The sequence below is a fragment of the Nitrospira sp. genome (assembly GCA_016788885.1).
Lineage (GTDB): Bacteria > Nitrospirota > Nitrospiria > Nitrospirales > Nitrospiraceae > Nitrospira_A.
In genome coordinates this window covers 1-57,671 of sequence record JAEURX010000018.1, presented here as the reverse complement: position 1 = coordinate 57,671, position 57,671 = coordinate 1, and the positions used below count along the sequence as shown (strand labels likewise).

The 57,671-nt window shown below is 55.4% G+C and carries 54 protein-coding genes; 43 read left to right on the top strand and 11 right to left on the bottom strand.

Annotated elements, in window-relative coordinates:
* Positions 1-194: 194 nt before the first annotated feature.
* From JNL86_05685 to wecB, 11 genes are all read left to right on the top strand, one after another.
* Positions 195-656, top strand: coding sequence for a DUF420 domain-containing protein (locus JNL86_05685; GenBank protein ID MBL8042394.1), 462 nt, complete (start codon positions 195-197; stop codon positions 654-656).
* Positions 657-660: 4 nt separating this feature from the next.
* Positions 661-1,479, top strand: coding sequence for a protein-glutamate O-methyltransferase (locus tag JNL86_05680; protein MBL8042393.1), 819 nt, complete (start codon positions 661-663; stop codon positions 1,477-1,479).
* A 5-nt stretch (positions 1,480-1,484) separates the two neighbouring features.
* Complete coding sequence (locus JNL86_05675; protein MBL8042392.1) at positions 1,485-2,102, top strand: hypothetical protein; 618 nt, start codon at positions 1,485-1,487, stop codon at positions 2,100-2,102.
* Between the two features lie 62 nt (positions 2,103-2,164).
* A complete protein-coding gene (locus JNL86_05670; GenBank protein MBL8042391.1) occupies positions 2,165-3,214 on the top strand; it encodes a chemotaxis response regulator protein-glutamate methylesterase in 1,050 nt (349 codons plus the stop codon).
* Positions 3,215-3,243: 29 nt separating this feature from the next.
* Positions 3,244-3,582, top strand: coding sequence for an STAS domain-containing protein (locus tag JNL86_05665; GenBank protein ID MBL8042390.1), 339 nt, complete (start codon positions 3,244-3,246; stop codon positions 3,580-3,582).
* A 31-nt stretch (positions 3,583-3,613) separates the two neighbouring features.
* Positions 3,614-3,964 carry an STAS domain-containing protein gene (locus tag JNL86_05660; GenBank protein ID MBL8042389.1) on the top strand — a complete coding sequence of 117 codons (351 nt, stop codon included), beginning with the start codon at positions 3,614-3,616 and terminating at the stop codon, positions 3,962-3,964.
* A 21-nt stretch (positions 3,965-3,985) separates the two neighbouring features.
* Entirely contained in the window at positions 3,986-5,251 is a 1,266-nt protein-coding gene (locus JNL86_05655) for a SpoIIE family protein phosphatase (protein MBL8042388.1), read from the top strand.
* On the top strand, positions 5,251-5,610 hold the full coding sequence (locus tag JNL86_05650) for an Hpt domain-containing protein (protein MBL8042387.1): 360 nt from the start codon (positions 5,251-5,253) through the stop codon (positions 5,608-5,610). The genes JNL86_05655 and JNL86_05650 overlap by 1 nt, the downstream gene beginning before the upstream one ends.
* A complete protein-coding gene (locus tag JNL86_05645) occupies positions 5,607-6,506 on the top strand; it encodes a response regulator (GenBank protein ID MBL8042386.1) in 900 nt (299 codons plus the stop codon). Before JNL86_05650 ends, JNL86_05645 begins: the two co-directional genes overlap by 4 nt.
* Before the next feature lie 96 nt (positions 6,507-6,602).
* Entirely contained in the window at positions 6,603-6,842 is a 240-nt protein-coding gene (locus JNL86_05640) for a hypothetical protein (GenBank protein ID MBL8042385.1), read from the top strand.
* 173 nt (positions 6,843-7,015) lie between these two features.
* A complete protein-coding gene (gene wecB, locus JNL86_05635; GenBank protein ID MBL8042384.1) occupies positions 7,016-8,116 on the top strand; it encodes a UDP-N-acetylglucosamine 2-epimerase (non-hydrolyzing) in 1,101 nt (366 codons plus the stop codon).
* Positions 8,117-8,211: 95 nt separating this feature from the next.
* Here the strand turns inward: wecB and JNL86_05630 are convergent, their stop codons facing one another.
* Complete coding sequence (locus JNL86_05630) at positions 8,212-10,053, bottom strand: alginate lyase family protein (GenBank protein MBL8042383.1); 1,842 nt, start codon at positions 10,051-10,053, stop codon at positions 8,212-8,214.
* Between the two features lie 382 nt (positions 10,054-10,435).
* Between JNL86_05630 and gmd the strand changes: the two genes are divergently transcribed.
* The 25 genes from gmd to JNL86_05505 all read left to right on the top strand — a co-directional run bounded on the left by gmd (position 10,436) and on the right by JNL86_05505 (position 39,688).
* Complete coding sequence (gene gmd / locus JNL86_05625; GenBank protein MBL8042382.1) at positions 10,436-11,449, top strand: GDP-mannose 4,6-dehydratase; 1,014 nt, start codon at positions 10,436-10,438, stop codon at positions 11,447-11,449.
* A 168-nt stretch (positions 11,450-11,617) separates the two neighbouring features.
* Positions 11,618-12,862 carry a glycosyltransferase gene (locus tag JNL86_05620; GenBank protein MBL8042381.1) on the top strand — a complete coding sequence of 415 codons (1,245 nt, stop codon included), beginning with the start codon at positions 11,618-11,620 and terminating at the stop codon, positions 12,860-12,862.
* Between the two features lie 11 nt (positions 12,863-12,873).
* Positions 12,874-13,665 carry an FkbM family methyltransferase gene (locus JNL86_05615; protein MBL8042380.1) on the top strand — a complete coding sequence of 264 codons (792 nt, stop codon included), beginning with the start codon at positions 12,874-12,876 and terminating at the stop codon, positions 13,663-13,665.
* Between the two features lie 107 nt (positions 13,666-13,772).
* Entirely contained in the window at positions 13,773-14,606 is an 834-nt protein-coding gene (locus tag JNL86_05610) for a class I SAM-dependent methyltransferase (GenBank protein MBL8042379.1), read from the top strand.
* A 129-nt stretch (positions 14,607-14,735) separates the two neighbouring features.
* Complete coding sequence (locus JNL86_05605; GenBank protein ID MBL8042378.1) at positions 14,736-16,193, top strand: oligosaccharide flippase family protein; 1,458 nt, start codon at positions 14,736-14,738, stop codon at positions 16,191-16,193.
* A gap of 123 nt (positions 16,194-16,316) precedes the next feature.
* A complete protein-coding gene (locus JNL86_05600) occupies positions 16,317-17,657 on the top strand; it encodes an O-antigen ligase family protein (protein ID MBL8042377.1) in 1,341 nt (446 codons plus the stop codon).
* A gap of 7 nt (positions 17,658-17,664) precedes the next feature.
* Complete coding sequence (locus tag JNL86_05595; protein ID MBL8042376.1) at positions 17,665-18,834, top strand: glycosyltransferase; 1,170 nt, start codon at positions 17,665-17,667, stop codon at positions 18,832-18,834.
* A 33-nt stretch (positions 18,835-18,867) separates the two neighbouring features.
* Positions 18,868-19,437 (top strand): hypothetical protein, encoded by a 570-nt coding sequence (locus JNL86_05590; protein ID MBL8042375.1) that lies wholly within the window; start codon positions 18,868-18,870, stop codon positions 19,435-19,437.
* 401 nt (positions 19,438-19,838) lie between these two features.
* Positions 19,839-20,057 carry a hypothetical protein gene (locus JNL86_05585; GenBank protein MBL8042374.1) on the top strand — a complete coding sequence of 73 codons (219 nt, stop codon included), beginning with the start codon at positions 19,839-19,841 and terminating at the stop codon, positions 20,055-20,057.
* Positions 20,054-20,986 (top strand): glycosyltransferase family 2 protein, encoded by a 933-nt coding sequence (locus JNL86_05580; GenBank protein ID MBL8042373.1) that lies wholly within the window; start codon positions 20,054-20,056, stop codon positions 20,984-20,986. The genes JNL86_05585 and JNL86_05580 overlap by 4 nt, the downstream gene beginning before the upstream one ends.
* A 174-nt stretch (positions 20,987-21,160) precedes the next feature.
* Complete coding sequence (locus JNL86_05575) at positions 21,161-22,066, top strand: glycosyltransferase family 2 protein (protein ID MBL8042372.1); 906 nt, start codon at positions 21,161-21,163, stop codon at positions 22,064-22,066.
* Positions 22,067-22,069: 3 nt separating this feature from the next.
* The gene (locus JNL86_05570) at positions 22,070-23,290 is read left to right on the top strand and encodes a glycosyltransferase family 4 protein (protein ID MBL8042371.1); all 1,221 of its coding nucleotides are present in this window, start codon (positions 22,070-22,072) and stop codon (positions 23,288-23,290) included.
* A gap of 62 nt (positions 23,291-23,352) precedes the next feature.
* Complete coding sequence (locus tag JNL86_05565) at positions 23,353-24,261, top strand: hypothetical protein (protein MBL8042370.1); 909 nt, start codon at positions 23,353-23,355, stop codon at positions 24,259-24,261.
* A 573-nt stretch (positions 24,262-24,834) separates the two neighbouring features.
* Complete coding sequence (locus JNL86_05560) at positions 24,835-25,737, top strand: hypothetical protein (protein ID MBL8042369.1); 903 nt, start codon at positions 24,835-24,837, stop codon at positions 25,735-25,737.
* 461 nt (positions 25,738-26,198) lie between these two features.
* The gene (locus JNL86_05555; GenBank protein MBL8042368.1) at positions 26,199-26,813 is read left to right on the top strand and encodes a hypothetical protein; all 615 of its coding nucleotides are present in this window, start codon (positions 26,199-26,201) and stop codon (positions 26,811-26,813) included.
* A 135-nt stretch (positions 26,814-26,948) separates the two neighbouring features.
* Positions 26,949-28,493, top strand: coding sequence for a VPLPA-CTERM-specific exosortase XrtD (gene xrtD / locus JNL86_05550; GenBank protein ID MBL8042367.1), 1,545 nt, complete (start codon positions 26,949-26,951; stop codon positions 28,491-28,493).
* Positions 28,494-28,495: 2 nt separating this feature from the next.
* Complete coding sequence (locus JNL86_05545; GenBank protein MBL8042366.1) at positions 28,496-30,124, top strand: undecaprenyl/decaprenyl-phosphate alpha-N-acetylglucosaminyl 1-phosphate transferase; 1,629 nt, start codon at positions 28,496-28,498, stop codon at positions 30,122-30,124.
* A 13-nt stretch (positions 30,125-30,137) separates the two neighbouring features.
* On the top strand, positions 30,138-32,546 hold the full coding sequence (locus JNL86_05540; protein MBL8042365.1) for a tetratricopeptide repeat protein: 2,409 nt from the start codon (positions 30,138-30,140) through the stop codon (positions 32,544-32,546).
* 12 nt (positions 32,547-32,558) lie between these two features.
* Positions 32,559-33,170, top strand: a complete 612-nt coding sequence (locus JNL86_05535; GenBank protein MBL8042364.1) for a polysaccharide biosynthesis/export family protein — start codon at positions 32,559-32,561, stop codon at positions 33,168-33,170.
* Between the two features lie 57 nt (positions 33,171-33,227).
* Complete coding sequence (locus JNL86_05530) at positions 33,228-34,412, top strand: hypothetical protein (protein MBL8042363.1); 1,185 nt, start codon at positions 33,228-33,230, stop codon at positions 34,410-34,412.
* A 29-nt stretch (positions 34,413-34,441) separates the two neighbouring features.
* Positions 34,442-36,211, top strand: a complete 1,770-nt coding sequence (locus JNL86_05525) for a hypothetical protein (GenBank protein MBL8042362.1) — start codon at positions 34,442-34,444, stop codon at positions 36,209-36,211.
* A gap of 61 nt (positions 36,212-36,272) precedes the next feature.
* Complete coding sequence (locus tag JNL86_05520) at positions 36,273-37,097, top strand: CpsD/CapB family tyrosine-protein kinase (protein MBL8042361.1); 825 nt, start codon at positions 36,273-36,275, stop codon at positions 37,095-37,097.
* Between the two features lie 7 nt (positions 37,098-37,104).
* A complete protein-coding gene (locus tag JNL86_05515; GenBank protein MBL8042360.1) occupies positions 37,105-38,505 on the top strand; it encodes an AAA family ATPase in 1,401 nt (466 codons plus the stop codon).
* Positions 38,506-38,648: 143 nt separating this feature from the next.
* Complete coding sequence (locus JNL86_05510) at positions 38,649-38,822, top strand: hypothetical protein (protein MBL8042359.1); 174 nt, start codon at positions 38,649-38,651, stop codon at positions 38,820-38,822.
* A gap of 143 nt (positions 38,823-38,965) precedes the next feature.
* Complete coding sequence (locus JNL86_05505) at positions 38,966-39,688, top strand: response regulator transcription factor (protein ID MBL8042358.1); 723 nt, start codon at positions 38,966-38,968, stop codon at positions 39,686-39,688.
* Here JNL86_05505 and JNL86_05500 read toward each other — a convergent pair.
* Entirely contained in the window at positions 39,685-40,518 is an 834-nt protein-coding gene (locus JNL86_05500; protein ID MBL8042357.1) for a CHAD domain-containing protein, read from the bottom strand. The two genes, JNL86_05505 and JNL86_05500, sit on opposite strands and share 4 nt — an antisense overlap.
* 109 nt (positions 40,519-40,627) lie before the next feature.
* Between JNL86_05500 and JNL86_05495 the strand changes: the two genes are divergently transcribed.
* Positions 40,628-41,125, top strand: coding sequence for a histidine phosphatase family protein (locus JNL86_05495; GenBank protein MBL8042356.1), 498 nt, complete (start codon positions 40,628-40,630; stop codon positions 41,123-41,125).
* Between the two features lie 126 nt (positions 41,126-41,251).
* On the opposite strand, the gene JNL86_05490 is transcribed toward JNL86_05495, so the two are convergent.
* From JNL86_05490 to JNL86_05465, 6 genes are all read right to left on the bottom strand, one after another.
* Complete coding sequence (locus JNL86_05490) at positions 41,252-42,805, bottom strand: Ppx/GppA family phosphatase (GenBank protein ID MBL8042355.1); 1,554 nt, start codon at positions 42,803-42,805, stop codon at positions 41,252-41,254.
* A complete protein-coding gene (phoU, locus tag JNL86_05485; protein ID MBL8042354.1) occupies positions 42,806-43,474 on the bottom strand; it encodes a phosphate signaling complex protein PhoU in 669 nt (222 codons plus the stop codon).
* Between the two features lie 21 nt (positions 43,475-43,495).
* On the bottom strand, positions 43,496-44,239 hold the full coding sequence (locus JNL86_05480) for a phosphate ABC transporter ATP-binding protein (GenBank protein ID MBL8042353.1): 744 nt from the start codon (positions 44,237-44,239) through the stop codon (positions 43,496-43,498).
* Between the two features lie 132 nt (positions 44,240-44,371).
* A complete protein-coding gene (gene pstA, locus JNL86_05475) occupies positions 44,372-46,018 on the bottom strand; it encodes a phosphate ABC transporter permease PstA (protein MBL8042352.1) in 1,647 nt (548 codons plus the stop codon).
* Positions 46,011-48,224 carry an ABC transporter permease subunit gene (locus tag JNL86_05470; GenBank protein MBL8042351.1) on the bottom strand — a complete coding sequence of 738 codons (2,214 nt, stop codon included), beginning with the start codon at positions 48,222-48,224 and terminating at the stop codon, positions 46,011-46,013. Before JNL86_05470 ends, pstA begins: the two co-directional genes overlap by 8 nt.
* Before the next feature lie 14 nt (positions 48,225-48,238).
* Complete coding sequence (locus JNL86_05465) at positions 48,239-49,249, bottom strand: phosphate ABC transporter substrate-binding protein (GenBank protein MBL8042350.1); 1,011 nt, start codon at positions 49,247-49,249, stop codon at positions 48,239-48,241.
* Positions 49,250-49,463: 214 nt separating this feature from the next.
* Here JNL86_05465 and JNL86_05460 point away from each other — a divergent pair, with 214 nt between their 5' ends.
* A complete protein-coding gene (locus JNL86_05460; protein MBL8042349.1) occupies positions 49,464-50,156 on the top strand; it encodes a response regulator transcription factor in 693 nt (230 codons plus the stop codon).
* A 40-nt stretch (positions 50,157-50,196) separates the two neighbouring features.
* On the opposite strand, the gene JNL86_05455 is transcribed toward JNL86_05460, so the two are convergent.
* The gene (locus tag JNL86_05455; protein MBL8042348.1) at positions 50,197-50,442 is read right to left on the bottom strand and encodes a hypothetical protein; all 246 of its coding nucleotides are present in this window, start codon (positions 50,440-50,442) and stop codon (positions 50,197-50,199) included.
* A 159-nt stretch (positions 50,443-50,601) separates the two neighbouring features.
* Positions 50,602-51,111 carry a phosphate-starvation-inducible PsiE family protein gene (locus tag JNL86_05450; protein MBL8042347.1) on the bottom strand — a complete coding sequence of 170 codons (510 nt, stop codon included), beginning with the start codon at positions 51,109-51,111 and terminating at the stop codon, positions 50,602-50,604.
* A gap of 261 nt (positions 51,112-51,372) precedes the next feature.
* Here JNL86_05450 and JNL86_05445 point away from each other — a divergent pair, with 261 nt between their 5' ends.
* From JNL86_05445 to JNL86_05425, 5 genes are all read left to right on the top strand, one after another.
* On the top strand, positions 51,373-52,083 hold the full coding sequence (locus tag JNL86_05445; GenBank protein ID MBL8042346.1) for a response regulator transcription factor: 711 nt from the start codon (positions 51,373-51,375) through the stop codon (positions 52,081-52,083).
* Between the two features lie 160 nt (positions 52,084-52,243).
* Positions 52,244-53,791: a hypothetical protein gene (locus tag JNL86_05440; GenBank protein MBL8042345.1), complete on the top strand. Its 1,548-nt coding sequence runs from the start codon at positions 52,244-52,246 to the stop codon at positions 53,789-53,791.
* A gap of 215 nt (positions 53,792-54,006) precedes the next feature.
* Positions 54,007-54,546: a Slp family lipoprotein gene (locus JNL86_05435; protein MBL8042344.1), complete on the top strand. Its 540-nt coding sequence runs from the start codon at positions 54,007-54,009 to the stop codon at positions 54,544-54,546.
* Between the two features lie 53 nt (positions 54,547-54,599).
* Positions 54,600-54,899: a hypothetical protein gene (locus JNL86_05430; protein ID MBL8042343.1), complete on the top strand. Its 300-nt coding sequence runs from the start codon at positions 54,600-54,602 to the stop codon at positions 54,897-54,899.
* Positions 54,896-55,855 (top strand): hypothetical protein, encoded by a 960-nt coding sequence (locus JNL86_05425; protein MBL8042342.1) that lies wholly within the window; start codon positions 54,896-54,898, stop codon positions 55,853-55,855. Before JNL86_05430 ends, JNL86_05425 begins: the two co-directional genes overlap by 4 nt.
* A 485-nt stretch (positions 55,856-56,340) precedes the next feature.
* Here JNL86_05425 and JNL86_05420 read toward each other — a convergent pair whose 3' ends face one another.
* The gene (locus JNL86_05420; GenBank protein ID MBL8042341.1) at positions 56,341-57,459 is read right to left on the bottom strand and encodes a PstS family phosphate ABC transporter substrate-binding protein; all 1,119 of its coding nucleotides are present in this window, start codon (positions 57,457-57,459) and stop codon (positions 56,341-56,343) included.
* Between the last annotated feature and the right edge of the window lie 212 nt (positions 57,460-57,671).

Here is a 57,671-nt window from a genome sequence, read left to right as displayed (position 1 = left end):
AGCCCGAGGGTGGGCAATACTTGCCCACCCTCGGGACTCGCGTTTCTCTGCTTTCCTCAATTCCTGCCCACATGTGTATCATGATCCCCCTCAAGAACTAGGTCCAGCCAACCGATAAAGGAAGGTGCAGGTGTCTGTATGCCGGATCTAACTCGACAGCTCCGGCGGATTTCACCACTAGCCAAGGACGAATCATGGACCTCAAAACCATCCTCTGGTATCTCGTCCTCACGAGTTTGACCGTGGCGTATCTCGTCGTGTTGGCCGGCGTCCGTGCCGCAAAATCCCACGATGTCTCGCACCATTCCCATCGCATGATCGTCGGATGCACCATCGTCGGCATCTGGCTGGTCGCCTACGTACTCAAACAAGCGCTCTTCGGACGAGAGTCGTTCCAAGGCCCTGAGACCGACTATTGGTCACTCTACGTCCCCATCTTCGTTACGCATATGCTCTTGGCGGTCTCGACGATTGTATTGGGCGCGTACAATCTCTACATGGGCCTCCATCGCCTTCGGTTCGGAAGCGTGGGCGCAATGGTCGCCGGCATGACGACACATCGACGCATGGGGAACGCCCTTGTCTGGACGTTCAGCGGTACGATGCTCACGGCCTATTTGGTGTACATGCTATTGTTCGTTTGGTATCGGAGCTGACACGATGGAATACGCAATCTCGAAGCAGGAATACGAAAAGATCCGGACATTGCTGTACGACGAAAGCGGCATTTCGCTGGGAGACAGCAAGCAATCGTTGGTGGTCTCGCGTCTCACGAAAAGGCTTCGTCATCTCCAACTGGACGGCTTCGCCTCCTACTATGACTATGTGACGCAGGACGACAGCGGCGAGGAATTCACCCGCATGCTGGATCTCCTCTCGACGAACAAAACCGACTTTTTCCGTGAACCCAAACATTTCGACTTCCTGCGCGAACGTATTTTGCCTTCCCTCGAGAAGGACAAGCAGATCCGCATCTGGTCGTCCGCCTGTTCAACCGGAGAAGAACCCTACACGATCGCGATGACGCTGTATGAGAGTGTTCGCGCGCCGGAGCAATGGAACTTTCAGGTTCTCGCGTCGGATATTTCGACTCGTGTATTGGCACATGCCGCCAAGGGACTCTATGCGGAAGAGCGAGTACGGGAGGTTCCACCGGAGATCATCAAACGGCATTTCCTCCACGGCCGCGGAGACAGTGCCGGGCTCGTCAAGGTGAAGCCGCATCTTTCTTCGATCATTACATTTCGACGTTTGAATCTGATGGACGACCGCTTCCCCATCAAGGCGCCACTGGATCTGATTTTCTGTCGAAACGTGATGATCTACTTCGATCGCCCGACACAGGAACGGCTGGTGAACAAGTTTTATCAGCACCTTAAGCCTGGTGGATATCTGTTCATCGGGCACTCGGAAAGTCTGCAATGGGTCACCCACCCCTTCAAAGCGATCGCACCGACCATTTACTGGAAAGAAGCCTGATCGACATGCCTGCTATTGATACTGAGACGTTTTCCCACATCCGCCGAATGCACGATCGTCGCTTCCCGTACGAAATCGCCTGCATTCTTCCAGGGGAATTTTTCGTGAGTCGTGAACCGATGGTGGTGTACACCGTGCTCGGTTCCTGCATCTCCGCCTGTATTCGCGATCCGATCGTCGGGGTTGGCGGCATGAATCATTTCATGCTCCCGGCTCCGAAGGAACACCAATCCGGAGACTCCTGGGGTGGGGAGTCGACCCGCTATGGGTCATTCGCGATGGAGCAACTGATCAATGAAATCCTGAAACGAGGCGGAGTGAAACATCGGCTCGAGATCAAGCTGTTCGGCGCCGGAAGAATTTACGAAGGCAATATCGATGTCGGCGCCCGCAATACCGAGTGGGTCCTACAATTTTTGAAAACGGAAGGCTACAGCGTCGCCAAGAGTGATCTCGGAGACGTGTTTCCGCGGAAGGTGTACTACTTTACCGATTCGGGCCGCGTCCTGATGAAAAAGATCGAGCGCGTCAAAAACCGCACGATTTACGAGCGGGAAACAGCCTATCAACATCGGATCGAAGAAGAGCCGACGACACAGCAAAGCGATATCACGCTCTTCTAAGCGCAGACACCGCGTGGTGGCAGTGCCTATGGGCATGCCACAGAAACTGGAGATGGTTTGCAATGGCTAAAATTCGAGTACTCACGATCGACGATTCGGCACTGATGAGACAGGTGCTGGCTGAATTACTGTCAAAGGATCCTGACATTGAGGTGATTGGCAGCGCACCGGATCCCTATGTCGCCAGAGAGAAGATCAAGGCGCTCAATCCCGATGTGCTGACCTTGGACGTGGAAATGCCGAAGATGGACGGCTTGACCTTTCTGGAAAAGCTCATGCGTGGACGTCCCACGCCGGTGATCATGGTCAGTTCACTCACGGAGACCGGCTGTGAGACGACTCTCCGGGCCATGGAACTCGGCGCGGTAGACTTTATCACCAAACCCAAGATCGATCTGCGTCAGGGAATGGATGAGATCGCGGCCGACTTGATCGCCAAGGTGAAGGGCGCCGCCACAGCTTCGCTGCGTCGTGCACCGGCAGCCGGCGCACAGGGTTCGGCTCGTCCGGCTTCGTTGAGTTCGGCAATGATCAAGACCACCGACATGATCATCGCCATCGGGGCGTCAACCGGAGGAACCGAGGCCGTGAAGGAGGTATTGCAAGTATTGCCGCCGAATACTCCGCCGATTTTGGTCACGCAACACATGCCCGAACGGTTCACAAAAACCTGGGCCGACCGCCTCAATCAACTCAGCCGCATCTCGGTCAAAGAAGCCGAAGATGGGGATAGTGTGCTACCCGGCCATGCCCTGGTGGCTCCGGGCAACTACCATATGACGCTCGTACGCAGCGGCGCCCGCTACTCAGTTCGGCTGGATCAGAACGAACCGGTCAACCGCCATCGCCCGTCCGTAGATGTGTTGTTCGACTCTGTCGCGCAATACGCGGGAGGCAATGCCGTGGGCGTGATCCTGACCGGAATGGGCGGCGACGGGGCCAAGGGCTTGCTCAAGATGAAGGAGGCCGGAGCCTATACCATCGCCCAGGACGAGGCCTCCTGCGTCGTCTTCGGAATGCCCAAAGAAGCCATCAAGCTCGGCGCGGTCGAAGTCGTTCGCCCGCTCGACGCAATCGCCGCAACCGTGCTGACTCATGTCACCCGTGTCTGATTGTTCACCTTTGCCACAGAGGAGTCGAGATGAAAATTACGAAAGAAGTCAATAACCGTAAGGTGACCTTGAAGCTGGAAGGCAACTTTACGTATACCCAGCGCAAACCGTTTCAGGAAATGCTGAAAGCGGTCAGCGTTGACGGCATCGAACACATTGTGATCGATTTGTCTCAAGTGGCGTTCCTCGACAGCGCGGCATTAGGGCTCCTGATGATTTCCCACCGACAGGTGCAGGGCGAAAAGCGGACCTTATCACTGGCCTATCCCCAACCGACGGTACGACAGATTATCGAGTTGGCCAACCTGCATAAAACGATTCCATTGCTCGATTCGGACGTCCCTTCGATGGCCCAAAAGAGCGCCTGAGCCTGTTCCGTTGGCATGGAAGGAGCCGGGCATGCAGATTACTGAGCGACGTGTCGGGAATGCCGTCATTCTCGACCTCGTCGGCGAGCTGACGTACGCAAACCGCGCGACGTTCAAGAGTGCGGTCGATCGCGTAAAAGCAGCCGGGTGTCGCCACCTCATTCTTAACATGCATGCCGTTCGCTTCCTGGACAGTTCGGCACTCGGGACCCTGGCGCTCGTGGCTCAAAGCCTGAGCGGCACACCTGGAATGATCGGACTGTTGAACCCTCAAAGTTATGTAAAAGAGATCATCACGTTGGCGAATCTGCATCAGATGCTGCCGGTCTATCACTCAGAACAAGACGCGCTGGCCGCAACCTGTTTGCCAGCAGCCAGATGACACCTCTCAGGAGCAGCCTACGTGGGTGAGCCCGCACCGCAGCTAGCACAACCGGCCGGCGTTGAGACCGCTCCCAAACCGGTGCCGCTGATTTTGCTTGTCGACGACGACGAAATCACCAGAATCGGCATGGCCGGACGATTGAAACGTTTGGGGCATCGCGTGATCGAAGCCGTCGATGGAAGTGCTGGATTGGCGGCGATCCGCGTGCACCGTCCCGATCTGGTGATCCTTGATTGGATGATGCCAGGTATGGATGGCCCCAGTGTGTGTGAAGCGATCCGCGCGGACCCCGAATTACGATCCAGTCAAGTCGTACTAATGACCGCACATGACCGGCCCGAACAGATTGCCGAAGGCCTGTCGCGCGGCGCGGATGATTTCTTGAGCAAAGCCGCCAACAAGCAGGAGATCCTGGCGCGTGTGCAAGCAGGCCTTCGATCCAGTGCGTTGGTCCGGGAAATCGAACGCACCCGTGACGATTTGGACCGCTCACATAAACTACTCTCCGCAAAGCAACGTGAGCTGGAGAGCGAACTCCAATCGGCCGCGGCCTTCGTGCGTGCCCAACTCCCGTTACCTGGTATGCCGGCGCCAGGCATTGCCATGCATTGGGCCTATCAGCCCTCGCTCGCATTGGGAGGAGATCTGTTTCACGTGTGTCCCTGGGGACCCGACGCCCTTGGACTCTACATCCTCGATGCGTCAGGCCATGGTGTTGCGGCGGCCCTACGCGCCGTCGGACTCATGAGTTTTCTCCGCGAGGACAATTTGGTGAAGGCCGTCGGCAGCCTCGATCCCGGCACGATCGTCAATGAAGCCAATCGGCGTTTTCCATTGAGTCAGGATGGAGAGTATTTCACGCTATGGGTCGGTCGCCTCGACCTCACCTCATACGCCTTGTCGTATGCGACGGCAGGCCATAGCGGCGCATTTCTGAGCGCCAACGCCGGCGAATCGCGATGGCTCGCGTCTGCCAGTCTTCCCTTGGGGTTCGATCCGACCGCGACGTTTGAAAGCGTCTGCACACAGATGCAGCCACACGACCGACTGTATCTGTTGAGCGACGGCATTTATGAAGCGCCCTCAAAGACGGGAGAGCTCTGGGGCAGGCCTCGCCTGCAAGTTACTCTCGAAGGGCATCGCGCCCGCAGTTTGGTTCACAGCATCACCGACACCATGGCGACCGCACATGAGTGGTTGGGCGGGGACATTTTCCCCGATGACGTCGCGTTACTTGGACTGGAACTCCTGGATCGAGCCGAGGCGCGGAAGGGGAGGACCTAGTGGAATCTCAATCAGTCATGGACCTGACCGCTGCACTTGATCGGCTGGACGGGGATCAGGAGCTATTTTTAACTCTTGCCAGCCTCTTCGTAGAACGGTCACCGCAGGCCCTCGTTGCCATCCAAATGGCCATGACGGCGGGAGACATCCCAACCCTGATCAAGGAGGCCCACAAGCTCAAGGGATCGGCTATGGAGTTTTGCGCCAAGCCAACCGTGGCTTCCGCGGCACATCTCGAAGAATCAGCGCGAAATGCTGCCCTGCAAGAGCTCGCAACATTGGCTGAACAGGTCTATGCGGAAACCGAGCGGCTCAAGTCAGCGCTCATGACCATCATCGAAAAAGGATTTCCCTCATGACCGGTCCAGCGTCGTCCCTTACGCTACTGGCCATCATCCCAGATTCCGAGACCCTCGTCCTCACACTGGAACAGGCCAATTCGCGTGGCCTTTCCGTCGTGACCGCTCAGGACCCTCAGGCGGCACTCATGATGGCGGACATGGCACTGCCCGATATTGTGATCACCGATCTGTTCCTACCGGAACGCACCGGATTGACGTTGGTCCAGGAAATCCACAATCGGTTTCCCAATACGGCCATCATTGTGTCAGCCGGGACGGCCGATGGGCAAACCGTCATCGAAGCGATGCGGGCGGGCGGGACAGACTATTTGCCGCAACCAACCTGCGCCGATGCCCTGGCCCTGGCGTTGGATCGGGCGATTCAACATGTTCCCCACGCGCTTGAGGAAATTCCGGGCATTGAGGAATTAGACTACCGTCTGACCATCGGCACCGATCCGCATCAAGTGGAACCCTGCGTCACCTGGCTGATCGAGCAGACGGCGAGAAGATTTCCTGAAGCTCAACGCCTGCACTTACGGGCCACCCTCATCGAGCTGATCGTGAACGCCGTGGAACACGGCAGTCTAGAAATCCAATACCAGGAAAAGCACGAGGCGCTGAGTGCCGACACGTTTGATGCCTTGATCGAGGCGCGCCGTCGTGATCCGCGATTCGCCGAACGCCATGTGGTCGTGCAGGCCTGTTATGACATGCCCCGCCGCCAGCTCCGTTATGCAATCACAGACGAAGGCAAAGGATTCATGTGGAAACGCTTTCTCGCTCAAAATGACAAGGCCTGCGACAGCCATGACGCCAACGGACGCGGCCTCTTTCTTGCCAAAGCCTTCTTCCCCAATTTGATCTATAACGAACGGGGTAACGAAGTGACCTTCTCCGTACCACTTCCGTGAACGCCTGCCGCTCGGTGGCTTGACGCATCTCGACTCCGCGGTTTATCTTCCTTTCCCTGAAATCCACGATTCACTCGGCTGACCATGAGGCCCCACATGACTCGTCCCGCGCGCCTATTGTCTTCCCTCGCATTGCTCTCATTCTTGACCAGCTGCAGCGGCGCAGAATGGGTGCATCCCACTCGCTCCAAAGACCTCTACACACAAGACTACAATCAATGCCAGGCCGATACCCTTCGCGATCCCAAGCTGCAACAAGGCATTCAACTCCTGATCATTCAGGCCACTGAGCGCTGCCTTCAAAAAAAGGGATGGCGGCTCGTCGAAAAGGAATAGCGTCGTTCCTGGCCCGCCACCCGCAGCCGCCAACCGTTCGTCTCTGTCTCCCGGCTAGACATCCTCTTGGCCTCGTCCGTCTTCACCGTCGTTTTTGTTGACGGGCCGACCAAGGTCCGCTATGTAGAGAGTACAACCCAATTCCATCCCAGTACTTCAACTGGAACCACACCATGAAACGCATTGATCTCATCGCCGGAGCCAGACCCAACTTTATGAAAATTGCGCCGATCATCGACGCCCTGAATGCGGCTCGTTCGAAAGGTGGCCCCCTGCGGTTCAGACTCATCCATACGGGACAACATTATGACCGCGCCATGTCAGGCAGTTTCTTCGAGGAGCTCGGCATTCCGAATCCCGACATGAATCTCGAAGTGGGCTCGGGCACACAAGCGGAGCAGACCGCCGGGATCATGGTAGGTTATGAAAAGGTACTGGCGAAAGAAAAGAGTGATCTCTGCCTGGTGGTGGGAGATGTAACGTCCACCATGGCCTGCTCCATCGTCGCCCGAAAGATGGGCATTCCCGTGGCGCATGTGGAAGGTGGCATCCGTTCACATGACTGGACCATGCCTGAAGAAATCAACCGGGTCGTGACCGATTCGATTACCAATTGGTTTTTTACCACCAGCGACACGGCCAATGACAACCTGCGCCGAGTCGGTGTGACCGATGATCGCATCTTCTTCGTGGGCAACACGATGATCGATACGCTGCTGAAGCAGCTGCCACGATTGCGCCAACCGGCCTGCTGGACGTCGCTCGCCCTGACGCCACAGCAGTACTGCGTCGTAACCCTGCATCGTCCTGCGAATGTCGACGGGGAGCAGCAATTGCTTGGGCTGTTGCAGGCCATCGCCGATGGTACCCAGGGTCTGCCGATCGTCTTTCCTGTGCACCCTCGCACGGCGAAGAATCTTCGCGAAGCAGGGAAAACGCTCCCATCGATGCATTATGTCGACCCGCTGGGGTATCTCGAATTCAACTATCTCGTGAAACATGCCCGCGGTGTGATTACGGATTCGGGTGGGATCACGGAAGAAACCACGGTCTTGGGCGTTCCCTGCCTCACGTTGCGCGATAATACGGAACGGCCCGAAACCGTCACGATCGGCACCAACGAACTCATTGGGACCGACCCCCGCAAGCTGCCTCCGGCATTGACCCGCTTGATGGCCGGCCAGTGGAAATCCGGAGGAATTCCGCCGCTCTGGGACGGAAAAGCAGCCGAGCGAATCGTCGGGCATCTGTCTCGTCTGTTGGAGGGCGGTTGAAGAGAATCAAGCCGTACCTGAGAGCCGCCTCTTGCGGACTATCAGGGCAGAGCACCTTGGCACTGAGAGGCGTCGTCAACCATAGGTGGTGCGGGTCAGGACACCGGACGTATTCGCGTCATGAATTCATGGGGGAGCGGGCCCTGATGCTCGACTCTGATCGTCGGCGTCGGCTCCTTGCTCCCATACCGACTGGACTTCCATCCGGCAGCGGGTTGGACAGAACCAGCAAACAGTTCGCTCCTCCCACCTTCTATCGTCAGCAGAAGAGGCTGGTCTAATCCTTCCAACCGATACCCACCTTCCACCGCAACCGCCTGGCATCCCAGATGCCAGTTCAGTGCGAGATGGTGTGTGCCGCTACCCGTCAACCAATCCCAAATAATCCATGAACCGGACGGCTCATAGGAAATTCCCCGCAGATGCACCACGCCCAGGCGCTCTTTGTAACCATAGTGGCGAGCGATCACGGTGATCTTCCCTTCCGGCGTTTCATCTCGATAGACCAGATGCGTGTCGAACGGGTGTGACCAGGTCAACGGCCCCTCCGGCACAGCCTGATCTAATCCATCCACGGTCACGGTATTGTGCCCGCGCGTGCCGCGGAAATACGCACGCCACGCCTCATCTCCCAGGTATGTGTAGCTGCCAGGATCGATCAACACATCCTGCGTGCCGATCTGGAGAATCATCGAGAGGGCGTCAGCATGGCTATGTGCGTACCGCGGCGGCAGACCGAGCGGCCCGTGATCAAAGATCGCCCGCTGGGAACTCGATCCGCGAATGATGGAGCAGCCCGAGAGGTGAAACGTCGTCAAGCTGGATGCGCGTTTTCTTCCGGAGTTGGGAAAGCGAAGGTACCGTGACAGGGCGCTTTCGCATTCACCGTCTCCGATGGGGGGCAACTGGTCGTCAGCCACTGTGCGGAACTCATCGAGAAACGCGCGGCTGCGGTTGAACGCCTGGCGGACCTTCTCAGGAAGAGGCCGCTGTTGGTGGTCGAGCAACGCCACGACCAACCCGTAGAGGTCGCTGCTGAAATGGAGATAGCCGAGTCCCTGTTCTTGACTGCCGCCATCCTGACTGATGTGTCGAGGCGTCTCCTCCTCCAACAGATAGAGACCAAATGCCAACCAGCGCTCAGCCTGCTCCATCTCTGGAAAGAGACTGCCGGCATGAACCAATGCTGCGGATCCCGCCAGCGTTTCATGCGGAATCGGAGAACGAAGCGCCAGACGCTTCCGGATCAATTCCGCATGTCCCGAAACTAACGTCAGGAGAGCGCCCCACACTTGTCTAGGCTGTTGCATCCATGAACGAATCAAGTCCAATGCATAACAGCTCGCGAGCAGACGTAAGGCACATTCCATGGGCGCCACGTAATGCACGCCGCTCAAGAGGGGATTGGTGGCAACCCAAGACAGAAACTGAGATTCCACTGCCGCGACCGCACGCGCCCGAATGGGGGGATCAGCCTTTTGCGCGATCAAGCCCAGCGTCACGAGATGCTGCAGCCGTGATGGTTCCCAGATCATGCGGGCATCTCCGCTCGGGTTGCCCGTGTGAACCGGGATGTTGGGAAAGAATCGGCGCGGCCAGGCCCGCCCCGTGTCCGGAGCCTGGTGCCAGCAGGATCCGTCGGCAGTCCATTGCCAGGGCTGTCCGAACACCGACAAGCGGCCGCTCAGCAGTTCTTCAATCGCCTCCCCATCGAAGTCGCACTGCCAGGGAAGGGAAGGAAGCACCGGATAGGCGCTTCGGCAAAACGAGGCCGTAGCGATCTCCTGTTCCGAAAACGAGCGGGACAACCACCGGCTACCCAGTTGCCGTTGCAGTCGAAAGAGAGAGAACAATCCGCGTTCTCTTGCCTCATGCCACCAGTCTTCAGGAGACCCGGCTGCCAGAGCTTTGGCTGAAGCCTCAAGTGTTCGAGGCAAAAGACTCGTCTTCAACGAAAGCGTAACGCGCAACGCCTACCCCCGCACCATGAAACTCGCAGAGAAATCAATCTCGAAGCCCCCTCCATTCGGCCCTGGCCGACAGCGACCGCCAGCGAAGGAACACTACCTTCGTTCGACGCGTTGGTCAATGCCGAAATATCACCTACAGGAATGTCGAATAATAAACTACGTATATAAATCGCCGCGCTGTCTCACGCTGAGACATTCAATTCGAAAGACGACGGTGCGGCTATTTGGCCCTCACACTTTCTCTCGTAATTATGCTAAGAGAGTTTGATTGGCTGGCAATTCGCACTCAGTAGAAATACACGCTTGCGATCACCGATGTGGCCGGGCCGAGAACAGGAGTGCACAACACGTGAAAAAAGCCCTCATTACCGGCATCAGCGGGCAAGACGGATCCTACCTCGCCGAGTTTCTCCTCGCGAAAGGGTACGAGGTGCACGGAGTCATCCGCCGTTCGAGTTCGTTTAACACCGGGCGAATCGATCCTATTTACCAAGACCCGCATGTACCCAATGCCCGACTCAAGTTGGTCTATGGCGACCTCAACGATGCGAGTTCGTTGAATAGGATCCTCCGGACGATTCAACCGGACGAAATCTACAACCTGGGAGCACAGAGCCATGTCCGGGTCAGTTTCGATGTCCCGGAATATACGGCGGAGATCACGGCGCTCGGGACGGTACGTCTGCTTGAGGCGATTCGAGAATCCGGGATTCAACCCAAATTTTATCAAGCTTCCTCCAGTGAAATGTTCGGCAAGGTGCAGGACATCCCGCAACGGGAGACCACGCCGTTTTACCCGCGCAGTCCCTATGGCGCGGCCAAGATGTATGCACACTGGATCACCGTGAATTATCGCGAGGCCTACAATCTGTTTGCTTGTAGCGGCATTCTCTTCAACCACGAGTCCCCGCGGCGGGGAGAGACGTTCGTGACCAGAAAAATCACCCGAGCGGCAGCCCGTATTAAATTAGGCGTGCAGAAAGAGTTGTTCCTCGGCAATCTCGATGCCAAACGAGACTGGGGGTTCGCGGGCGACTATGTGCACGCCATGTGGATGATGCTGCAAGCCGACCAGCCGGATGACTACGTCATCGCGACTGGAGAAACTCATACGGTGAGGGAGTTTCTCGACCGTGCATTCGGACATGTGGAATTGGATTGGCACGACTATGTGAAGATCGATCCTCGCTACTATCGGCCGACAGAGGTCGACCTCCTCATCGGTGATGCCTCGAAGGCCAAGCGCACGCTGGGATGGGAGCCGAAAGTCTCCTTCGACCAACTAGTTGTGATGATGGTGGATGCGGATGTGCGGGCAGAGCGGCAGACGTTGGAAGGGACAAGAGGAACACAGGTTCGTTAGTGTGAACTGACAGCTGAGCGGAATTGACTCGAAAGGTGATCTCAGCAATGGACAGATTTTACCGTCAAGATTGTAGTAGGACAGGGAACTCTCCAAGACAATCGAATGATTACTCCTTGATCGCGCTGAGATGCATCTGATCATATTTGGGCTAAGACGCGGTCCAGTATGCGCACCTTAGTGTTTGAATTAGACCATACTGGCCACAGGTTGCAGTTCGTACGCGTCCTCATCGAGGCGTTGAATCCTCTATGCAAGGAAGTGATTCTCTTCACCAGTGAGAAAGCAGTTGGCTCGGACGAATACAAAATTCATCTACACGAGGTCGAATCATTTTTCCGATTGGTGACACACGGCTACACCCCTTATGGCGGTTCGTTTCGCAACGCTCTTATCAAGCTTGATGCATTTCGAAAAGCCCTGCGGAATGAGCGCGCCGACCAGCTTTTCGTCCCCTACGCAGACGGTCTCGCTCAGCTCCTGGGGCCTGCCAAGATTATGGGGGCCTTGGACTTATCCTCAAAGCCAGAAATAGAGGGAATCATGATGCGAGGCAGCTTTGCCTATCCAGCGGATAATTGGCGCGATCGCGTTCACGCAATCGCATCACTCGCCATGACCCGATTTCTTCCGTTTGAGGTCTTGCATCAACTCGATCCCATCTCATTTTCAGCACTAAAACAACACGGGACAAAATTCAGGGCCAAGTGCCACATTATTCCTGAACCGGTTGAGCAGATTCGACGCGTTAATCTATCCGATGCTCGACGGCAAATCGGCGTTCCTACTGATGGTCGATATATTGTCGGCTTGGGATCGGGAGATATAAGGAAAGGCACTGACTTACTAGTGCGGGCATTTTGTCGTGCAGAACTGAGCGTAAATGACAGACTGTTATTGATGGGAAAGATCGACCCTCCAGTCCGGCATCTGATTGAAAGCCAAATGAAATCGTATGTTCGGAATGGAAGACTAATTCTTATAGATCGGTATTTATCACATGAACTGTTCTGCCTCGGATTGAATGCTGCCGACATGATCTGCACGCCATACCCTCGACACATAGGATCCTCCGGCATCGTTGTGCGTGCAGCGGCTCTACATAAACCTGTGCTGGCTTCTGACTATGGCTGGCTAGGCGCAGTAGTTCCCACATTTGGCCTCGGGTGGACCTGTTGCACCTCTAATATCGAGGAGTTTGCTGTGCGGATTAAGACCGCTTTGGATAGTGCGGGAAGCTATCGACAACCCGCTGAGGCAACTCGATTCGTGCGCTTTCATACCGTCGCCAATTTTGCTGCCCATATTACGGCGCGCATCAGGACGAGAACGGGGGAGCCTCTCCCTCAAGGGATGGTCTCGTGGAGTGAAGTCTTATCAGGCATTGATAACATCAATCCTTTATTGGTTTGACGACAGTGAAGATGAAGCAAAATATTTTGAATCGCTGGTTGCCTGCCTCATTGAAAACATTCCTGCGCCAATGTGCAGTCGAACTCATCCCCAGCATGAGACATTTGGATATGCCCAAGCGTTTAAATCACCTGCGGTCTCTTGGTGTGACGCCTAAAGTGATCTACGACGTAGGCGCCGCACAAGGAAATTGGGCAAGACTCGCTGCCTCTACCTGGCCGAGTGCTCACATCGTTGGATTCGAACCGAATCTTTCAAACCAACTCCTTCTCGAAGCTGCACGTAGCACCTTGCCAAAATTTCAGTATTTCTCGTGTCTGCTTGGAGCATGTCACAAGACTATTCAGTATGACGAAAGGGGAAACCAAACAAGTCTCTATGACCTAACCCCCTCTAGCTCAGCTAAGTCAACTGCTGAAATGCTGGTGCTCGACGAAATGGTCGCTGAAAAACGCATCCCTCCACCGGATTTTATTAAATTGGATGTTCAAGGATATGAACTCGAGGTATTGAAAGGAGCTACCACGCTAATTGACAAATGCGAGGCTATACTCATCGAGGTTAATTTTTATCGTGTGCATCCGAAAATGCCAACTGTCGAGGAGGTGATCGAATTCATGAGACAGCGAGGCCTTTCCTGGTTCGACGTCATGGGGATCCTAAGACGGCCATCAGATGATGTGCTTGGCTACATGGACCTGTTGTTTGTCCCTTCTGGCCACCGCCTCAGACAATTTTCAGGACATGATTGGTGGGGGTATCAGCGCCAACACGATGGGAGTCTTCGAGAACCGCGCCTTTAGACTCTGGCTGCACAATGAGACCACTATCCCAAACTAGAACTGCATGCCCGATCTGCTTCAACAGTCAGTGCAACGGGGTCGGAGAAATTTACCATGCACAACCAGCCTTGATTGCCGGATCAGCAGTTGATCTATGCGGAACAAGATTTGAACTTCGGTGCTGCGACCGCTGTGCGTTTCAATTTAAAAGTCCGGCGATTTCAGAACTCACGCTCGCGGAGTGTTATGCGAATAGCAGCGACGATTTGTGGGGAAAAATTGATGCAGACGGAGGTCAACGATTCCGTAGTGTCCGCAATGTGCTCAAGAAATTCGGCCCTGCTCGTTCGATACTGGATATCGGGTGCCACAATGGCGCCTTCCTCAAAACGCTACGCGATGAATACACTCTATTTGGAGTTGAGCCAAGCAGGAAGGCTGCGGAGAAAGCGGCAGCGAATGGCGTTCACATTCTTGGTCAATCGATCTTTGGTCTCGATCCCACTCTTCATCACTTCGACAGAATCACCGTACTGGATGTGGTGGAGCACCTTCTTGACCCCATGCCCTTCCTCACACGCGCTCGAGACCTCCTACGTCCAGGAGGTGTGCTCTTGATACAAACAGGAGACTCGGCCGCCTGGCAGTGGCGCTTGGAGCGGAATCTACATTGGTACTGTAGCTTACCAGAGCATGTCAGTTTTTACTGTGCTGCCACTTTTGACTTTATGGCCGCGCAGTTAGGAATGGAACGCCTCTACTACCGAAGAATTCGACAAAGAAGGTCAACACTTGTGCAAAGAACTATTGAGACAAGCAAGAACTTGGGTTTCATGGCAGCAAATAGACTGCGAGGCCTGAGGCTTCGGAGACTTGCGCAAATATTTCTCTGTCGTCGAGCACCAGTCTGGATCACAGCTCGCGATCATATGCTTTATGCATGTCAGAAACCTTTTCACTAAATCCGATGCGACGCGCGCGAGTTCATTAGATTAATCCGTTCCTATATTCAAAAAATGAATAACCTCGACACTAGCCCGCCAATGACGGGGCGTCCATTGAGAAACACGGTCAGGTGGAGCGCAATCTGGATGCTCTTTAATACTGGAGCCGCGAAGATTTTGGGAGTTAGTGCCCAAATCACCCTTGGATGGCTTCTGAGTCACGACGATTTTGCACTATATGCGATTGCCGTTTCTGTCACCTCTTTTACGGCTTTACTATCAGACAATGGACTTCGGAATTTTCTTATTCAAAAACAAGGTGACTACGATCGTTTCAAGGGCCCTGTCTTCTGGCTATCATTGACGCTCAATGTTGCTGCAGGCGCTGTCATATTATGCATTGCTCCCGCTCTAGCCCATGCTTACAAAGAGCCAGGATTGCAAGTTGTTCTTGCGGTAATTGCATGTGCTTCTGTTGTAGCAACTCCAGCCACCGTGCTTTCCGCAAAACTTCGCATCGGGCTTGAGTTCCGCATCTTATCGCTAATACAGATATCCTCTTCCGTTATTCGGTGTGTGGGGATGGTTGGCCTCGCGTGGTATGGTCTCGGGCCATTGAGTTTTGTTTTGCCAGTTATCGTCTCTAGTGTATGCGAGAGTATAGCCATTTGGTGGATCACTCGATTAACGCCCTGGCTCGACCCAACTGGCTACCAACAATGGCCGTATATCCTAGGCCAAACGAAATGGATTCTGCTGAGCGCATGCGCTACTGGTATCTTCAATAACGGCCTCTATTTTACCCTTGGATTCTTTGTGTCTAAGTCGGTACTAGGGGTATATTACTTTGCCTATCAATTCGTCGTACAAATTGGGCTGCTGCTCTCTCACAACCTGTTCCAAGTATTATTCCCGGCATTTTCTCAGCTGACACACGATCCTCAACGATCCAGACTCGCCCTAGAACGTTCGTTGCAGCTGGCAACCTGGTTGGCCGCTCCGACTCTCGCAGTTATCGCCATTTACGACCCACTAGAAGCGCTTGTCTGGCAAGGAAAGTGGCTGGAGTCCGTCCAACCAGTCCAAATTCTATGTGTATTTTACCCAATAACGGTTGTTTTGAGTGTTGTGAATGCTTCTCAGGCGGCACTTGGACACTTCCAACAGATGGCGGTGATGATGCTTCTGCTCGCAGCAGCAACTATTGCAGGCGGAATGGTTGGGGCCACTTTGACAAAGAATGCTATTGGAGTAGCCCTGGGGGCCGGATCCTGCTTATTTGCCGGATCTCTCGTATACCTGAGAAGCATTCTTGAGACCTCCGGGATTGCTACTTCCTTGGTGTTGATTAGTCTGTCTCAGAGGTGGGCGATAGCTTTGCTTTCGGCAGGTATTTCAGTCCTTATGGATGGCTTTCTGATGACGTTCTTAACACCGGCAGTAAGAGTTCTCGCCAACGGCTTGTTGTTCGTATCCATTTTCACGATAGCTAGCAGAACCATTTTCCCCAGGCAAATGCTGCAGATGGCTGAAGTAATGCCAAATCGATTGCGTACTCCTTTCGTCCGCCTAATGAGACTCTCTACGTTTGAATGTGCGCCTTGACTTGCAGAAGAATCATAATAATTAACGGCCGGATGCTTTATGGATAATGGCAGATGCTCCGCTGCCATGCCATCTGAAAGATATCGTAAGCGAAGAACCATACTCTAGGCAGAAGATTCAATCATGGTCTCTGGTACGATCGGGCTACTTGCATATGGAAGCATCTGTTTCTTCCTCGTTGTTGTCTCCATCAAGCATCCCGCTGTGGCAATAGCAGGTGTCCTGTGCATGTTCGGGTTAGAGCAGTGGGGGCAAGCGACTACGAGATTTTTCGCTCATCATCAGAGCGCAACAAATCTGCTAATTGGTGGAATTCTAGTATTCGCTCTCACGATTCAATTCATCCGAAAAGGATTAGATCTTTTTAAGGGATACCCCGCAATCGGTTGGCTCACCATGGCATTTTTTCTCTATGCATTTGCGTCTACTCAGTGGGCACCTCGCCCAGATCTTAGTTTGAATCTGTGGGCAAGCCGCTGGCCGTACCTTGTTACCATTATATTGCTGTGTCCTTTGTTGATTACTGAGGCTCGAGACATCCATGCAGCAAATGCTGGATTGGCGCTGATTGGAGGAATTCTGTCCGTGCTCTTACTCTTCTTTGTGAAGTGGGACTCACGGCGAATAGTGCTTGATGGCAATTTAGGAAATCCACTTGCCATTGCCGCAATGGCGGGCCTGGTGGTGATAATTCTCATTCTGACTGAGCCCTGGCCACGATCCGCTGTGTCGTTTCCCCTAAAGTGGGCATTCGTCGCGCTGGCATTGGCGTTGATTGTGCGCTCAGGCTCTCGCGGACAATTGCTAGCAGTACTGGTAGCTTGCCTCTTGTGCTGGCCAATTAGTCGTGGACTCAGAAACGTGAAGCAATTTGCTGTTCTTGCCCTGGTAGTACTGTTTATCAGCGTCGCGATCGGTTGGACCATGCAAGAATTTTGGGGAAAAGAGGTTGCAAGCGGAAAGGGAAGATGGAACGAACAATCCGCCCAACAGGATGTTTCCGGGCGGCTTGACAATGCTTTGCTAATGGTAGAACTCGCCGCTGAAACACCAACCACCTTTATCTTTGGCCTCGGCAATTCAGCAGCCTACGACCATCGCATACTCGGAATTTATCCGCATTTTCTACCGTTAGAGGTGCTCGCCGAAGAAGGCGTGTTCGGCTTTGCTTTGTACGCAGTGATCTTCCTCCTGACGCTTCGTTCTTCCTACAGGGCACTTCATTTGTCGCAAGGTGATTCGGATTTTAAAATGCTCGTGGCTGGCCTTCTCGGCATGTATCTGTTCACAGTCATCCTTTCGCTCAAGCAGGGAAGTCTACTGGTTAATCTTGAACCCTTTATGTTGGGGATCGGGCTGGGACGATTCGAGAAAGTCCTGGCAAGAAGAGGCTCCAATGCCCAATCCCCAACCGAGGTTTCCAGTCTTTCTTTTGGATATCTGTCCAACCAGGCGTCGTCGTAAGAGAGATATGAGTGAATCGACGGTTTGCTCTCGTATTGAAAAGCGGCGCGTTGCAGTTGTCTATCACTTTTTTGCCCATTACCGCGCGGCGATCATGCAGACGCTGCTAGCGTCGGAGGCCATCGATTATTTCTTGATAAGCGATTTACATGAACCCAGTAACGAGATCGAGGCATGGGAGCCGCCCAAGGATCGATGGCGTTGGTCTCCTTGCTTTAGACTCGGCGCGAATTTCATTTGGCAAAAGGGGTTGTTGCGCCTCGCGATGCAACCAGAAACGGACGCAATAATTTTTCTGGGGAATGCGAATTTTTTAAGTACGTGGTGTTCGGCTGGCCTGGCGAGGCTGCTGGGGAAGCGAGTTTTATTTTGGACGCACGGGTGGGTGAGGGATGAGCGTGGCCTGAAACGGCTTGTTAGGAATTTGTTTTATAGGCTCGCACACGGTTTATTGCTGTACGGCAATAGGGCGAAAGCGATTGGAATAAGAAACGGGTTTCCCAAGGAGAACCTCTACGTCATTTATAACAGTTTGGACTATAGACATCAGAGTGAATTAAGAGAGGCCATCGAACGGTCCCGCCTTTCCAGCATTCGAAACCAGTTTTTTAAGAATGCTGCCTGCCCAGTCCTAATATGCACCGGGAGATTGAACAAACTAAAACGCATAGACCTCTTGCTTGACGCCATGTTTTTGTTGCTCGATGAGGGCCTCCACACCTCTCTCCTACTAGTGGGAGAAGGGCCAGAAGAAGCGGCATTGAGGGCGAGGGCTTTAGAGCGAGGGCTCAGCGTTCATTTTTTTGGTGCTTGCTATGAGGAGGAACGCCTGGCGGAACTGATCATGTCCGCGAATCTAACAGTGTCTCCAGGGCAGGTCGGTTTGACCGCGATGCACAGCCTGGCCTATGGAGTTCCCGTGGTGACACATGACGATGTGCACAATCAGATGCCTGAGTCGGAAGCTATTGTTCCAGGAAAAACAGGGGACCTGTTTCGGCATGGTGATGTAGTGGATCTGGCAGAGGTATTAAAACGATGGATCCATCGCCCATGGCCAGACGCGACGGCACGGCAAGAGTGCATTGCGATAATGGAGAGGTTTTACAACCCGCAGTATCAGGCGAATATCATTGCGCGTGCTGTGGCGGGTTGCCCTGCTGAAGGCCAAACTTGATTACGGCTTACGACATGCCTACGAAGTAGTTTAATGAATTTTCTTAACCTGATACGGTCCACGGATTGGAGCTACAAGCTGGCTCGACAAGGTCTCATGACATACCGCCGCTGGCGCTTTGGATTGAATAATGTCCACCATACGTTTTACATGGCGCGCGGCTGTCGGGTGTCGAGTGATCTGGCTGCCCATGAATACAGCTTTGTCAACATCGGATGTATACTCGGACCCAAGGTTGAGCTAGGTCGATACGCCATGCTCGCGCCATATGTGGCCGTTGTCGGCGGAGATCACCTCCACGACATCCCAGGCAAACCGATAATTTTTTCGGGACGACCAGGATTGAAGAGAACGTATATCGGTGAGGATGTCTGGATTGGCTTTGGGGCAATTATTTTTTCAGGGGTGACCATTGGCCGCGGCGCCATCATAGGTGCGGGCACGGTGGTGACCAAAAACGTGCCACCTTTTGAAATTCACGGCGGAGTGCCGAATCGAAAAATTGGAGAGCGATTTCCCGATCCAAAGGATCGACAGACGCATGAACAAATGCTCGAGGGGGCAGTGGTGAGACCGGAATTTTGCCCTCCATGGGCCAAGTAGCGGAAGCGCAACTGCCGGGCTCTGAACACATGGCACACAAAGCTGACGATGATATAGCAGTAAATCTCTCGCATTGTCCGAGTCCGCATTCACTCTGGAACAAGCTTGCTCGACTCCTTTGGCGGGCCGTATGGCGAACGCTATATCGTCCAAGCCCTCGTCCCTTTCACGCCTGGCGGCGCGCTCTCCTACGGCTTTTTGGAGCAAAAGTCGGTCGAGGGGCTCACCCTTACCCATCTGCTGACATATGGGCACCGTGGAACTTGGAGATGGGAGAGCACAGCTGTCTGTCAGAAAAGGTGGATTGTTACTCCGTCAACACGATCCGATTGGGCCCACACGCCACGGTCAGTCAATACAGTTTTTTGTGCACGGCCAGTCACGACTATACGGAGCAGAACATGCCTCTCATCTCCTCGCCAATAGTCATTGAAAATGGAGCCTGGGTGGCAGCGGATGTCTTCATAGGCCCAGGGGTCACAGTCGGTGAGGGATCAGTGGTAGGAGCGCGATCAACGGTGATGCGTGATGTGAGGCCTTGGGTTGTTGTGTGTGGCAACCCAGCGCGGGTCGTAAGAAACCGGACCCTCAATGATGCAGGTGGCCAGGGAGACGTATGAACGGAAGCAAAAAATATGCAGCAACGGTCGTTATCACCACTCGGAATAGGAAAGAGTTGCTTAGGGATGCCATCACATCCACCCTAGCGCAACAAGAGGAAGTCGAAATTATTGTGATGGATGATGCTTCCACTGATGGGACCGGCGAAATGGTAACAGCGGAGTTCCCAATGGTGCGACTTGTGGCAACCGAGACTCGCTGCGGACTGATTGTACAAAGAAACCGTGCAGCAGAAATTGCCACGAGCCCCATTGTTTTCTCCTTAGATGATGATGCGATTTTTTCTACTCCAAATATTATTTCTCAGGCACTACCACATTTTTCAGAGGAACGAGTGGGGGCATTAGCACTACCCTTAATCAACATTATTGGGGGAGTTCCGCGAGAGTTTTATGCAGGCAGGCCAAGTGAAAAGCACGCGTTCTGGGTTATGCATGCTTTTACAGGTGCCGGCTATGCTGTACGACGTGATCTATTTTTGGCTTTGGGAGGGTTTCAAGGCCATCTTTTTCACTGGGGCGAAGAGCCTGAATACTCTCAGCGAATGCTGAATGCTGGCAGAGTGGTACGGTTGGCTATGACCGACCCAATACATCATTTTCCGGCGACAGAGGGTAGGCATAAGCGAGGGAAAAATGTATGGCTTTACCGAAACATGATATTGGCATCATGGTATACAGCGCCACTGCCCGTGCTGATTCCATTGCTGGGCCTTCAAACCGCGCGTTGCGTCGCAAGAGGCGCAAGCAACATTCGCCAGCTGCCCATTGCCCTTGAAGGAATCGTGCGTGGGTATGCTTCCTGTTTCGCCAAACTGGGAAAACGAACCCCGATCTCTCTCCAAACGTTTAGACTTTTCGTTGAGCTAAACAGGCGACGATTCGTTCCCTACGAAGAAATCGCTGCTCGATTAGCTCCGCTCGCCTGATTTCATGGGCCGGAGAACCAATTGGTGGCAGGTAACCTGGAGGGTAACCCGCCCAAGTGAATGGAACCCTGTCAGCAACATACGCGCATAAACTGAGTGGCCGGTCTTCTGTCAAGGCCAATTGAGCAGGTCAGTTTCCTGCCAACACACTGCTTGTATTCACAGAGAAAACGAATGTCACCAGAGAAATTGCCCCTATCCGTCATCGTTCTTACATTCAATGAAGAGCAGAATATTGGGCCATGTTTGGAAAGTATTGTTTCATGGGCGCAGGAGATCTTTGTTGTCGATTCGGGAAGCACGGATCGGACATTGGACATTGTCAGCAAGTACGGGGCGAAAGTCCTTACGCATCCTTTCCAAAACTACTCACACCAGAGAAATTGGGCACAGAATAATGTGCCGCTGTCGCATGAATGGGTATTTCATATCGACGCTGATGAACGAGTATCGCCGGAACTTGCTGCTCGACTTGGTGAACTGTTTGCCGGGAGGTCGCATTCGACACAGGATTACGCGGGATATATGGTCCGACGAAAAATCATCTTTTTCGGAAAACCAATTGTCCACGGTGGCCTGTATCCCACGTACCACTGCAGAGTCTTTCGAAGGCAATCCGGCCGTTGTGAAGACCGGGAATATGACCAGCATTTCCTCGTCGAAGGCCGCACTGCCCTCATAGAAGCAGATTTACTCGAACTGACCGCCACATCCCTCTTTTCATGGACTGCGCGGCACAATAAGTGGGCACAAATGGAAGCCCGCGAACTGTTCAAGGGGCCGGGAAGGGACGCGTCGGTTGCCGTTCAAGCCAAATTGATCGGATCGCCCATTGAGAGAAGGCGGTGGCTGCGATCAAGCCTCTATTCAAGGATGCCCATGTTTTTTCGAGCGCTTCTCTATTTCGTCACTCGATACGTGATCAGAGGCGGGTTTCTTGACGGCACTCCTGGGTTGATCTATCACGGGTTACAGGGGTTTTGGTTTAGATTTTACGTCGATGCCTGCTGTTATGAGTTGCAGCGTCTCGAGAGAGGAGCTTGTGTTCTCGACAATGATTCCTCAACAGCTCACAAGTAGAAGATGAAGATCGTTTTCGTCAATCGTTTTTTTTTTCCTGATCACTCTGCAACGAGTCAATTGTTGACGGACGTGACGGTTCACCTCGCAGAAGCGGGGTATGAGGTTGCTGTCGTGACAAGCCGGCAAACCTACGACAACCCACTGGCGCTCTACCCCGCAAGAGCCAACGAGCAAGGCGTCCGTGTCGTTCGCGTCTGGTCCACCATGTTCGGCCGGCGGCACTTACCTGGCCGGACGCTCGACTATGCCACGTTTTACGCAAGTGCCCTCTGGAGTTTACTCGCACTGACGAAAAAAGACGATGTCATCGTGGCCAAAACCGACCCGCCGTTGATCTCGGTTCTCGCTGCAATGGTGACTCGACTCCGGGGTGCACTTCTGGTCAATTGGATTCAGGACTTATTTCCCGAAGTTGTCTCAAGCTTGCTCGGTGGACGGGCGGGAAAGTTCTTCTGGAGCCTGCGATCTCTTCGAAATTGGTCTCTCTTGTCTGCCAAATGGAATGTCGTGATCGGCAAGCAAATGCAGCTCAGGCTGGAAAGAGAGGGCATTCCTGCCGAGAACATTCAAGTTATTCACAATTGGGCGGATGGACAGGCCATTCGTCCCATTGATCGAGAACACAACGAACTCAGGCGTGAGTGGAACCTGCAACATCGCTTTGTGGTTGGGTACTCGGGAAACTTCGGTAGGGCACATGACTTCAAAACGATCCTAGATGTGGTGCAGTTGCTCCGAAATGAGAACCACATCATATTCGTATTCATCGGAGGCGGAGCTCAACACGATTGGTTGAGAGGAGCGCTTGTCCAGAAGGGCCTGACTAACGTGGTGTTTAAACCCTACCAACCTCGTGAACAGCTGCACCTCAGTCTTTGTGTTCCGGATCTCCATCTTATCTCGCTACAGCCATCACTCGAAGGGCTGATCGTTCCTAGCAAATTTTATGGAATTGCCGCCGCAGGGCGACCAACACTTTATCTAGGCGATACAGAGGGAGAAGTCCCTCGAATACTACGCGAGTCGAATTGTGGATTTGCCGTTCCACTAGGCCAAGCCGAATCAGCTGCAGAGATTATTCGTTCGCTCGCGAAAGACACCGCCAAATGTGCGCGTTATGGCCAAAACGCAAGAGATTTGTTCGACGCTCAATTCGACAAAACTCGAGCCGAGCGTGCTTGGCGGTTGCTCCTCAAGAACTGCGCGGATCATCGCGCATGACAAAGGAGAAGTTTGAAGTGAATCGGGATGGAGTGGAGTCTCCTATCTATCAAGGAGGGAAGATGCTCTCTCGTAAACACCTCGCGAGAATTGTCTGCACCTATGGAATGGTAGCCATGGCTCTCTGGAGTATGCTCCTTCCGACTTCTCTAGCCCTCGGCCAACAAGCTGGTGAGGAACGATCGTTTCTCCTCTTTGACGGAACCCTGTACAAAGATAAGCCCGATTTTTCTGCGTACGGCATACGCCCCATCTCACTCGCCTATGCCGGAGCGCTTGGGACAGACTGGCATCGCTCTCCGGAGCAACTGCCCGATAAGAAGCAGGTTGAAAAAGTAGCTCGAGAGTCCCGAACACGGGCTGATCACGTGGTGATTGATATCGAACATTGGCCGCTCCATGGTGATGCCCAAGAAGTGGGGAGAAGTATTCGAAAGTTCCTCGCCGTGCTGGAGTGGTTCAAGGAGGCAGTCCCTAGTCTCAACGTCGGCTTTTACGGAGTCCCTCCCATACGCGACTACTGGCGAGTTATGAAAGGACCCGCAAGTAGAGAGTGGGGAACATGGAAACAAGAAAACGATGCACTTCGCAGCCTTGCTGATGCAGTAGATACGCTATATCCCTCCCTGTATACGTTTTATTCGGATCAGGAAGGGTGGGTGCGGTTTGCTCGGGCCCAAATTGAAGAAGCACGTCGATACGGGAAAGGCAAACCGGTATACGTATTCTTATGGCCGCAGTACCACAACTCCAATCGCATGCTCGCGGGAACATACCTACCCGCCGATTACTGGAGGCTTGAACTGGACACTGCGAGGCAGTACGCCGATGGGATCATCCTGTGGGGTGGGTGGGGAAGTAACAATCGGCCAGCGAAATGGGACGACGATGCGACTTGGTGGAAGGTGACCAAAGACTTTATCAAGACGATTCAGGGACCAAGAGCGTCGGGCAATCCAAAGGCAGAATAACAACACTATGTATGCTCAGCCTACTGGCCGAGACGGTGAGAGCCTGCTCGTTGCTATCGGCAACAATTCTCTTCAGCGGGATGGTTAGATCATGAACAGATAAACGACAGACAGTTTGACACGATCATTGCTTCATATCGATACATCACTTGTGTCATTCCTGCACCCCATCTGCTTCCGCAGTTTCTTTTTATCGCCACTCGCTGCCTGATTAGCCTCTGCTCCCACCACTTCGACCATACGATCGTGCATGTAATCTCATCGTTCACACTTGACAGTTTTCACTCTTAAGTTGCTTTACTTGAGTGTTAACATTTACGTTTAATTTGGCGAGTGACGCGACACATTCAGTCTTCACGCCTTCCTGTCAGATTTCAGGAAAGAATGCATGCGCTCATCGGCGTTAATCAAGTTGTCATTGCTTGCAACCGATGAACATGTATGCATCGCGTGCTTGCTTGTTCTGCAATCCCTTAATGGCCTCGCATCAGGCTCACTCGTCTGATGGAAGTTGCAGAGACGCTCGACGGTGCATGAAACAATCGTTTGTAGGAACGGATGAGGAGAGTACACATGATGAACATGACACAGAGAGGCCCCATCATTTTCGCGACCATAGTTGCGGTGGTGCTCGGGATATTCTCAGCTTTCTGGTTTGTCAGTGGGGTAGTGGAACCAGTCGTGCACGCACAAGCCTTGCCCAATCAAAAGTCATTTATGGTGTTTGACGGGACAATGTATGCTGGCAAGCCAGACTTGTCGGTGTATAGCATCCGCCCCATCTCGATCGCGTATACAGGCCAATTCGGAAATCAGTGGTACAAAAATCCCGATGCGTTGCCTGATAAGAGCGTTGTTCGGCAGGTCGCTAGCGAAGCCTTGGCAAAGAATTTTCCTGTTGTCATCGATATCGAACATTGGCCGTTGGTTGGGGATCCCAACCGGGTGCGTGCCAGCTTATCGAAGTATATGACCGTGCTCCAATGGTTCAAGGAGGCAGCGCCTGGGTTGCCGGTGGGTTATTATGGCGCGCCACCAATACGCGATTACTGGAAGTCCCTCAAGCCTCCCATGAGCAAGGAATGGGCATCCTTTGCCAAGGAGAATGATCAGCTCCGACCTTTGGCGGGAGCGGTGGATATCCTCTTTCCCTCGCTGTACACCTTCTATACCGACCAGGGTGGATGGGTGCGCTATGCATACGCGCAAATAGCAGAGGCGCGACGTAATGCCAACGGAAAGCCAGTATATGTATTTTTATGGTCGCAGTACCACGACTCTAATCCATCGCTCAAAGGAGCCCCCTTGCCGGCTGATTTCTGGAGACTTCAACTTCAAATGGCCAAGCAATATGCCGATGGAATTGTCATTTGGGGTGGGTGGGGTGCCAACGGGCGAATGAACTGGGACGACAATGCTGCCTGGTGGAAAGTGACAAAAGACTTTATGAAGAAATTGCCACCGGCTCAACCATGAGTTGTGTCGCACGGATGGCTCCACCTTCGTCTCGGTGAAAGGGAGGGCCTATACGAAAAGAAGTTCACAACTAGTCTCGTAGGTCTCCCCAGGCTCCAACATGACCTGCCATGATAGGTCCACCTGGCCCCAGCCTTATCCTTGAGTGTCATATTTTGACACACAGTGCGCACAGCATTCAGAGTTCAGTTCGACATGCCTGTAGGAGAATCCATACAGCCTTGTCGGATACGTAGAAATATTTTTCGTTTTTACAAAAAATCCTTGCGCTGCTATTCAGTTTTGAGTACTGTCCAAGATGCCGGTAGAATTCGCACTAAATGTGTCTATACGTAGTTTTACACGCTGATTATTTGAGTTGGCGTTTGTCTCGTCCAGGAGGAAAGAGAATGACTAAGAGCAATCGAAAGACTGTGCGAACCATGATCGGCCTCGGAGCAGGGTTACTGTGTGCGGTGCTCATGGCACCTGATCGCGGCCAAGCAGCGTCAATTTCCTTCAACTTCACTGGATCCGTCGGAGACGTGTTCGGCGGAGTCTTCACCCCGAATGGTTTTGGGGCAGACGGCTTTACCACTGCTCTTCCAGTATCAGGAGGCATCACCATCAATCCGCTGGCGAGAGACTCCAATGCAACTTCCACCATCGGACGGTATAACGCCATTCAGGATTTCTCACTGAGTGTCGGTACGTATGTTGCCACATATGCGCCGCTCACTAGCTTCGTCAGAATCACGAACAATGCTCCTGGTGCCGGCAGCGACATTTACGAACTTAACATCACCGCCTTGTCTGGGAGCCCAGTTAATGGCTTTTCGCCAAGCAGGTTCACGCTCGAACTGACGGATCCAACTGGTAGGGCATTCTCCAGCGATGCACTCCCGGCAGGCGGACCCAGCCTGTCATCTTTCGCACGCTCTGAGTTCCGCCTGCTTTTTGGCTCTGCCAGCACGAGAGTGCAGGGCGCGTTGCAGTCTCTCGTACCGTTGCCGGCGGCAGTGTGGTTGTTCGGCGCAGGATTGATCGCACTGGTCGGTCTGGGTTCTCGTGGTCTGGTGACGAGAAAAGAGTCGTAAGGTTGACTGAAAACACGCCAACCTGCTGTTCAATCACCCGCATCGCTTCGGCACTCGTGGTGTCTAGCGAGTACCTCCGTCTTCTTTCCTCTCCCCCGACTGGGGGAGAGGAATAGTATTCCATCCAGGTGTTCCTTGGCTGTCATCGGATTACTGACTGTAGCCGCATTGGGCTACATCTACGCCGACAGCTTAGTGTTTCTATTTGGCCAATGGGGGCGGGACGACTATAGCCATGGGCCATTCATTCCGATCATCAGTGCGTTTCTCATTTGGCAACGACGAGCGCAATTGGCGGCAGTCGGGATGTCCCCTTCCTGGGAAGGGCCTTTGCTTGTTGCCATCGGATTGCTGCTGTTCATACTGGGAGACTATGCCACGCTGTATGTCTTGCTTCATCTCTCATTGTGGATCGTGATCGTTGGCGTCACCCTCTCCTTCATTGGCCGGCCTGCCCTGCGAGTATTGGCTTTCCCGTTGACGTATCTGTTGACCGCTATCCCTCTGCCCATCTTTATCTACAACACCCTCTCAAGCCAGCTACAGTTGTGGTCGTCGGCGCTGGGGGTCGGATTTTTACAGGCCATCGGAGTCACGGCCTTCAGAGAGGGTAATGTGATCGACCTTGGCCCAGTTCAATTACAGGTCGCCGAAGCCTGCAGTGGTATCCGGTACCTCTTCCCCCTCACCGCGCTGGCTCTCCTCAGTGCCTATCTGTATCGCGAACGCCTGTGGAAACGGCTTCTGCTGGTGATATCGGCCTTGCCTGTTTCAATCTTCATCAATGGCCTCCGTATCGGCATTGTCGGCGTGCTCGTAGAGTTCTATGGGCCACAAGCGGCCGAGGGATTCCTACACCTTTTTGAAGGCTGGGTATTGTTCCTCGCTACCCTGGGCCTCCTCCTGCTCGAAATGTGGATCTTATCGAAGGTTCATCCTCTGCCTGGGTCAACGAAGCTCTCGGAACGGTTTTCCTGGGACATCGCTCCGGAATCGGCGGAATCGGTCACGATCACACCGGGCATGCCACCTCGGACACAGTCCAAGATTCCCGCCTATGTCGGGAGCTTGGCCCTGATTCTTCCCGTTACGCTCCTGTTCCCATCTATCGGGGGACGGCAAGAGATCGTTCCGGATCGTTCGGCGTTTGTCGATTTTTCTATGCGCATCGGGGAGTGGCAGGGAAACCCACAGCCGGTGGAGCCGCAACTCATCTCGGCCCTGCGGTTTGATGATTACTTGCTGGCCGATTATGCGGCACCGGGAGGGGGACCTCTCACGCTGTACATGGCCTACTACCACTCGCAGCGTAAGGGCCAATCCGCACATTCCCCGCAAAGCTGTATCCCCGGCGGCGGATGGGAAATCACCTCCAAGCAAAAAGTGGATCTGCCGATTGGCGGACTCACCGAACCGGTCAATCGCGTGCTAATCCAAAAAGATCGACAGAAACAGCTAGTGGTCTATTGGTTTAAACAGCGTGATCGGATTCTGTCGAATGAGTATCTGGTGAAACTATATTTGTTGTGGGATGCGATGACCAGACAACGAAGCGACGGAGCCCTGATTCGACTATCCGCCGCCGTCGATCCTGGTGACGATGAGCAAGCCGTCGAGCAGCGATTGCTGCAATTTGCACAACGCATTCAACCTCAACTGAATCGGTATATTCCGGACTGACCATGACGAGTGCGGTCTTTTTCAGCTTCATCACCTCTCTGTTCATCTGCATGGCATTGATCCCGCCGCTGCAGCTGAATGCCGGGCGTTGGAGCTTCATGGACCTTCCAGGCGAGAGAAAAGTCCATGCAAATCCAATCCCGCGGGTGGGCGGCATCGCGTTCGGATTCGCGGCACTCCTCTCTATTTTCTTTTGGGTGCCTCAGGATCCGATCATTCCGCCGGTATTGGTGAGCGCGGCGATCATCCTGGGATTCGGTATTTGGGACGACCGTGCCAACCTGAACTACCGCACCAAACTCATCGGGCAATTACTGGCTGTCTTCGTGGTGGTCGTCATCGGCCACATTCGCTTCGAACAGATCCCGTTTTTCTACGAAGAAGAAGCGCCGCTGTGGTTAACGGTGCCCTTGACCGTTGTCTTTCTGGTCGGGGCCTCGAACGCCGTCAACCTCTCCGACGGCCTCGATGGATTGGCCGGAGGTCTGGCATTCCTGAGTTTTGCCGGCATTGCCTATCTCACCTATCTGTCGCACGACATCACCCTGTTAGTGCTGGCAGCGGGATTCCTAGGCGGATTACTGGGGTTCTTGCGATATAACACCTATCCGGCCAGAATTTTTATGGGCGACGCGGGCAGTCAATTACTCGGCTTTTCGATGGGGGTGCTCGTACTGGTGTTGAGTGATCCATCCCGTACTCCTTTCCCGGTATCGGTCGGACTGCTCGTTCTCGGATTACCATTTCTCGACACCATTGCCGTCATGGCGCAACGGATTGCGAAGGGCCGCTCACCCTTCATCGGCGATCGGAACCATGTGCACCACAAGCTGCTGGCGCTTGGACTGTCTCACTATGAAGCCGTCATCGTGATCTATGGAATTCAGGCGGTGATGGTCGGCCTCGCATATCTCCTACGCTGGCAATCCGATGCCCTGATTTTCACCATGTATGGCGCTTTTGCCACGGCTATGTTCGCCCTGTTCGTTGCAACTGAACGACGCCGTGTTCCGTTGTCGGTCTCATCGAGCGGCCGCGTACTCTCCGACACTAAACTGGCCAGAGCAGGATTGTGGCTCAGCGATATGGCCCCCAGGTTTCTGGCCGTCGTCGTTCCACTCTTTTTGGTCGCGAACGTCTTCTTACCGGGACGAGTTCCAATGGATGTCGGATACGCAGCGTTGAGCCTGTTCGCCGTGGTGCTCGTGGGCCTGTGGCTCTTCCCCGAATACCGCTCACATTTCGTGCGTGGAGGGCTCTATGTGGGTAGCGCATTTCTGATGTACATGGGAGAGCAATCCGGCATGTCCGACATCTGGCCTATCTATGTCACGCACAATACACTTCTGGCGCTAATTGCCCTCCTGGTGTTGTTGAGCATGCGCTTTAGCCGTGGCAATCGATTTCAAACCACGCCGTTGGATTATCTGATGGTGTTTTTTGCCTTGATCGTCCCCTTGCTGCCGGAAATGCGTGCCGACATGCCGACGCTGAGCATTCTGGCCGCCAAGTTGATCGTGCTGTATTTCTCGTTTGAGTTACTTTTGCATACCTTTGCCGAGCGAATGAGACAGTTTGGTCTCGTGTCCTTGTGGATCTTACTTGGATTGGGAATCAAGGCATGGCTATGAGCGAGGTGAGTCGATGACCACGACCGTCATCTTCATACTGCAGACGGTGCGACACGCCGGATTGTCAGTGCTCATAGTCAGCCTCATGGCGTGCGGAGGCCCGCAAGAACGTAAGGCGCAATACCGCGCCAAGGCGCAGGAGTACATCCAGGCAGGGAACTTCCCGAAGGCTCGGGTGGCATTACGAAACGTATTGAAGATCGATCCCAAAGACGCGGACGCCTACTTTCTCGTGGCACAAGTAGAAGAAAAGGAAAAAAACTGGCGCAATGCCGTCGCCAACTACCAACAGGTCATCGATATCGTGCCGGACCACAAAGAGGCCCTCATTGTCTTGGCTAAGTACTACCTCGAAGCCAAACTAGGGGAGGAAGTGGGACGGACGGCAGACAAGGTTCTCGAAAAACATCCGCAAGACCCGCAGGCGCAGGCCCTGAAGATTGCGTTGCTCGGACAGCAGGACAGAATGGATCAGGCGACGGCGCGCGCGGAAGCGTTGAGCAAAAAGCACCCGACCGAACCCGATGTCGCTATTCTCCTGGCCACACTGTATGGTCAGAATCATCGCTTGCCGGATGCCAGAGCGACGTTGCAGCGTGCGCTTCAAGCACATCCGCATCATCTGGATCTCCTGCACAATCTAAAAGCTATCCTCGTCGATGCTCACGACGACAAGGCCACGGAACAGGTGCTACGCCAGATCATTCAGGAAGAACCGACGGTATATGACCATCGGCTGAAGCTGGCTCGTTTTTTCGACCAGCACCACGCGACTGATCAGGCCGAAGCCATACTGCGCGACGCGCTCAAAGTATTCCCTGAGAACGAGCAGGCCTGGCTGGCCTTGGCCGACTTTTTGAACATGCGCAGGGGAAGGGAGGCAGCGCAGGTCGCGCTGCGGCAAGCTGCGAAACAGTTGCCCTATTCCACGCAGATCCCGTTCGCCCTGGCCGCGCTGTATGAGTCTCATCAAGATTTCGCAGAAGCAAAGCTGGTCTATGAAACTTTGGCGAAGGACTACGACAAGAAGCCGGCCGGGTTGGATGCGCAGGTCAAAATCGCGCAGCTCGCGTTCAACGCCGGGCGTCAAGAGGAAGCCGAGCGGCGACTGTCGGACGTGTTGCGGCAGAACCCCCGGTCGGCCCAGGGGTTGATCTTGCAGGGCAAGATGGCGTTGATTGGACGAAACGGTAAGGACGCCGTACAGGCATTCCGAACGGTCCTTCGCGATCAGCCGGAACTCGCCCACGTACAGTATCTGCTCGGCCAAGCGTACATGACGACGGGAGACTCAGCATTAGCCCGTGAAAGTTTCGAGCGATCGGTGGCACTGCAGCCTAGCTTGCTCGATGCGAAATTAGCACTCGCGACGATGGAGAGTCGAAGCGGCCAGTCTCAAAACGCCAGGGCGCGCCTGAAAGCCATCTTGACCTCTCACCCCGACCATCAGCAGGCAATGGAGCTCTTGTTCGGCTTGGACCTGGCGGCCGGCGATTGGAGTCATGCCGCCTCGCTGCTGAGCCGTCTCCGACAATTGGAGGGAGAAACCGCCGCGATACTCATGGCGGAAGGTAAGCTCTACGAGAGCCGAAAGGAATACGCTCAGGCCGTGGCAGCCTATGAGCGTGCGGCAGCAATGGCCGTTGATGCACAGGGACCTCTGGTGGCCGTCGTCCAGCTCGATATTCACAATAAACAGACCGAACGTGCACGACGCCGCCTGGAAAGTATCATTGCCGCACATCCCGATCATCCCTACGCCCACGGCTTGATAGGAGAAGTGTTGACCCTTATGGGACGGCGGGATTCGGCCATGGCCCACTTCCGTGATGCGATCAAAATCAATCCACGCTGGCTCACCCCTTGGTTGGACGCGGCAACACTCTCGATAGCCCAGGGACAGGCAGACGACGCAGTTCGAACGCTGAGAGAAGGATTGAACGCGAACCCTGCCAGTGAAGAGTTACAGATGTTGTTGGCGTCGGTACTGGCGAGCCAGAATGCGGTCGATGAGGCCATTGCAGCCTATGACGCCGTGTTGCGCATGAATCCGCGCAATATTTTCTCGGCGAACAATCTGGCGGCACTGCTGGCCGATTACAAACAGGATGCGCCGAATCTTGAACGTGCATTTCTCTTGAGCCGGGAGTTCGAAAAAGACGCCCCGCACCCGCTGTTTCTCGATACGCTGGCCTGGGTGCGGCTGAAAATGGGACATCTCGAAGAAGCGGTTCGCATCATGCGGCAAGCGATTGTGAAGGCCCCAGACCTCCCGACGCTCAATTATCACCTTGGCGCGGCGTTGCATCAGTCGGGCCGAAATGGTGAAGCCAAGATATACCTCGCAAAAGCACTTAAGAGTACAGAACAATTCCAAGGGCGACGGGAAGCACAACAACTACTCGCCCGAACGAACGGATAGGAGTCATGAACTATGCAGCTGCGTTTCAAGATCGTTCAGAGAATCACGCTGGGGTTGATCATCGGAATGTTCCTGGTCGCCACTGTGAGCTGTCAATCCGCCGACATGCGCGGCATATCCAAGGAGGCATCCGCTTCTGAGCAAGGGTACCAACTCGGCCCCGAGGATGTTCTGCTCATTTCTGTCTGGAAAGACGAGCATCTGACCAAAGAAGTGGTCGTCCGGCCGGATGGCATGATTTCCTTTCCTCTCGTCGGGGATATTCCGGCCGAAGGTAGAACGGTGGAGGAACTCCGGTTAGATCTCGCGAAACGGCTGATCAAATATATTCCTGCCGTCAACATCACGGTTTCCGTCGTGAAACCCTTAAGTTACAAAGTCTATGTCGTCGGTCGTGTCGCGAAACCCGGCGAATTCCTGGTCGGCCACTATACCGATGTCCTGCAGGCGCTGAGCCTCGCCGGAGGATTGACTCCGTTTGCAGCAGAAAACGACATCAAGGTTGTGCGCCGGGTGATGGGACAACAGTATACATTCCCCTTCCGGTACGGTGATGTACGGAAAGGCAATGATCTCGAACAGAATATCATCTTGCAGCGCGGCGACGTCGTGATGGTGCCCTAGTTCGTGAAGACGTCATGGTTCCACAGCCGAGAGGGTAGAGGACAATGTTGGCGGGTGATGGCGGGGACTTTGTGTCTGCTGCTGCTCGCCATCGTCACCTGTTGGGAGGCTACTGGCCTGGCAGCCGAATGGTCACTTGTACCCTCGATGAGTAGCAAGGCTTATTATAACGACAATCTCTTGCTGACCCCGTTGCCCCACGATCCGACGTATGGGTACTGGATCTCACCAGGAGTGGAGTTTGCCGGGAAGACCGAGCGGCTTGAGGTCAGCGGCAAAGCGGCACTGGACTTCGTGGATTATTATGGAGGGGAACCGACTCGTTTCACAAATGTCTTCTTGCCTGTGGCAGTGAAATATCGGACAGAGCAAAACGAATGGGGATTCACCGGAGGATTTACCAGAGACAACACGTTGATGGGGGAATTGTTGACGACCGGAATCGTATTGCGATTCACCCAACGAAACCTGTGGAACCTGAATCCGAGTTGGACAAGAATGATCACGGAGAAATTTGGCTTTCAAAGCACACTCCAGTTCAGCGATGCCAGTTATCAAGACGCCCTCCGTCTTGGGCTGGTTGACTATCAGGTTTACGGCGGGTCAGCGGGGTTCCTGTATCACGTCACGGAGCGTGACGATGTGCAACTAGCCGGGACCTACACCAACTTCCATACCACCAATGCTCCATTCGGACTGAGGGCTTATTACCCGGGAGCCATGTTGTCCGTCACCCACAGTTTTACAGAAGGATTGAAGGCCACGGTGTATGGAGGTCCGCGTTTCGTGAGTTCCACTACCCAGGTCGGCGGGTTTAGTCAGACCACAGCTGACACGATCTGGATTTACGGAGCGAGTCTGACCCAACAGTTCGAGCAAGCCAGCCTGCAACTGAGCGCGATCCGCGACATTTTTCCTAGCGGTTTCGGGGTCTTACTCCAGACCGATCGTATCGGAGCGTTAACAACCTATAACCTCACGGACACCTTGACAGCATCGTTGGATGCTTCGTGGTATCTCGTTTCAGGGGTGACCAGTCAGGCTCGGGGAGGTACGCTTCAAGAACAGCGATTGTTCTATATCACGCCGAAATTGACATGGCATTTTTCGGAATGGTGGAGAGCCGAAGCCTCTTACGCGTATCGCTGGCGCGATTCGGAGACCTTGAACGAGCCAGTGATGTCGAATACTTTCATGATCATGTTGACGTATTACCCACCGAAACTGTCAATCTCGAATTAGGTTTTGATCTAAGGAAAAAGGATATCTCCATGACAGGTCAACCGCGATCACAAGAACCAGAATCGACGATCAATCTTGGAGACTACATCGCAATATTCACTCGCCGGAAAACCGTCATTTTCTTGGCAGCAGGCCTTCTCCTCTGTCTCAGCCTAGCAGCCGCCATTCTCTGGCCGCCGACTTTCAAATCCACGGCAACCATTCTGATCGAAGAACAGGAAGTCCCCTCTGAGTTGGTCCATAGCACGATCACCAGTTACGCCGACCAGCGTATTGAAATGATCAAGCAGCAGGTCATGAGCCGCTCCAGTCTGTGGAAAGTCGTGGAACAATATGCTCTGTACACCGGCATGCGACATGAGAATCCGACCGAAGAAGTCATCAAGCGCTTCATCAAGGATATCGAAGTGGAAGTCATCAGTGCCGACGTCATCGATAAACGGACCCATAGTGCGACCAAGGCAACCATTGCCTTCACCGTGTCGTATAACAGCCGGACTCCGGAAGTCGCCCAACGAGTGGCCAACGAATTGACCAGTCTGTTTCTCGGCGAGAATCTCAAAAGTCGGGAGCGGCAGGCGCAGGAGACCACGACCTTTCTGAAACAGGAAGCAGAAAGCCTGTCTCAACACATCGAGGAAGTGGAAGCCAAACTCTCAAAGTTCAAGCAGCGAGCCAGCGGTGCCTTGCCGGAGTTGATGCCGTTGAACCTCCAGATGATGAACCAGGCCGATCGCGAGTTGGTAGATCTCGACCAGCAAATCCGCAGCCTACAGGAGCGCAAGAGTTACCTCGAAGGGGAGCTGGCCACCATCAAACCGAACACACCCATTCTTTCAGTGACCGGCGAACGCATTCTGGACAGTGTCGAACGTCTGCGCACACTGCGGGCCCAGTATGCCTCGGCCGCGGCAAATTTCGCTCCCGACCATCCTGACCTCATCCGGATGAAACAGGAAATTGCTGCACTGGAACGTGACACCGGATCCAGGCCGGAAGGGGAGGAAACCGCCAAACAACTTATCGATGCCAAAGCACGATTGGCGACGCTGACCGATCGACTGGGCTCTGAGCACCCCGATGTCCTGCAGACGAAACGCACGATTACGGCGTTGCAGCACGAACTCGACCGTCTCGGCACCAATGCCCTCAACAGAAACCATCTACGGCCTGAAAATCCGGCCTATATCAACATCCAGGCTCAACTCAACAGCGTGGTCTCCTCACTCGACGGTCTCAAGAACAGCCGCACGATCGTCAAACGGCGGCTTCACGACTATGCCGCCCGTGTGGAACGCACTCCGGAACTGGAGCCGGACTATCTGGTCCTGATCCGCGATCGCGATACGTCCGCCCAAAAGTACCAGGACATCCGGTCCCGGCTGTTGGAAGCGAAGGTTTCGGAGGGTTTGGAAGTGCAGCGCAAAGGTGAACGATTCTCGCTCATCGATCCACCGGGGTTGCCGGAGAGCCCCGAAAAGCCAAATCGGAAAGCTATCGTCCTGCTAGGGCTCATTCTCGCGATGGCGGGAGGCGCCGGCGCTGCTGCCTTGGCCGAACATCTCGACCATTCCATTCGTACGCCTGAGCAATTGTTGCGGGTCGCCCAGGCCTTTCCGTTGGCGGTGATCCCGTACATGCCGAACCGGGCCGATGTTGGCCGTGCGTTGAGACGACGGGGCAGGATCAGGATGGCCGGGTTAGGGGCCGTGGCCCTTCTCCTGCTGCTCTGTCATTTGTTCTGGACACCGCTGGATGTGGTGTGGTTCGCAACCTTGAGAAAATTCGGCATCGAATGACCGTGGTCATCTCCTGACTTGAGGTCGTTGCACGTGTCTGCCAGTATGAAAAGAGGTCACCATGGAATGGTTTCAAGCGGCGCTCGATCGCTATAAGCAACAGCAACACCAGAGTCCCCCCAGATCCGGGCCGAGCCGAACGCATCCCATCCGGGCGATTCCGGCCACCATCGTGTATACCCATACGCGTTCGGTGCAGATCCCCGAACCGGTGCTGCGGGAACAGCGTATTCTGGCCGGCTTTGAAGGTGGACCGTTCGTTGATTCATTCAAGATCCTGCGCACGCAGGTGTTGCATCGCGTCAGAGAGAAGGGATGGAATGTCATTGGCGTCACCAGCCCTGGCGAGCGGGAGGGAAAGACCTTTACGGCCGTCAACCTCGCCGCCAGCCTAGCCATGGATGTGACGCAATCCGTGCTGTTGGTCGATGCCAATCTCCGGCATCCCAGCGTGCATGAGGTGTTTGACCTGGGCGAGTGCCAAGGACTGGCCGACTATTTGCTGGATGATGTCCCGATCGAACAATTGCTGGTGCATCCCGGCATTGGCCGATTCGTCTTGCTGCCCGGCGGACGAGCCGTCTCGCACTCGGCGGAAGCCCTGACCTCCCCGAAAATGGTAGCCCTGGTCGACGAATTTAAGCATCGCTATCAATCGCGTATGATCCTGTTCGACCTCCCCCCGATTCTGCAGACATCGGACGTCCTGGCCTTTTCGCCCCATCTCGATGCCATGCTCGTCGTGATTGAAGAAGGACGCACAAAAGCGGAAGATGTGGAACGGGCGTTAGCCCTGATCAAACAGTCGACGCCCGTCCTGGGGACTGTGGTGAACAAAGTGGGCCACGCGACAGCCACGCCGGCCCGCATGAAGCGGATGATATAGGCCATCGATGTATAAAAGCTTCTACCGCCTTCACAGCAAACCCTTTTCGTTGCTGCCGGACAGTGAGTTCCTCTATCTCGGGTCGACTCACCGCACCGCTTACAGTCTGTTGGAGTATGGCCTCCTCACCGAAGCTCCTTTCATGGTCCTGACCGGTGATCCCGGCACGGGCAAAACCTCCTTGCTCCACAAACTCATCGCAGACAATCGTGACCTCTATTCCATCGGATTCCTGACCAACGCCCGCTACGATGTGGATTATTTGTTGCCGTGGATTCTCTTGGCACTGGGGCTCAATACGAAACAACTCGACCCGGTAGAGGCCCAACATCTGTTCGCGAAGTTCCTGGCGGAGGAAGCGCTCCGGAAGCGCCGGGTAGTGCTGATTATGGATGAGGCGCAAAACCTGGGCGTGAAGCTGCTGGAAGAATTGCGACTCTTGTCCAATTTGAATCGAGAGAAGTCGCTGCAACTGCAGATCATTCTATCCGGCCAACCAGATCTCCAGGCGTTGCTCCGGCGAGTGGACATGACGCAATTTGCCCAGCGAGTGGTGGTGGACTACCACATCCAACCGTTTACGGAAGAAGACGTGGCGCAGTACATCCATCACCGCATCCAGTTATCCGGCGGGTCCAGACCTCTGTTCAGTCCCCAGGCCTGCGCACTGACATACCGACTGAGTCAGGGCAATCCGCGCCTGATCAATCAAGTCTGCGAAATGGCGTTGACCTACGGCTTTGCCCAGCAGGCTCCGCGCATCACAGCGAAGCTGCTGGCGCAGGCCGCGCTCGACCGGAGAAAGAATCGGATTCTTCCTCTGTCTGAGCTTGAGGATCTCGCCAGCATCGCTGCCGCTGAGGGAAAAGAAGAGCCGGAGCGACCTGAAATAGCCAGGGAATTGGAAACTGCGGACGAGCCACGGCTCACTGCCGGCACCAACGAGGACACCGTATCCGCGGAGACCTATTACCAGCAGGGAATGGCACTTCGAAAGTCCCAGAAGTTTATTGCCGCAATTACCCGGTTCCAGCAGGCGGCACAAGACCCCGCGTATCATTTGCGATCATTCGGCCAAATCGGACTCTGCTACCGCGCACTCGGCCAGGTTCCGCAAGCCGTAGCCGCATTTCGAAATGCTTGTGCCGATTACAACGCGCCTCGCCAACAGAGTCTGAGCGTCCGCTACCTTCTGGGACGCACACTGGAACAACTGGGGGACAGGCCCGAGGCGTTGGAACAGTACCGGCTGATTTTCCGCACAGACCGCACATTTAAGGATACGGCGACCCGGCTCTCGAATCTGGAAGGCGATCACTCCACACCGGCGCAACAAGGTGGTCCGTCCTCCTGGGGAATCGGCATGGCTTGGAGACAGATGCGTCAACTCTTAAAAGGCGGCCGCTAACTTCATAACAGGGCTGATCACACCGTCACCGACGCCATGAAACACCTCCTTCAACATAATCAATTCACCACGATCCAGGCCGGTATGAAGAGCAAGGTCGGGATTATCCCTTTCCCTATGTCCGCTGGACAGAGCAACGGAACATGCAGGCCTTTCTCGAACTGGTGTCGGAACGCACGGTCCTCCTCAACCCCCTGATCACCCATCGGTTTCCCATCGAACAGGCAGAGTCGGCCTACGCCTTGATGATGGAGGGGAAGTCACCTAGACCGGCGCGGCCCATCCCCTCTCGCGTGCGTTCTCTCATGACCGGTTGATCGAGCATTCGTCTGTGCATTCAATGCGATATACACAGTGACTCATAGCATTGGTGTTCTTCATTGCTCGCGTTTGGGCTCAGCCGAGGGTGCATTCAAGTTTCACTCCACCCAAGCCGATTAGAGGGGGAGGGGAGTGCCGCATGGCCTTGGAAATCATTGAAATCGTCGAAGACGACCACAGTCAGGCGAAGTTGCTCGATCAAATCCTTCGGCAGGCCTCGTTCCGAACGAACGTCGCATTTGACGGGCCGTCAGGCATGCAGGATGTCTGGCGTATCAAACCTGCGCTGATCATAGCCGACGACAATCTACCCGGACTCAATGGCCGCGAGATGTGCAAGCGCCTGCGGCAGGATCCCTCCACCAAAAACATCCCCATCATCGTCCTCTCGGGGTTTTCATCGGAAGAACGCCGCACCGAGGCACTCGACGGCGGGGCTGACGACTTTGTCCTCAAACCCTACTCGGCCACGGAACTCCTCGCTCGAGTACGCGCGGTCCTACGGCGATCCCGCCAGGAACCGGCGCAGGACGAAGACCAGGTCGAGGATCTCACCCTGACGGAGACGCTGTATGTCGCAATCTATCGCGGCACACAGATGACGCTCTCAGCCCATGAATGGAAGTCACTCCGCAGACTGGCGAGCACGGTGGGGATGGTGGTTCCGCGTGAGGAACTCAAATCCCTGCTCTGGGGGGATGATCCGCTCCTGCACGACGGCGAGTTGGATCGTTGTATTGCGCAGCTCAACCACAAATTGGGCGAAGGCTCCACGTCGATCGCGTACATCAAAGTTCTACCGGGTGGATTCCGCCTGACATCGCCAGATACAGATGCCAGCCCCGAACCACCTTCGCACTAGCCCTTTCGTTCACTCGACGGCATCCACACATCCTCAGCGCCAATCGCACGTCGCAACCAGCCAAGGGTCTTCGGTACAGCCTTGGCCCGTGCGCGAGATGTCTTCCAATCCTTTCTGATTCGCTTCTGCACGCGCCTGCTCAGCCGCTTCCCCCAACGACGAAAATCCGCCAACTCTTCGTAACGCCCCAACAGCGCTTGTAGGCGTATCAGTTTCTTGAGAAAAGACTGAGGCTGAACAGTTTGCGACTCCAGCCACTCCCGTTGGTAACGAATCGTTTTGATCCTCAGTCGCAGGGCATGAAGGCGTTTCCGATTGGGAGCTTCCCGCGTGGTCTTGATGAGGCGTTCGAGACGACGTTGGTGATCGCACCGTACCAGTTCGAGCCGATTGAGCAAAAACAGGTCGGAGACGCCGTCAGACGGTAGTGCATGCTTGGTTACGACCTGCGTGATCTTGTCATAAGCTAGAGCGTGCCTAAGCCGCTGCCTCTGCTTCTCAAGCCTCGCGTCCACCGACGCAAGATCATCTCGGGGAGCGTCGATGGTGACAAGATACTGTCGGAAGACCTGGAGCGCGCGGAGCTTACTCAGTCGTCGCACGCCCCTCGCTATCAGGCGAGCATTCCGCATCAGGCCATAGATCTCTAGTAATGCTTGAAGTCTTCGACAATGCGTTCGAAGGGCGTGAACCATCTCGGGCAACTCCTCACCGGTACTCAGCCGGTTCACCAACTCCAGCACGGTTGAGTGATAGGCGAGTGCCGTCCGGATCACCTGTTGAGAAAGAGGGCCCCGTGCGGTATGAATGTACGAATCCGAGGACTCCATGATGCACCACAGGTGAAGCAGGGCAGCGGCAATACCGCGCGTACCGTATGAGCGATCCACAAACCGAGCGGGATTGTTGCCCTCACGCCATCGCAAGGAAGCACGGCCTATGAACTGCCTGTTCGTTCGCCATGGCATTGCCGTCCAACGCGAAGAGTGGGAGGGGACGGAGCGGCAGAGGCCTCTCACGAACAAGGGGATGGTCCGTACCCGCCAGTCCGGCAAGGGACTGCTGGCGTTGCGAGTCACGCCGACGCATATTCTTTCGAGCCCGCTGACGCGTGCCCGCCAAACGGCTGCAATTCTTCAAGCACTGCTTCAAGAAAAGATACCCGTACACAGCACTCCAGAACTTGAACCGTCAGCCCCTCCGCACACCATCTTAGCACTTCTCGGCACCTTGCCGCCGGATGGCTTCGTGTGGTGTATCGGCCACGAACCACACCTCAGCGCCACCGCCGGACTGCTGCTGACAGGCACCTCCTCGCGCGCCTTTTCATTCAAGAAGGCCGGCGCGTGCCTCATCCAGATCGAGAGGGTCGTGCGACCTGGAGCAGGACGACTCGTCTGGTGGCTGACTCCATCCCAGTTACGCGCGCTGGCATGACCGGACACGGCGGTCTGAGCGGAGTGCTCCTCCGAGGCAACATCACATCAGAGTATGCGCAGGGAGGCGGTAGAACGATCTGATGCGCACAACGGAGAAGAACGAGGTGCGGCTCCGACTCCAGGATCAGGCCCCGCTCTCCTCCTGATTCTTGGTCACGAACTGAACCGGCCGCTTGAACACCTTCTCGAAGAGGTCGCTTCGTCCCCGTGCCGCCCACATCTCCAGTTCGGCATCGCCGGATGCCTGCACCGTGATCACCACGGATTTGCCAAGCTTCACATCGACGTTCTGCACGACCGAGAACTGGCTACGATCCAGCCCGTCGGCGATGCGCAACAGCGCGGAAAGCACGTTGATGACACGTTGCGTACTGGCGGAAAGGACCTGAAACTCGTCATGCTTTCGGCTCGGCACCGAACGGCGATGATAGCGAGCGACATTCGCGACTAGATCGATCTCCTCGGCCGTGAACCCCGAGAGGTCGCTGTTCTTGATCAAGTAGTAGGCATGCTTATGATGCTGCCGCGAATTGATATGATAGCCGATATCATGCAGGATGGCTGCACACTCCAGCCACTCACGCTCACGCGGCCCAAAGCCGTGGAGCGGTGCGGTCTGATCGAACAGACGCAAGGCTAATCCCGCGACGTGAAGGGCATGGGTCTCCGAGACATGGCAGCGATGCGCCAACGCCAGGATGTTGCGCTTGCGCACATCGGGAATGTCTCGTTCCGCCTGGATGCGCTCATGATGCCGCTGGATAAAATCATAAATGATGCCTTCGCGGATCGCCTTGTCGCAAATCGTCAACTCGGTCTTCTGCAGCAAGTCGAGCAAAATCCTGAAAACGATTGTGGCGGGAAGCAACGTATCCACGCGCTTAGGGTCTAGGCCTGGCATCGCCAGCCTCGTTTTCAGGGAGGCGCCGGCAAGACGCTTCTCTACGGCCGCGATTTCTTTCGCAGTCACATGGGCGAGATTCAGTTGAGGAAGCGGGCGCCCGGTCCGTTGCAGATGGATGACTTCGGCCAGATTGCCCGCCATCCCGGAGGTCGCGATAATCTGCTCAATGCGCTTGGTCTTGTACGGGCCCAATCCCGCCTTCAATTGCACCGTCACGGCCTGCTCTAATTCCCCCAGCATACCTTTCGACGGAGGCGTCTTCGGCAGATAGAGATCTTTGAGGCGAATCGCACCCAACTTGAGACTTCTCGCCTGAAACACGGTTTCCCGATTGCCGACGATGACCTCCACCGATCCGCCGCCGATATCGATCACCAGCGTCGGCTGCTCAGGCAAGGCGACACTATTTTGCACGCCGAGAAAAATCAGCCGTGCTTCCTCGGCTCCGGTGATGACGCGCACGACCAAACCTGTTTGCTGCGCCACATGATCCAGGAACTCTCCGCCGTTGCGCGCCTCACGAACCGCACTGGTCGCCACCGCCTCAATCTGCTCATAGCCCTTGTTTCGAGCGAGAGTCACGAGCGCGCGAATCACCTCCAGCCCCCGCATCATGGCCTGATCGGAGAGCCGTCGCGAGGTGAACACACCGTCACCCAGCCTCGTCATGTCTTTGAATCGATCGAGAATCTTATAGGAGTAGTCCGGCTGGACCTCGGCTAACACCATGTGGATGGAATTGGTGCCGATATCGAGGACGGCCAGCTTGGGCATCTATAAACTCGCGGTAGGAGCAACATGCCGGATATTCTTGCCTTCAACCATATAGACGACAAGTTCCGCAATATTGGTGGCGTGATCGGCGATGCGTTCGAGCGACTTGGCTACGAACGTCAGGCGGATCGCGCGCGTGATGGTGCGCGTGTCCTCCAGCATAAAGGAGAGCAGTTCTCGAAACAACTGCTCGTTGAGCTCATCCACAAAATCATCGTCCGTGCAGACCTTTCTCGCCAGCGCCGGATCGGAATTCACGAAGGCGTCCAGGCACTCCTTGACCATACGCATGGTCCAATTGGCCATGCGTGGAATGTCGATATAGGGCTTGAGTTGCGGCTCGCCGTTCAATTCCAATGCGCGCTGAGCGATGTTGTCGGCCAGATCACCCATGCGTTCCAGTTCCGAAGAAATCTTCATGGCGGTCGTGATGAACCGCAAGTCCCTGGCCGTGGGCTGTTGAAGCGCCAATAACTGGACGCAGAGTTCGTCGATCTCGACGTCCAAGGCGTTGACGTCGTGATCTTGCTTGATGACGTCGACGGCCAGATCGGAATCCCGATCCACCAGAGCCTGCAAAGCCTGCTGAATTTGCGACTCGACCAGGCCGCCCATGCGGAGCAACTGCTGCTTGAGATGCGCGAGGTCTTGATCGAAGTGTCGTTGCATGATGCCAACTCCTCCTGGCGTTTATCCGAATCGCCCGGTGATGTAATCTTCGGTTCGTTTGTCACGAGGCGTGGTGAATATGGTCTTGGTATCGCCGAATTCGACTAACTCGCCCATGAGAAAAAATCCGCATTGATCGGAAACCCGTGCCGCCTGTTGCATATTGTGTGTCACGATGACGACGGTGTAGGTCTCCTTCAAGCGATAGATGAGCTCCTCGATTTTTCCTGTCGCAATAGGATCCAACGCCGAACAGGGTTCATCCATCAGAATGACTTCCGGTTGCACCGCCAACGCGCGGGCGATGCACAGCCGCTGCTGCTGTCCGCCTGAAAGTCCGACGGCACTGTGCTGAAGACGGTCCTTCACCTCATCCCAGAGGCCGGCTCCTTGCAAACTGTGCTGAACCAGCTCGTCCAGCAACCGTTTGTCTTTTGTCCCATGCAGACGCGGCCCATAGGCCACGTTGTCATAGATCGATTTCGGAAAAGGATTCGATTTTTGAAAGACCATTCCCACGCGCTTCCGGAGGTCGGTCACATCGACGGCCGCATCGTAGATATCCAGGCCGTCCAGCTCCACCCGGCCTACAGCACGCGCGCCTTCCACCAGATCGTTCATGCGATTCAAACACCGGAGCAGGGTGGATTTTCCGCAGCCTGATGGCCCGATGAACGCCGTCACGGAGTGGCTCCGAACGGTGAGCCCGACACGAAACAGGGCCTGACGATGCCCGTAATAAAAGTCGAGCTCGCGAACCGACATTTTCGCCTGCACGGGCGACTCGAGCCCCCGCTGAGCGGGCACGAGCCGGGACGGGGAGATGGCCGGGCGAAGCGACACCATGGGCGCCGTCACCCTGTCTGATTGAACTTCCATACGAGCTCCTCTCTGTGATCACACAGCCGATGTCGCGAATCGTTTGCGTAAGCGATTGCGCAGCATGACCGCCGCCAGATTCAACAGCACCACCACCAGAATCAGGATCAGGGTGGTCATGTAGACCATCGGCTTTGCCGCCTCGACGTTCGGCGACTGAAATCCCACGTCATAAATATGAAAACCCAAATGCATGAACTTTCGTTCGAGATGCAAAAAAGGAAGATACTCATCCAGCGGAAGCGCCGGGGCCAACTTGACGACGCCGGTCAGCATCAGCGGCGCCACTTCGCCTGCGGCTCTGGCCATGGCGAGAATCAATCCCGTCAAAATTCCCGGCAAGGCGCAGGGCAGAATGATATGCCGGATCGTCTCCAATTTAGTGGCGCCCAGGCCGACCGAGCCCTCGCGAAAATCTCGCGGTACCGCAGACAGCCCTTCCTCGGTGGCAACGATGACGACAGGAACGGTGAGCAGGGCGAGGGTCAGCGAAGCCCAGAGAATCCCGCCCGTGCCGAAGGTGGGATTGGGCAACGATTCGGGAAACAGAATCTGGTCGATGGTGCCACCCAGCGCATAGACGAAGAATGCCAGGCCGAATACGCCGAACACGATCGAGGGTACCCCGGCCAGGTTGTTCACCGCGATTCTGACCAGACTGACAAGCGGTCCTTGTTTCGCATACTCCCGCAAATACACCGCCGCCATGACCCCGAAGGGCATGGCCGCCAAGGTCATCAAGAACACCATCAGCACCGTGCCGAAGATGGCAGGGAAAATCCCACCTTCCGTATTGGCCTCACGAGGTTCACCGGAGATGAAGAGCCACAGGTTCCGAACATAGGTCAGAGTCTTTTCGAACCAACTCATCGCATTGGGCCGACTGACGGCCAGGACCTGGTCGAGCGAGAGACGCACCGATCGACCGGTGGAAAGAGTGAGGAACAGCACATCCTGGCCGGCTTCTGCATGTAAGCGCTCCAGCGCTTCGGTCTTGGAGAGGTATTCGCGCTCAAGCGCGGCGATCTGATCGACGAGACTGCGGTCTGCTTCTGCAGCGGACAGATCAGACCCGCCTTTCAGCACCAGAGCCTGACGTGCGAGCCTGGCCTTTTCGATACGATAGTTGATGGATCCGATCTCCTCACGCTCGAGGTGTTCGATTCGCTGGCGCAGCCGGTTGGCCCGATCCACCAGTCTGACAATGGTAGCCCAGCCTTCGCCACGGATCGTTGCGGCACCCCCTTCAGCAGGCAGGCTGACACGTCCATAGGCAGGACCCCATTCCCGGCGCTCGACGAACGTGAGGTCGTCGGGAGCCGAGATCGACGCGATCTCGGTTTCATTGACCCACCGATATTCGGAACCGAATTGATCCCGATTGCCCACGCGATAGCGAAAGCGGCGTTGGCCCGATTGCCACTCGGTTGTAACCGAATGGGGAATCAGCTCTTCGCCGACGAGTTGCCCGATCACCGTCCCCTGTGTCTTCAGCGTGACCTGTTGCAAGGCGCGCGGCCAGAACTGCCCCAAGCCGTTGACGATGATCAGGACCAGCATTCCCGCCACCATCAGTAAACTGATCGCCACACCGGACGCCGTCATCCAGACGAAGAGTTCTCCGCCTCGCCAAAAACTGTTCATGCGCGTGGATGGTTTACCCATGGCTATATTTATCCCGGAGCCGCTGGCGGATGAGTTCCGCCAGCGAATTGATGACGAACGTGATCACGAACAGGAGCAGAGCCGCCAGGAACAGCACCCGGTACAGACTTCCGCCGTGCGGCGCCTCTGGAATTTCGACGGCGATGTTGGCCGACAAGGTCCGGAACCCGTTGGCCCAATTCCAATCCAGAATCGGGGTGTTTCCGGTGGCCATCAGGACGATCATGGTTTCTCCGATGGCGCGGCCGAAGCCGATCATGACGGCAGAAAAGATTCCGGGGCTGGCAGATAACAAGACCAGATGCAGCACGGTTTGCCAGCGCGTGGCACCCAGCGCCAGCGAGCCGGCGATGTGGGATTTCGGCACGTTGAAAAGCGCCTCTTCGGCAATACTGTAGATCACCGGTACGATGGCAAATCCCATCACAATGCCGACGACCAAGGCATTGCGCTGGTCATATTGGATGCCGAGCCGATTCGAAAGCCAGGCCTTGATGTTGCCGTCGAACCACCAGACCTCGAACAAGGAATGCGCCCAGAGGCAACCGCCGATCCCGAGAGCCAGAATGGGCATCAACATCAGCGCTTCGTTGCCCGCAGAAAAATGCCGTGTGATGGATAGGGGACAGAGATGCCAGGCGAAGGAGGCCACGATGACCAACATCGGCAAGACCAGCGCCATGCCGGCCAGGGCGGGAAGCATACGCTCCAGAAGCGGAGCCAGCCAGAGCCCCGCTAAAAAGCCGAGCACCACGGTCGGCAGGGCGGCCATGACTTCAATTATCGGTTTAACTTTAGCGCGAAGATCGTGATGCATGAACTGCGAGGTGCAGATCGCGGAGAAAATCGCGATAGGCACGGCCAGGAACAAGGCATAGATCGTTCCTTTCAGCGTTCCAAACGCCAACGGAAGGAGGCCCAGTTTCGGCTCCACATCATCCGATCCGGAAGATGATTGCCAGACATACGCGGGCTGATCATACCCCTCGTACCAGACTTTGCCGAAGAGTGTGTCCAATGTGACCTCAGGATACGGATTCTGGACCTGGTAGACCGACAGTTGCCCGGCTCCATCCAGAGCGATCACGGCGTCGCCTTTCGGCGCAAATGCCACCGCACGAATCGGAAACTCTCCAATGGCGAGCCTCAACAAGGTTTGAGAAGAGGTGGCATGATGCAGGAAGACATTGCCCTTCGCATCTCCGGTGACAAAACCTTTGACCCGTTGCGACGGAGCAAACGACGTCACCGGCGCGGAGTGGGAGCGGAACGTATGCATCTGAGTGAGGATCCAGCCGGATGGCACGTCGGCGCGTCGAACCAACCCCCACGTGGACACGGCCCCGTCAGCCGCCATGACCACCAGACTCCGATCACCGCTGAGAAATCCCAGCATGGTGATCGCCGTATCGGATGAGGCCGCCACATAGGACGCGTTCACCTCCGGCGGCTGCGTCTCTGAAATTCCGACATGAACGACATGCCCGTCGGAAGTGCCGATGTACACGTGTTCCAGCGATGCGTCCAGCGCGAGAGACGTGACGGCACCAGCCGGTTGAGGCAGCTCCGTGATCTTCAGTTCGGTTCCCGCGGCATCATCAGCGTCGATTCTCCCGATGAACAGACGTCCCGCTTTCGTGGCGAGCACAAGAACACTGCCCTGATCGTTGGACCGATAGGCCAGGCGGACAATCGGGCTATTCGTCACCGGAATGGGCGAGCCGGCATGAACGTGCGGCCGTTTCCGCCGTTCGCCCTGCTCGGAGAACTCCGTCGTAGTGCCGATCTTCAACAGCAAGATGTGGCCGTCTGCCGTACCGACGGCCAGGCGCGCGCTGTGGCCCCCCCCCGAGGCCATGGCCGTCACCTGCGTCGAGGTCAACTGAGCCGGCATGTCCAAGGCCATAGGTCGGCCCGAGGCCAAGTCGAAAAATTGAATCGCGCCGGAGGTGAAGACCTCGGCAATCTCACGATGTTCATCCACCGCCACCTGCGCGGGGCCTTCATCTTGAAGCAAGGCCGGCACACTGAGGCGTTGGCTTAACTTCGCACTTGGCGCCGTGAAAAGCGGAGTGACCTCCCGAAACAGAAAAAAGAAGATGCCGAGAATGCTGACGATGGTCGCCAGCCCGCCCACTGCAATAACCATGCGGGCGAGCCGGTCGATCAACGTTCGTACATGAAAGGGCCTGAACACATGTCTCATCGGATTTGTCTTCATTATCGAATCTTGGCGAGTTGCTTCTCGGCCAATGCACCGGGGACGGGGAAGTATCCATCCCTCAGCACATCCGATTGCCCTTCTTTGCTGTAGACGTACGCCAGAAATTCTTTCACGATGGGGGAGAGCGGTTTACCCGGGGCCTGATTCACGTAGATGTACAAGTAGCGCCAGAGCGGATAGGTTCCATTCTTCGTATTGGCATGAGTCGGTTCGACGAACGGTTGTCCCGCCTTCGCCGCCAGTGGAACCATTTTCACTCCCGATGTACTGTAGCCGATACCGCTATATCCAATGCCGTACCGGTCCTCGTTGATGCCCTGTACCACGGAGGCCGATCCCGGCTGCTCTTTCACCTGATCCTTGAAGTCGCCATTTTTCAACGCGTGCTCCTTGAAGAAACCGTACGTTCCTGATGCTGAATTCCGACCATAGAGACTGATCGGCGCATCGGCCCAATCGCCCCTATGACCGAGCTGCCCCCAGCGGGTCAGATCAGTGGGGTGCCCCTGCCGCCGCGACTTTGAAAACAGCGCATCGACCTCCGCGATAGTAAGCCCTTTCGTCGGATTGTCTTTGTTGACGAAGAGCGCCAGCGCATCCACCGCGACGGGGTAGGCGGTGGGGGGGTACCCGAACTTGGCTTCGAACGCATCGATCTCACTGGACTTCATCGTCCGTGACATGGGGCCCAATTGAGCCGTATTTTCGATCAACGCGGGAGGGGCCGTGCTCGATCCTTTCCCCTCCACTTGAATTTTGACGTTGGGGTATTGTTTCCGAAATCCTTCCGCCCACAAGGTGATGAGATTGTTGAGGGTATCCGAGCCGATACTATTGATTGTTCCGGACACGCCGCTGACCTTCCCATAGGGCTTGATCTCGGCATCGATGGTAAGCGTGTCGACTGCGGGAGCATCACCCGCCGCGGCGCTGACCAGACACGTCGTCATAAACGGACCCAGCACGGTCAACGTGAGCCCCAAACAAATCTGACGCGAGACGATCATAGAAGACATTCCTCCCATTTAAAAAAGCCCCGTACGATTGCACTGATGAACATAGGGTGCGGGCATTTCTTGGCCATCAGCCCGATGTAAACACCATGTTAACTTTCCTATACCGCTTTCCCTGGGCAGCGGTCGCTGCTCTCCCTGTCGAGTTAACAACCGCGTCAACAACCGTTGAGGAAACTGAAACAGTCGCTCCGTACAATTTCATGCCATGACCACTTCGACCGTACACATTGTTGAAGACGAGCCTCTCCACGCCGCATTGCTCGATCGCGCACTGCGCCTCGCGGGCTTTGGCACCTCGCTGTCCACCGATGGCCCCAGCGGGTGGCGGGATATTCAAGGCCGCCTGCCGGCACTCGTTCTGCTCGATCTCATGTTGCCGGGACTCAGCGGTCAGGAGATTTGCCGGATGGTGCGCCACAATACTGCTACTCGGCACATTCCGATCATCATGTTGACGGCGGTCGGAGGTGAAGCTCAACGGATCGCCGGCCTGGACATGGGAGCGGACGATTATGTTGAGAAGCCGTTCAGTTCAAGCGAGGTCGTCTCCCGCGTACGGGCCGTCCTTCGCCGAAGCGATCCCTCAACCGTGGAAGCAGGTCCCGTTCTGAACGCGGCCATCAGAATGCAGGGGCCTTACTTTGTCATCCTGATTGGAAAACGAGAAGTCACTGTGTCACGAAAAGAGGCGCTCCTGCTCGACGTCCTGCTCGGTCGCGAGAACACATTGTTGGGTGCGGAAGAATTGATAGGCATTCCTGGCGGGGAGGGGTCGGAAGTGATGCTCCGGGAGTTGGATTGCGACGTCCGCAGCCTGCGTCGAAAACTTGAAAATAATGGGGCGGGGTCCATCGAGGTGCTGCCGGGATTTCGCTATCGATTGAAATCAGGCCGCTAACGGCTGTCGATTCCACACAGGTGGAAACACTCCGATCAGGTCACCATCCTATGCACGAGGCGGCAGGCTGCTTGGGAGACACCCGTTCAATTTCGTAATCAAAGCCTCGTCGCAGCAGGATGATTTTTCCCCGCCGGCTCAGCTCATCAATCGTCTTGAATACCTGATTCCAGCTCAACTCAGGAAGCAGGGTGACCACCTGCTCCAAGGTAAGTGATTTCCTCATATGCACTAACTCAAGAATCCTGAATTCACTGCTGAGCAAACCCACGTGATGAACCATCATGGATCCTCCTCGTTGGAATGTCCCTACGCTCCGGAAATCAATCGGCCTTATCACAGAATGGCGGCCGCATCGTATGATCCTCATCTTGGAACGCGCGTATGTTCGCGACGTCAGCCATTCATTACGATCGTGTAAATTTGCCTTGTCGTCGGCACGGGCTTAGATTCCCTCCCGGCAAGAGCCTCCGCATTTGCCGCCGGCTTCTCCCTGTGCGGGTGAACAGCGTACGGCAACGACGCGCACCGCTCCCAATGCCAGCACAATGGCGCCCAACGATAGGAGCTTGGCTTGATCGGCTTCCTTGAACCAGAGGGAGATGATTTCTGTCAGCATGACGACCAGAATGGTATCGACGATAAACGTGACCTTCACGCGACCTTCCGAGAAATAGGTCAACGTCGTCTTGAAGACCTCGACCACCGCAAGAAGGATCAGCGTATCCACAATGATTTGCCGAAGCCCAACTTCAACCGCCGCATGCAGGAGCAATTGGATATCCAGAAACGTCTTGATGACGCCTCCCGTCAGGGCAATGAGGATCGTCAGAATCAGGAGACTCAGTACCCCTTTGATCCCTTTGATCCAGAGGTCGGTGAGATCCGTTTCAATGATGCGATTCGCGACGTCTGCGACACGTGGCACTCGAACCTGAAAATTGGTGAACGTCATACCCTGCGTACGCCTCCTTGTGATGATAGGGGTCATGGCTGAGCAGCTTGCCCGGAGGGTCCTTTCCGGATCCCGTGGACCACAACCTTCAGCGAGAGTCTACCTCCCCATTGTTCCATGGCCTTCACAACCGCATTACAACAGGGTTACGTTTTCCGAGACAGCCGGCGATCCGACCACTACGTACAGTACATAGCGGTATTTACACAGCCGTAACAATCGGGATACAGCCATGCAACCCTCTGCCGGTAGTATCAGGCCATGCAACCGACGGCGGAATCCAGGCGTCATCAGGGAATCGCGCTACTATTTCTGACCCGGGACGAAGACTTTGCCACGGTCGTCCTCCAACTGTTGCGGACGAACGGCTATCAGGTGTCGGTTGCGCCGACGGCTGAGGACGCCCTCTCCCTCGCCCCTCGAGCCTCGTTCAAACTGGCGTTGATCGACCGGCGACACAAAGTCATTCGTGCCCTGCGGCAGCACCACGCGTTTGGGCACATGCCTATCATCGCGCTTCAACCACAGGGAGAAGCGAGCACGGAAGAAGAGACCCTTGAGGACCTGGCTGCAGGATTCGATATCGTGATCGATTCATACCGCCACCGTGAATGGCTGGCCATTATCAAGGCATTGCTCCGGCGGCAGGAACTGCAATCCGCGCCGCTGAGAGAGTTTCGAGTTCATGCGCTGGCCATGAATCTCGATCGGCACGAGGTCAGAGTCGGAGGAAAATCGATTGAGCTCACGCCGAAGGAATTTCAGATTCTCCGTGTCCTGTTGCAAAACCCGGGGCGCGTCTTGACGCGTCAAGAGTTGCTCAACCATGTCTGGGGAGAAGACTACGCGCTCGAAGAACATGCCTTGGACGTGCATATTCACGCCCTTCGCCACAAAGTGGAACACAAGCCCTCGGTCCCGCAATGGATTCTCACGGTCAGAGGCGTTGGCTACAAACTTTCCGCAGGCTGAACAGCGCAATGAGTCGTCTGGAAGGAACAAACTACCCTGTCGCAGAATCAACGACATGGTTTTACACATCGGTAACAAAGCATGAACGCGGGTGTGATGCCGACGGATTACGATCCGGCCCGCGTTTCGGAAATCAACAGACAGAAGGAGGATGTTCGTAATGGAAATACCCCCGTTGGTTGCATCCATCAGCGGCCTCGTCGGGACCGCGGCATGCACTCTCTGCCTGACCGCGTCCTGGGCCGATGACTCACCGCGGTTCGGCCCCATGGCTCCGCCGTCTCCTACTGTGGTCGCCCAGTCGACGGGGCCGGCTCCGAGTGGAACCGGCACTCCGCCGGCAGCCCCGGAGATGCCTCTCGGCGGCACATCCATCGAAGATCTGCTGATGCAGAAAGGCACGATCACCAAGGAGGAATGGATTCAGATTCGGGCCGAGCAGGAATATAAGGGCGGGGAGCGCGACAAGCGGATCGATAGCCTGGACGAATGGAAGTCAAAGGCAGAGTTACTGCCGATTCTCAGGGATAAGGTGAATTTCGGACTCAACGCGCTCCAGTGGTTATACACCCACCAGGATGCGCATGTGGCGGAAGGGCGAAGTCAGGACAACTTGTCCATCCGGCGGTCGGAAATTCTGTTTTGGGGTCGTATCAGCGACACCCTACCGCGATGGCACACCTTGATGGAGTTTCAAAGCATCAATCTCCTGAACAACACGCCGACCGGGGGCAGTGCCGCCACCGGCGGAGTGCCGACCTCCTCGACCTTCTTTCGTGAAGCGTACCTCGATATCAGACCAGTGCAGTCCTGGGCGCCGAACGTCAATTATTTCCGCATGGGTATTTTTCGAATGCCCTTCGGTATCTTCACGGAAACATCCGGCGGATTGCGCGACATCATCAGCTCTCCCTATCTCACCTCGGTCGGCTCCGGAGTGGGCAATCGCACCGGGTCGGCGGGTACCGTCGAGTTTCTCCAAGAGCGCGACTATTTTCTCGATATGCGCGGCAAACTGTTCAACCGGCTGGAGTATGTCGTCGGTATCATGAACAACAACAATTATGAGGCCAACGCGACGGGATCAAACGCGCCGAAAAGCTTCTACTCACGCGTACGATTGTTCGGGAGCGACGTGTCTTTTATCAGTTTCACGACGATTCAAGGCGAGTCGAACAACGCCAATACCAATATCAACGGTCGCGGCAAGGGAGCCTTCGATCGCTACGGCTTGGATTTTCGCTATACCTCCAAAATTCTGCCCGGCTTCATGGTGCAGGGAGAAATATGGCAGGGGCATGATGGGGCGAACCAGACCACGGTCGGACGGCCGGCCAACGGCGCGTGCGATGTCCAACTCATCTGCGGCGGTTCCGGCGCCCCTGGAGTCCAACGACGTACCTGGTATGTGCTGGCCAAGTACCTGATTACCGACGGGCCGCTCGAAAACTTCGAGCCGGTTATCATGTACGAACAATTCGATCCCAATACCAGAATCGGCAATGATCTCTACACCAGAACCATCGTGGGCCTGAGCTACTATTTCGAAAACTTCCCGCCCAAGGTGCAATCGAAGCTGCAGATCAATTACGAGTTCCGCCATCATTCCGGCAACGGGCCCAATAATGTCGTCGATCCGACACGCGGCGTCGGCGACCCTTTCGCCCAGAATGCCTTCTTGGTACAGTGGCAAATACGATTCATGTAATGAGACGAACGCGGATGTTGCAACGAATTTCGAACCGAACCGGTCTCTAGCAGATCCATCAAAACGCTCGCAGGGTGTCAAAAAAGCCGTTCAGCAAGGCCGCAGCGAGCGAAGAGGCGAAGCGTACTCTGGGCTGTACGTTGAGCCTCCGAGCGATGTGAGAACGCGACTGGTGGAATTTTTCAACGTCCTGCTAGAAAACAGAAAGGCATGCAATGAAGATATCCCGGAGAGCGATCGTAGGTGTGCTGATCAGCATGGTACTCAGCGGATGCGGACCGCAGCACATTTTCTCGCCCCAGGTACTGGAAGGGGTGGATCAGAATTTTGACTTCACTGCCTGGCGTATGGTGCCTAACGCGAAGGCGGGAAAAAAGGTGCAACTGGGTGGCCGTATTCTCCAGGCTCCGCAACGGGACGGCCTGGTGACCATGGTCCTGACGCAGCTGCCGATCGTCGAGCACCCGGCCTATGGTCCGACTGATACGGAACGGGGACGGGGAGAATTCCTGGTCTATTTCAACGGGAAAGTTCCCATGAACCATTTACAACCGGGGAATCGCGTCATCGTCATCGGCACCACGCAACATGCCGCGGTGGTCGCCATCGAAGACAGTCAACGCAGTCTCCCGGCGCTCACGGCCGAATGTCTTCACATTTGGAACACCGGGGGAAAAGAGATTGCTGATTTCCCGAACTTTGGGGCAGGATACCAGCCGCTTGAAGAGGAAACCTATTGCGCCGCATCCCGCTGACAGTCTCTCAGAAAATCCGATCGGTACGGGCGCGCCATGGCCTGTGTGATGCCATGGCCGCACTCGCGCTGGTCTGGACCTGCAGCGCCTGCGGAGGAGGGGTAACGCTGGTTCGCGATACCCCGACGGGAGGCCTCGTCACCTATCCGTTTCAACATGAGGTCGATATCCTGACATCGACCGAGCGGCGCGACGCCATGGAGCTCATCAATCGCAAATGTCCGGATGGATCACGCGTTCAGAAAGAAGGCGAAATACCGAAGGTGAGCCGCGCCGCGGATCGAGCCTGGCGCGGGCAAATGGGAGGCGAGAGATTGTGGGGAATTCAGTTCACATGCGAAGCGATTCCATGAGCCATGCACCGCGCTCCACCAGACACTGGCTCGGCAGCTTCTGTCTCGTGTTATTCATGTGCCTGACCTCCGCTTGCTCGCTGTGGTCCGGCGGAACACTGCTCTATAACCAGCAGGACAGCCAAGTGGGACTTCAACCAGATCCCACCATCAGCCGCGGGTCTTCTCCGACGGAGAATCAGCAGCCTGCGCAGATGACGACGGAGGAAATTCGAGTGCTCCTCAGTTCGTTGATGGTGAGCGGCTGGAGCGGAACGCTCGTCGGAATCCTGGAACAGCCTCGCCCGGTTCCTGTCTTCACGGATACGGAGTTGAGCCGTATCGCCGAGCCGATCGCACGGGCCTTTCACCAAGCAGGGCCCACCGAGCGCGTGTTTTTCTCCTTACCCAAGTCGCAGACGAAATACAGTGAAGAACGCACCGCCGGCGCACTGTTTCTGCGGGGACGGTATCTTCATGTCGTGCTCACGGATCACTCCGCCTTCACCGCGGCCGATACGGCCGGAGGAGAGGTGAAGGATCTGCGGGACACGAAAGGCATGAAATTGTGGGCCGCGGCACCGGCCACTGCAGCCACGGTGCCCGACGCGGAAGAACCACGCTGGGCCCATTTCGAAACAGTACACCTCTCGCTCAATGTGAAGGATGTCATCGCGCTGCGACACCGGCCCGCAGTTCCTTCGCCTGAAGCGTCACCTTCCATATCGATTCCTACGGCGGGTTCACCGGGTATCGGAGCGAACAACGGCGGGGCCACGGGGGCCGCGGGCAATCAGGCAGATGATCTTCGCCTTCAAATACGAGAGCTGACCACGTCAAATCTTGAACTCCGGAACCGCCTGGACAGTCAACGTCAGCAGATGCAGGTGTTACAGGATCAATTGTTCAAGCTCCAGCAGGACCTCGATTCCGCTCGCCCAAAAAGCAAAACACCCCGTAAGTCCACCGCCCAATAGCTGATTCTCTTGAGACTGGGAACTACCACCTCGCTGTTCGTGATAGGAATTTAGTTCTCATCGGGAACCATGAGGGCTCGGGTCACGCCAGGAAAATGGCCAGGGCCTCATGGATCTACGGTCATTCCCTGAGGCGATATCTGCATGAACCTCAGTGCAATACCGTGCTGCTCTGCTGATTAGGCAATGGTTTCATGCCCGTCTCATGCCCTGGTTCGGGAATCCGGGCAAGGCCATGATCGGTGGGTGTGATTTTTCTCCTGCCTGTTGCAAGAGATTGAGAGCGTGTCATCGCGTGGCATGCGACTGCGTAAACAAGCGAGAGGTCATGGATTCCGTTGCTGGAGAAACGTCATCCGTGCCGTTGCAAAACGCATCGGGGCGGATATGTCGTGAATGGAGAGAGCGGGCTGCAAAAACAGGCCGCAGGCATCAAACAATTTCCGTTCGAAAGCCTGCGGCTACAGAGGCGTGTGACATACGGCTCAGTTCGTCAGCGTCGCATCCTGGCCGGTGAGGCCGAGGGCCAGGAAATTCTTCTTGACCTGGTTCATGGGAAGCGGGAAAAATCCCGCCTTCATCACGGCTTCCTGACCTTCGCGACTCGTGACAAAAGTCAGAAATTCCTGCACGGCAGGGGCAAGAGGCGCCTTCGGGGACTTATCGATATACAGATACAGCATCCGGCGAAGAGGGTACGTTTGGTCGGATACGGTTGCGGCCGTGGGAGCGACAAAGGGCATCCCTTGATTCTCCGCGAGCGGAACAATCCGCACACTGGAGGTTTCCAGCCCCAATCCACTGTAGCCGATACCCAATTGATCACGCGTCAGATCCAGAATGACCGATGCCGCGCCCGGCTCCTCGCGAAGCGTCGGCGCGAACTCACCGCCCGCCAGGCAATGTTCCTGAAAGAAAGCGCGCGTCCCGGATCGCCGATCCCGGCCATACAACCTGACGGGAGCCTTCTCCCACCCGTCTTGAAGACCCAGCGCGCCCCACTGAGACAGGTTGGCTTTGAGTCCACGATTATGCGTGGTTGAAAACATGGCATCAACCTGATCGAGCGTAAGGCCCTGGATGGGATTGTCACGATGAACATACAGCGCCACGGCATCGACGGCCACAGGAATGCCGGTCGGTTCATATCCATGCTGGGCGACAAATTGTTTGACCTCGGCATCAAGCAACTCACGTGAGGAGGCCACCAGGGACACATAGGTCGGGCGTTCTTCCTTGAGCGCAATCTTCCCGCTCAATTTAGCGGGCGGCTGAATAAACTCATTCACCGCCTTGGTCGATCCGCCCCCGCTCACATTGATCGAGACATTCGGCTGACGGCGTTGAAACTCACCCGCGAGCCGACTCATGAGGAGGGACATGGTATCGGAGCCTTGAACGCGAAGGCTTCCTGCGACCTGTGTCTGCGGATTGTATTGCACCAATCCTTCTTCAAACGCCAGACTCGCCGTCGGCCCGGCGTTCTCGGCCTGAGCTGCCTGCATCGGACCCACGGCCAAGGAACCGGTCGTCGCCATGATCCCCATCAGACCCATCAGGACTGTCCGCCGCCCCCATCCTTGCCTCTGTCCCTGACTCAACATGTTCTCTCCTCCGCTAGAGTAGTGATCTCGTCTGTCACGTGAAACATCCTACGAAGCAATGATTGCTGGCGCATCACTGGTATGTTACGGGTGTGTTAAATACTGGCACGCCGGGCTGTTGGTCAGGCGTAACGTCAATGTGAGTGCCTGCCGCATGCGGATTAGAACTCGTCTATCGCAACCGGTTGCAACAGATCGCGTACCGACAACAC

What these genes read in the sequence shown, in the direction of transcription:
- JNL86_05685 (MBL8042394.1), top strand. Translation starts at nt 195, where the DNA reads ATGGACCTCAAAACCATCCTCTGGTATCTCGTCCTCACGAGTTTGACC.
- JNL86_05680 (MBL8042393.1), top strand. Translation starts at nt 661, where the DNA reads ATGGAATACGCAATCTCGAAGCAGGAATACGAAAAGATCCGGACATTG.
- JNL86_05675 (MBL8042392.1), top strand. Translation starts at nt 1,485, where the DNA reads ATGCCTGCTATTGATACTGAGACGTTTTCCCACATCCGCCGAATGCAC.
- JNL86_05670 (MBL8042391.1), top strand. Translation starts at nt 2,165, where the DNA reads ATGGCTAAAATTCGAGTACTCACGATCGACGATTCGGCACTGATGAGA.
- JNL86_05665 (MBL8042390.1), top strand. Translation starts at nt 3,244, where the DNA reads ATGAAAATTACGAAAGAAGTCAATAACCGTAAGGTGACCTTGAAGCTG.
- JNL86_05660 (MBL8042389.1), top strand. Translation starts at nt 3,614, where the DNA reads ATGCAGATTACTGAGCGACGTGTCGGGAATGCCGTCATTCTCGACCTC.
- JNL86_05645 (MBL8042386.1), top strand. Translation starts at nt 5,607, where the DNA reads ATGACCGGTCCAGCGTCGTCCCTTACGCTACTGGCCATCATCCCAGAT.
- JNL86_05640 (MBL8042385.1), top strand. Translation starts at nt 6,603, where the DNA reads ATGACTCGTCCCGCGCGCCTATTGTCTTCCCTCGCATTGCTCTCATTC.
- wecB (MBL8042384.1), top strand. Translation starts at nt 7,016, where the DNA reads ATGAAACGCATTGATCTCATCGCCGGAGCCAGACCCAACTTTATGAAA.
- JNL86_05620 (MBL8042381.1), top strand. Translation starts at nt 11,618, where the DNA reads ATGCGCACCTTAGTGTTTGAATTAGACCATACTGGCCACAGGTTGCAG.
- JNL86_05615 (MBL8042380.1), top strand. Translation starts at nt 12,874, where the DNA reads ATGAAGCAAAATATTTTGAATCGCTGGTTGCCTGCCTCATTGAAAACA.
- JNL86_05605 (MBL8042378.1), top strand. Translation starts at nt 14,736, where the DNA reads ATGCTCTTTAATACTGGAGCCGCGAAGATTTTGGGAGTTAGTGCCCAA.
- JNL86_05600 (MBL8042377.1), top strand. Translation starts at nt 16,317, where the DNA reads ATGGTCTCTGGTACGATCGGGCTACTTGCATATGGAAGCATCTGTTTC.
- JNL86_05595 (MBL8042376.1), top strand. Translation starts at nt 17,665, where the DNA reads ATGAGTGAATCGACGGTTTGCTCTCGTATTGAAAAGCGGCGCGTTGCA.
- JNL86_05590 (MBL8042375.1), top strand. Translation starts at nt 18,868, where the DNA reads ATGAATTTTCTTAACCTGATACGGTCCACGGATTGGAGCTACAAGCTG.
- JNL86_05585 (MBL8042374.1), top strand. Translation starts at nt 19,839, where the DNA reads ATGCCTCTCATCTCCTCGCCAATAGTCATTGAAAATGGAGCCTGGGTG.
- JNL86_05580 (MBL8042373.1), top strand. Translation starts at nt 20,054, where the DNA reads ATGAACGGAAGCAAAAAATATGCAGCAACGGTCGTTATCACCACTCGG.
- JNL86_05575 (MBL8042372.1), top strand. Translation starts at nt 21,161, where the DNA reads ATGTCACCAGAGAAATTGCCCCTATCCGTCATCGTTCTTACATTCAAT.
- JNL86_05570 (MBL8042371.1), top strand. Translation starts at nt 22,070, where the DNA reads ATGAAGATCGTTTTCGTCAATCGTTTTTTTTTTCCTGATCACTCTGCA.
- JNL86_05565 (MBL8042370.1), top strand. Translation starts at nt 23,353, where the DNA reads ATGCTCTCTCGTAAACACCTCGCGAGAATTGTCTGCACCTATGGAATG.
- JNL86_05560 (MBL8042369.1), top strand. Translation starts at nt 24,835, where the DNA reads ATGATGAACATGACACAGAGAGGCCCCATCATTTTCGCGACCATAGTT.
- JNL86_05555 (MBL8042368.1), top strand. Translation starts at nt 26,199, where the DNA reads ATGGCACCTGATCGCGGCCAAGCAGCGTCAATTTCCTTCAACTTCACT.
- JNL86_05545 (MBL8042366.1), top strand. Translation starts at nt 28,496, where the DNA reads ATGACGAGTGCGGTCTTTTTCAGCTTCATCACCTCTCTGTTCATCTGC.
- JNL86_05540 (MBL8042365.1), top strand. Translation starts at nt 30,138, where the DNA reads ATGACCACGACCGTCATCTTCATACTGCAGACGGTGCGACACGCCGGA.
- JNL86_05535 (MBL8042364.1), top strand. Translation starts at nt 32,559, where the DNA reads ATGCAGCTGCGTTTCAAGATCGTTCAGAGAATCACGCTGGGGTTGATC.
- JNL86_05530 (MBL8042363.1), top strand. Translation starts at nt 33,228, where the DNA reads ATGGCGGGGACTTTGTGTCTGCTGCTGCTCGCCATCGTCACCTGTTGG.
- JNL86_05525 (MBL8042362.1), top strand. Translation starts at nt 34,442, where the DNA reads ATGACAGGTCAACCGCGATCACAAGAACCAGAATCGACGATCAATCTT.
- JNL86_05520 (MBL8042361.1), top strand. Translation starts at nt 36,273, where the DNA reads ATGGAATGGTTTCAAGCGGCGCTCGATCGCTATAAGCAACAGCAACAC.
- JNL86_05515 (MBL8042360.1), top strand. Translation starts at nt 37,105, where the DNA reads ATGTATAAAAGCTTCTACCGCCTTCACAGCAAACCCTTTTCGTTGCTG.
- JNL86_05510 (MBL8042359.1), top strand. Translation starts at nt 38,649, where the DNA reads ATGCAGGCCTTTCTCGAACTGGTGTCGGAACGCACGGTCCTCCTCAAC.
- JNL86_05505 (MBL8042358.1), top strand. Translation starts at nt 38,966, where the DNA reads ATGGCCTTGGAAATCATTGAAATCGTCGAAGACGACCACAGTCAGGCG.
- JNL86_05500 (MBL8042357.1), bottom strand. Translation starts at nt 40,518, where the DNA reads ATGGAGTCCTCGGATTCGTACATTCATACCGCACGGGGCCCTCTTTCT.
- JNL86_05495 (MBL8042356.1), top strand. Translation starts at nt 40,628, where the DNA reads ATGAACTGCCTGTTCGTTCGCCATGGCATTGCCGTCCAACGCGAAGAG.
- JNL86_05490 (MBL8042355.1), bottom strand. Translation starts at nt 42,805, where the DNA reads ATGCCCAAGCTGGCCGTCCTCGATATCGGCACCAATTCCATCCACATG.
- phoU (MBL8042354.1), bottom strand. Translation starts at nt 43,474, where the DNA reads ATGCAACGACACTTCGATCAAGACCTCGCGCATCTCAAGCAGCAGTTG.
- JNL86_05480 (MBL8042353.1), bottom strand. Translation starts at nt 44,239, where the DNA reads ATGTCGGTTCGCGAGCTCGACTTTTATTACGGGCATCGTCAGGCCCTG.
- pstA (MBL8042352.1), bottom strand. Translation starts at nt 46,018, where the DNA reads ATGGGTAAACCATCCACGCGCATGAACAGTTTTTGGCGAGGCGGAGAA.
- JNL86_05470 (MBL8042351.1), bottom strand. Translation starts at nt 48,224, where the DNA reads ATGAGACATGTGTTCAGGCCCTTTCATGTACGAACGTTGATCGACCGG.
- JNL86_05465 (MBL8042350.1), bottom strand. Translation starts at nt 49,249, where the DNA reads ATGATCGTCTCGCGTCAGATTTGTTTGGGGCTCACGTTGACCGTGCTG.
- JNL86_05460 (MBL8042349.1), top strand. Translation starts at nt 49,464, where the DNA reads ATGACCACTTCGACCGTACACATTGTTGAAGACGAGCCTCTCCACGCC.
- JNL86_05455 (MBL8042348.1), bottom strand. Translation starts at nt 50,442, where the DNA reads ATGATGGTTCATCACGTGGGTTTGCTCAGCAGTGAATTCAGGATTCTT.
- JNL86_05450 (MBL8042347.1), bottom strand. Translation starts at nt 51,111, where the DNA reads ATGACGTTCACCAATTTTCAGGTTCGAGTGCCACGTGTCGCAGACGTC.
- JNL86_05445 (MBL8042346.1), top strand. Translation starts at nt 51,373, where the DNA reads ATGCAACCGACGGCGGAATCCAGGCGTCATCAGGGAATCGCGCTACTA.
- JNL86_05440 (MBL8042345.1), top strand. Translation starts at nt 52,244, where the DNA reads ATGGAAATACCCCCGTTGGTTGCATCCATCAGCGGCCTCGTCGGGACC.
- JNL86_05435 (MBL8042344.1), top strand. Translation starts at nt 54,007, where the DNA reads ATGAAGATATCCCGGAGAGCGATCGTAGGTGTGCTGATCAGCATGGTA.
- JNL86_05430 (MBL8042343.1), top strand. Translation starts at nt 54,600, where the DNA reads ATGGCCGCACTCGCGCTGGTCTGGACCTGCAGCGCCTGCGGAGGAGGG.
- JNL86_05425 (MBL8042342.1), top strand. Translation starts at nt 54,896, where the DNA reads ATGAGCCATGCACCGCGCTCCACCAGACACTGGCTCGGCAGCTTCTGT.
- JNL86_05420 (MBL8042341.1), bottom strand. Translation starts at nt 57,459, where the DNA reads ATGTTGAGTCAGGGACAGAGGCAAGGATGGGGGCGGCGGACAGTCCTG.